The organism is Bacillus sp. FSL K6-0073 (assembly GCF_038006085.1).
Lineage (GTDB): Bacteria > Bacillota > Bacilli > Bacillales > Bacillaceae_G > Bacillus_A > Bacillus_A cereus.
This window is the reverse complement of record NZ_JBBOUN010000001.1, coordinates 1,894,886-1,952,556: the sequence shown is the minus strand read 5'-3', so window position 1 is coordinate 1,952,556 and position 57,671 is coordinate 1,894,886. Positions and strand designations below refer to the sequence as shown.

Sequence of the window (57,671 nt, the reverse complement as noted above, 5' to 3'; positions counted from 1 at the left end):
TCATCCAAAAATGTTCTTCTTTCAATCCATATTCATCCGCAAGTACGAATGCTAATTCTCCTAAATTAAACAGGAATAGTGCATCTAACACCATCTCTTGCAAACATTCAATGCGATCCATTTCAAAGAAATCATTCATTTTTCCATTCGCATATGTTTTATGCATTTTAGTAAAGTCGGGACATTTGTCAACCGTTTTCAAATATGGACGATAAAACTCAAGCCCTTCATGAAAATCCTTTAACGCAATACGAACAGGCACCCCTTCTTTATGGACTAGAATCATATTTTGTCCATGTGATTCCAGTGCGATGCCATGCTCTACAACAAGATGTATAACTGGTATTATCGCTTTTTGAATAAGTAATTGTAGCCAATCCTTCATTCCATATTTATTCAACCACGCATCAATAATTGGTGTACCATTTTTCTCTTTAGCGTATAAACCATTAAAAGGAATTGCATCTTCTTGTGCATCTAAATACTTATGAATGCTTTCGCGCCAAATACATCCTAATGAACCATATATAGCTTTCTTATTCGTGTCATACGTTACACTGGAAAACTCATTTAACAAGATTAAACGTGCTTCATCCATTAAATAGGCGTCATTACTTACAACATCATTTAACCAATTTGATATTGCTGGTGCACTCACAACAGAGTATGGTTTCAGCGTACGAAGTGTTGAAGTGTTGAGTAAATTCATCGATAATTTAACGTACGGTTTCTTTGGACTCGTAATATTTCTTAATGTTCTCATTGACTGTTGCGCGCAATAATCGTCCTCAGATGTTCCTAAATAAATAATAAATTTCCCCTGTATATGATCCGCATAATTTGAAATGATGAAATTCACCCACTGCCATGGGTGAACAGGTATAAACACGTACTGTTTTGGATTACATCCCTTATTACGAATTCGTTCCATAAACTCTTCTAATTTACGATCGCCAATCTCCTCTTTTAAAAGGTTGTTATACATCACTTCATTCTCATAACCTACAGTCGCATAATTCTTATGCGCTGCAATCCATATGAGTTTTATTGGCTGCATAAATTCATAACCATATTGAAAATTGTCACGATATTGAAATCCAACACGTGCTTTATAACTAGGATGATATGGATGGCCGTCTATTAAATGGCTTTCAAACTCATCGTAAGATTTTTGAGTATATTCTCTCTTATTATTTCTTTCATATTGTGCAATCGTGTCTTTAAATATTGTTTGTTCTAATTCGTGTATAAAAGAATCTAATTTAGCTTGTTCTACACTAGTAACCCGAAAAACTTCTTCTAGAAATTGCGAGACAGATTGTATTTCTTGCTGTTCATCTTGAACTCTTACTATTAATGAGTCTAACGAAATACGTCCAAATGTCATCCGTTCCCTGCCATAGCATTTGTACGTGACACTTTTGCCTTCTTCATCAAGTCCTTGTATTAGAAAAAGAAGTTGTTCTTCTTTTTCTATGCGAACCGGTGTAATAATCCCCTCATAAATTAACGATTCTACTAATTGACGTAGCACTCTTCTTCGTACTGAAATGTAATCTTCTGATTCGAGCGCCTTCAATACTTTCGTATGATACATGTCCACTCTCATAAAACCCTCCACCTTATGACAAAATACCATTATTTGTATTACGTGAAATTTTAACGTTATTTATGAACGAACAGCCACTTCTCTAACGAGTGGATTATGTACTTGCACATAAATAGCTTGCTCCAATGGATTACTTAACTCATCGACATCGAAAAATCTCGTTAGTAAATTTGCTTTACACGCTAACTTATCTTCGTCCAATAATTCTCTTAAAAATGTAGAAGGTTCCCGGTTATATGGAAGGAATGATTCAAGTACAGACCTTAATTCCGAGAGAAGAATTTCCTCCTTAATTAATCCTGCTGTGCCAAAACCATTAATGAGGCCAAACATATGATTGAAAATTAAGTAGTAACGAAATCTCTCATCCACAATATAGTCGTCATATAAATTTCCAGTACGTTCTCCAATACCAGCTAATTCATTATTAAGCATCTCTTTCATTGAATTACAGAAATAAAATCCTTGATTATCACGGAAATAATATTTGACCGGATAACCATCTTTTAGCTGAACAACGCTATTTTGCTGATGAGCTTCTAATGCAACACCATACTGTAAATACATCCATACCATTGGCTTTAAAGAAATATTCATATATCGTATAAACCACTCTAAGCTTACTTCTTCACAGCTTTTACTTTCTAAATCTGCTAGGCGATGAATAATATTCGATAACCGCGTACGCTCCCCAGGTATAGCGTCTTGAACTAGCCCAGCAATTAATGTTGCGTCGTTTGCATGTTCGCTATAAAAAGGATTCTCACGAATAATCACTTCAAATCCAGATTCTTGTGTTCCATAATTTAATGTAATAAAGGCTGGATCACAAATAAAATCAAATCCTGGAAATCTTTCTCGTACTTCACCAATAGCCGTATTTAACATTTCCTTCCCTTCAAGACCACTCTCAAGTTCTTTCAGTTTATTAATACGCATTGAATTCGTTACTTTCACCGGAAATGAAAACTTAAGCATATACTTCGAATTGGGATGATATAGCGTCCTTAGTGATGATGTTGCCATATAATACTTACCTACAGGACCAATATACTCAAGCAATTCTTGAATTATCCAATCTTGTACGTAAGCTTGATGCAAGAGCCATTCTGCCTGAAGCGGATGAATTGGAATTAATGCATATTGATCTTCCTTACAGTACTTCGCTATAAATTCCTTACTAACCATCTCATCATTACTTAATTCTTCTTTTATAATCGTTGTTGTAGAATCTGATAATAATGATTTTTCATTTACTATACTTTTATGTGCCCGAAAATAATGAAGCTGACATTCCCCTTTTAATTCTGGAGAATACATTGCACTTTTCCAATCCAATATCCCCTGTCTACTCTTTGGTGTAGGATGAGTTAAATGCCCAAATAATAAAGACTGCTCCGCTTCTATAAAAGTTGTATGGAAACCGTATAATGCGGATGTATCTTCTATTCTCTCTTTTGTAAATTCCTCAATATTTTGACAACTACGGATAACTCGAAGCATAAGTTCCGCAGGATTCGTTCCTTCTCCGTAGTTGATCGACATCTCTTTTATTAAAAACGTAATAACTGTAACGTAATCTGCTGTAATAACAGAATTACTATCTCCAATTTGATAATAAAATTGTTCTCCAAACAAATGGCGATCTGTTGGTGATTTATATATAACTTCTCCATACAAAGTAACGTTCTGTGCCGATAGCCGACAACATAAATATGTGGGGACTGTATCTCTATTCAACGTATTACTGAAGATACTTTTCATTCTTTCATCCTCTGTAATCCATTCTCCACTCCCTGTTTCTCTTAAATAACAGTTTAAAAAGCTTTGTAATGTTGCATGTTCTGCGATTTGTTTCGCAAGCTGCATGTTGGTCCTCCTCTTTATATTAAAGCTATCGAAATTTTATATAATAAACGATAATTGAATGTCGTTATCAATTATGATTCTAATTGATAATAATATTCAATTCAAGAGTATATTTCAGAATTTTTTTATCTGATTTAATTTTCCTTGTTTTCCCCCTTTTCTTTAATCTAGTTAAAAATACACAAAAAAAATACTCAGCTTCAAACTACATACTTACTATTTTTCATTAGTAATCTATCCAAAATGGTTAAACAAAAGAGGTATACCTTAATTGGTATACCTCTTTCAAACATAAAGTTTACATAATAATATTATTTATATCTCTCCAGCAATATGCTGTCTCTTCTACCTGTAATCGCTCTAAAAATTTTGTATCAATTTTTTCTGGGTTAAATTTTTCATAAAACTTTTTAGAAGGATTATTCGTAACAACCCAAACTAAAAGTGATTGCATATCATTCTTTACACATTCTGATAGTAACGCTTGAAATAACTTTTGTCCTATTTTCATTCCTTGATACTGTTGTAAAAGGTTGATTGCATATAATTCTCCATCACAATTATATGTATCAGTTCTTTCTATCCCCCCATCGATGAATCCAACTATTTCTCCATTTAAATTCTCTGCTACAAATCTAAATTGATGATTACCTTCTTTTTGAAAAATATCTTCCCATTGTTTTTCTCGTTTCTCATATGCTATATTATCTAGAATTTCGTCAGCAAATATCCCTTTATACGCTGTCTTCCAACTATCGACATGCACCTTTGCTATACCTTGTATATCATCCTTTATTGCTCTTCTAATATGTATTCCCATCATTTCTCTCCCCTTATTACTCATCATTATATCAATTTCATTCCTTAAAAATCCAAATAAAAAAGAGTGAATTCACTTCACTCTTTTTTATCACAATTATCTACTTTCCACTTCAACTGAAACTACTCGATTAATCTCTTTCAGGGAACTATATAACTCTGTTGTATATAAATCTTCTGGAGCTAAAATAACCATCTCCAGTTGCTGAAATGCTCCACTATCTATATCTTTAATTTTCACGCGTTTCACATGCATGCCTAAATTTTTAATTTGCTTAAATATACCATCTAATTCATGATGCTCTTTAACAGTAATTTTTATAGATAAATCCTTTTGTCTTAATGAATACGGTCCTGCAATTTTCACAAGTTGCGGAAGTACATTAATCGCTAAAATAATTAAAACCATAGCAACTGTCGCTTGTAAATAAAATCCTGCACCAATTGCGATTCCTAAAGCTGAAGCAGCCCACACCATAGAAGCTGTTGTTAATCCAGAAATAACGTCATTACTTCTTCGTAAAATGACACCTGCGCCAAGAAAACCAATTCCACTAACAATTTGAGCGGCCAGTCGCATCGGATCCATATTTGTATGTCCTGGAACAGAATATACATGCACAGATTCAATTGAAACCATCGTAATTAAACAACTTGCTACAGAAATAACCATACTTGTTTTCACACCAAGTGGTTTATTCTTTAGCTGCCTATCTATCCCGATGAATAATCCTAAAAAGAGTGCTAAACCTAATTTGAGTAAAAATTCATATGACATATTCCCATTCTCCTTACTTTACAATGTTTCCCTTAGAATAACTCACTATAACTCTTTTATGATATCAATTCCAGTCTTTTCTATTCATTTAACGTAAAAAACCGAAAAAACATTTATAACGATGTTTCTCCGGCTTTTTATTACACTTTAGATTCTTCTTTATTTCTGATCTTTAATCTTAATTTCTGCATCTTTGTAGAATGCTAATTTACTGTCATTATACTCTTTTGTAAATTTGTTAAACTGCTCTTTCGACTTTTGTGCTTCCACATTTAATTCATTAACAGTTTTAACTTTTTCACCGATTTCTTTTAATTTCGTTTCTTTTACTTTTAATTTTTCATACAGTTCTTTTTCAGTCGCTAACACTTTCGTGTAATTTTCATTCATCTTTTGGAATGCATCATAACGATTCTTATACGACTCTTCTACTGCTTTTGCTTGTTTTTGTAACTTTTTATCTTCAAGCTTCTCTATATTTCCTTGTACAGATTTTGTTTCTTTCTGAGCTTTTTCTAGCATTTCTTTTTCATTTTTCAATACTTTTTCACGATCATCTACATTTGCAGTAGCTTGCTCTAGTTTCTTCACAACTGCTTCATTATGATCTTTGCCTTCTTGCAAAATTTGAGAATATAATTCTTGGCCTTGTTTCTCTAACTGCTCTAATTTTTTTGCTTCATCCACTAAAGATTTTTCTTGTGTTGCTGCTGTTTCAAAAGCTGTATATAAATTTTCTTCTGGCTTTTCACCGAAACAACCTGTTAACAACCCTACTGATAACGCTCCAACTACTGCTACTTTTCCATACTTCAACGTCAATTCCTCCATTACATACGGTTATCATGCCAGAAGTTCACTGGGAAGTGACTCTCTTCATGATAAGCTTCAAACTCATAACCTTTTTCTTTTAGCCCCTTTAAAATTGCTGGCACAGCAGCAACTGATTGCGGGTGAATATCATGCATTAAAATTACTTCTTGTGGTTTTGTTGCGTTTGTTAATACGTTTTGAGCAATTTGTGCTGCAGCTGCATCAACTGGCATTTTATTGTATCTCCAATCTAATGAATCAATTGTCCAATCCCATACTTTAAATCCGCCTTCTACCACTTTATTTCGAAGACCTTCATTCAATCCAGGCATCGAACCATATGGAGGACGTGTTAATTTAGGTGATTTCCCAATAATATTAGCGATTAAACCTTGATCTTCTTTCATCTCATTTACATACTCGCCATTTTTATATAACTTTGCGAAATTATGTGTCATACTATGCATGCCTACATAATGACCCTCAGCATTTTCACGTTTCACTAAATCAGGAAATTCTTTTACATTCGCTCCAATTAAAAAGAACGTCGCCTTCGCATCATGTTGTTTTAGCGTATTTAATAATTCAGCCGTATATTTCCCTGGCCCATCGTCAAATGTAAGATAAGCAACTTTTCTTTCTTTTCCATTAAAACGACTTGGTGCCGTTTTATTCATTTCAACTTTCGGCTGTTCACTTGCAAGCTGCACTACATTTTCTTGTTTCGCAACAGCTTTTGCTGGTGAAGTAATTGATTGAAACATGTAATACCCAATAGCTACTGCGGCAATCGCTATTAAAACGACTACTATTTGTTTAATTTTTAAAGCTTTTTCCATTCTATCGAATTCCTCTCCCTATTAATCTTATATATAAATCGCCCAATATAATTATACATCTATTTATTTTTATTTCACCATATAAATAGATTTTATTTGTATTATAATGGGAGTTTTATCAAAATTGTTGTTCCTATTCCTTCTTTGCTTGTAACACTAAGCGCACCGCCATGAAGCTCTACCATTTTTTTAACGATAGCTAAACCAATACCTGCACCTGCAGCATGATTATTAATTTGGTAAAATGATTGCTCAATATATGGTAAATGTTCTTTAGCAATTCCAATCCCTTCGTCTCTTACCTTAATCACTGCTTGTCCTTCTATTTTAGTTGCTTCAATGTGTATTGTGCTTTTTTCATGTGAATACTTAATTGCATTTTGAACAATATTCAAGAAAACTTGCTTTAGCCTATTTCGATCTCCCATCAATTCAATTCGGTCTATAGTAGTAATAAATTGAATTTCCTTCTCTTCCGATTTAGGAGTTAATTGCCAAATCGTCTCCTCTAGTATATCGTACAATTGCACCTTTTGTTTATATAAATTAAAATGATTTGATTGTAATCTTGAAAAATCTAGCAATTCTTCTACTAAATGAATCAACCTATCTGTCTCACCTGAAATAATGCCCATACCTTGCTTTATTTCTTCTTCTGTTAAATGATCTACTGTTTTTAACGTCTCACTCCAACCTTTAATTCCTGTTAAAGGCGTTCGTATTTCGTGCGAAATAGAAGCAATGAATTCATTTTTCATCTGCTCAGCCTTATCTATTTTATAGGCCATATAATTTAAACTATGTGCCAAGTCACCTAATTCTCCAGGATAATCTTCTTTAATTTTTTGCTTTAATGTGCCTTCTGCAATTTGTGAAGAGGCTTGAATAATGGATTCAATTGGCTCAACAAATGAATTTGCCAAACGTCTACTAATTAAGAAGGCGACTCCCGAAATAACAATACCTACAGAAATAGTAAACGTAATAATTTCAATAATCTTTTTATTTACATTTGTTAAAACAGTCGTATATTTTAAAACACCAATAGTTTGTCCTTGATGTATAAGTGGGCTTAGCACCTCTATTTGTTTTTTATTACCTTTCGTAGTAACTTGATTATACATTTCACCTTCTAATAATGATTGTGGAATATTCACTTTACCTTCTACCTTTTCACCACTTGAAGATTGTATAACCGAGCCGTGACGATCAATTAATTGTAATTCTGTTCCTTCTAATTGAAAGCTACTAATTATGTCACCACTATATTCTTGTAATCGAATAAAGTATAGTGAATTGTATTCTGAAAAAAAACGTGTACTCGTTTTCGCATGAGACTCTATATATTGCACAATACCATTATAATAGTATCGATAAATTGAGACTGAAAATACAACTTCAAATAATACAAGCATAAGTGTAATGACCGTCATAAAATATAAAGTCACTTTCCGTTTCATCTCATACTTTCCTTCCACACATATCCTTTTCCCCACACCGTAAGAATAAATTCAGGTTCTGATGGATTACATTCTATTTTTTGACGTAACCGTCTCATATTTACATCTACTACTTTCGTCTCACCTACGTAATTGGTTCCCCAAATCATATTTAAAATTTCATCACGCGAAACTGGCTTTGAAGCCTGATTCATTAAATACTGTAATATCATATACTCTGTAGGTGTTAAATCGACTAATTGTCCATCTTTATACAATCTTTCTTCTATAATATTTAACGAAAATGGACCTGACGTAACAATATTCGTTTTTTCTTCATGTACTTCTATTCTTCTTAATAAAGACTGTATACGTGCAGTTAATACTACTGGACTAAACGGTTTTGCAATATAATCATCTGCACCTATTCCTAGTCCTTGCACCTTATCTTCATCTTGTACACGTGCGGTTAACATAATAATACCCATTTTTTTATTTTCTTTCCTGATAGCCTTACAAACTTCTAAACCATCAATCCCCGGTAACATTACATCCAGCAGTGCTATATCAACAGTTTGTTCACTCAAAATCTGTAACGCTTCTTCTCCAGTAGTAGCTTCTATTACATAAAATCCAGCACGTTTTAAATTTAAAACAATAAAGCTACGGATCGTTAATTCATCTTCTAAAACTAAAATTTTTGACATAATTCCCACCTCCTACTCTTGTTGATAATCCGCTAGCGGTTTTATATATGCTTTCACTTTTTCAAATTCCGATTGCTTCGGTACTGCATATACGTGAGAAGCCGTTTTAATTGCTGCGCTGTAGCCTTTTATATTGAACCATTCTTTCCGCTTAAAAATATGAACTTCAAGCCATATTTTATTTGTTCTTGTATCCAAAAACTTTTGAGAATTTGATTCTTTTTGCTGATCTGGTATTGTAATTTTCCCTATTAACTCTTTAGGAATTTTCACATAATACCCTTTTTCTATATCTATATATCGTTCTTCAATTGGTTTAATTCCAGATTCACTCCACTGTATGTAACGTTCAAAAAGCGGACTATCACCATGTGATTTATCCTCCCAACCTTTTGGACGTACAGTACGAACAAATTCAATAATGCCGTCTTCATTAACATCTTTACTTTCTACAACATATTCATTAAATAAATCTTCTTTCCCATCTATAGGTAATACTTCATAATGATCCTGATCAAATTTTGCTACATAAGTTATACCTGAATGAGCCCCTGTTCCCGCATCGATTACAACTGCCTTTAATGATTTAGAAATACGGCCCATTTGTATTCTTTGAATACTATTTATATACGGATCAAATGTAACCTCTGACAATACCTTAAACTTTTCAATGAACTGAACCTTCAACTGTTCATCTTTCATATACGAAACAAGGCTTATGTCTTTAAAACCATTTTTGTTTAAATCATCTATAAATAACTTTGTATACTTCTGTCTATAAAATTCCTTTATATCGTCACTCTCATCGGAAAAAACATACATTGTGTTTTCTAATAAATCACGATTGGTAGTTATTCCTATCAATAGTTCCCTTTTCCCACTCCCTGTGAAATCTCCTACCTCAACAATATCTACTTCTTCCCCATCAAATGTATAGGTTGACTTCATATTCCATCCATTATTTTTCTTCTCATATACGGCTAAATATATATGATAATCTTCATTAGGTATTTTATATACGATGACAGCTTCTTTTTTATTATCTCGTTCGAAATTCATTGACCATGTCGTCTGTTTATCTCTATTAGACATTGGAGTAAGTAAGCGATAATTAACAGGTAAATCTTTATCAATTTGTTCCTTTAATTCATTAATCCATTTTTCATTTGTAGGAGCTTCCATTAGACTTGTTGGAGCTTCAGACATTTTACATCCAGTCAATATAAAGATAATTCCCATCATGCTTAACCATTTCTGCATATGATATCTTTCCTTACCACAAATTTTGAATATGTCCTTTTACTTTTTTACCTATCCATTATACTCATACATATGAGTATAATTTTTCTAAACTAAAAAATCGTTACAGAAAAGTTACAAATACATTCCAAAAAAAAAGATTGGCAAAAGCCAATCTTTTTTTATTATTCGTTTCGGACTGATTTTGGCGTTACACCTAAATGATCATTTAATTTTTTTGAAATATCTTTTACATTTTTTTCATTTGGAATGTAATAATAAATACCACCGATACGTTTATCTGTACCTTCTATTTGCAATTTTTCCATTTCCAAATTAGATCCTGCCATATTTTTTGTAATGGCAAGCATATCGTCAAATGTTAAGTTCGTTTTCATATTTTTATCAACCGCATCTAGTAAAGAGCCCATTTTGCTAATTGATTGAACAGACATCGCTTTTTTAGCAATTGCTTCTATTACAAGTTGCTGTCTCTGTCCACGCATTGCGTCACTATCAATTTTACGCGTTCTTGCAAGTGCAAGAGCTTGTTCTCCATTTAAATGTTGGTAACCTTTTTCTAAATGGATCATACCAGCTTGGTCTTTACTATCTTGTTCAGTGAAAGTAACTGGTACATCAATATCAATACCACCAATTGAATCGACAATTTGTACGAATGATTCAAAGTTAAACTTCACATAATAATCAACAGGTACATTCAAAAATCTTTCCACCGTATCGCGTGTGCTTTCTACGCCACCAAATACGTGAGCATGAGTAATTTTATCTAATTTTTTTCTAGTTGGAATGTAAACACGTGAATCACGTGGAATACTTACTAGCTTAACAGACTTATCATCTTTATTAATTGTTGCTAATAAAAGTGCATCTGTTCGAACTGCTTCGCCATATTGGCTTTTTCTCATTTCACTTCCATCTACACCCATGATTAATATTGAAATATTATCCTTTAAAGGTTCGACTTCTTTATCACGCTTTGATGACTTATCAATTTTTGCATACGCATCATTTACAACAGCTTTTGCTTTATTATATATAAACGAACCATATCCTACTCCTCCAAAAATAAGTAGGAAAAATGGAATTAATATGAACCATTTTATTGACTTTCTTTTAGAACGCTTTTTATTACTTCTCGTATTTTGTTCTAATTCAGAGCTCATACCCATTCGCCTCTCTTTCTCTTTACCAAGTATAATGTAAGTCTATTTATCTTCATATTGAATTTCCTTTCACTAACCTTACAATTTTGTAAGGTTACTACTTAAACCCAATACGTATTCCATTTCACATTATACTCTCGTACTTATTTTTGGCAAGTCACTATTTACCAATTTCAAAAATTTAGCACTTCGCAACATATGAATTTAAAAATTTATTAACTCTTTCATTTTAAATTAGGATGTCTTTTTCTTAACAAACGATATGAATAAAGAATCCAGCTAATTATAAAATCTCTATGAATACAGTATATTTGACTTTATTATTTCTCAAACGGCGTATACACGCTTTTCTTCCCCTGATTATCAATGTAAGCCGACTTTGCTTTTATTTTCGTTTTTTCTACTTCCATGTCTTCATTTGAGAAGTTCACAATGATTTTAATATCTTTTCCATAAGAAACAGATTGTACTAGCTTATCTTCTGACAAATACGCAAAATTCGTCATCTCTTCTTTTACTGCTTTTTCATGAACTTCATTCCAAACTTTTAGATGCTCTGTAATTTCTTTTTTATGCTTATTCCACTCTACTTCATCTAAATGGTATAACGGAGGAACATTATACAATAATTCGGACAGCATTCGATTTCCAACTTCATCTTTTACCTTTAAACTTCCCCATTCCCAATGATGCGTTGTAATAACGGAATCATTGTATACTAATTTATATAATGGTACCGAATATACTGGGTTTAAATATACTTGTTTATATTCTTCTTTCAATGGTACTTGTTTTGCATATTTTTCAGGCACATTTTGATTTGGTGACCAATATCCACCGACATAATACGGACTTGTTTTATTTTTCCGCATATCTTCATCGTCCCATTTAATAACAGGTGTTTCAATTCCATGTGCAAATGCAATCGTACTACTAGCAAAATCATTTCCGCCTTCAGAACCAACGACCATACCCTTTTCTTGCGCAATGTAGTCCATTCGTTTTAAACGTGCTTTTAAATCTTGCTCTTGTGTCGTTATATGTTTCGCTGAATAGTCATCGTAAATTTCACCTGTCGCATCACAATCAATAAACCATGAATTATATTTAGGGCCATTTTGTAATATATCATTCATGCGTTCCTTTACACTAGGTAGCGATAAAGTCGGGTTTAACTTGCGACCTCTACCTAAAAAGCCTTGCACCTTTTCTCCGTTTTTCTTCGTTACAGTAGCCTCTTCGTATAATGATGGGTCATTAAAGAATGCTGTGTTCCAATTTTTATCACTTTTTTCGTGAATGGAATGATATGAGTCATACGGACCAACTAAATATCCCATTTCCTTAGCTTTTGTCACAAAATTAGGTTGCATAAATCCTTGTTCCCAGTTCGGCAGACCAATCCACGCTTTTTCTATTCCTGTCTCTTTCATTTCCTTTAATATGTCCGTTCCATCTGCATTACCCCATTTACTTACCTCTTCAACCGCATCACCAAGTAGCGACTTTAATAAATGCTTATTTAAGCTATACAATTCTGTCTTCGTTAAGTGACCTACACCTTTCTTTATTAGCGCACCAGCTTCCTGATCAACGTTTTGGAAAATATCCTCTTTATAAAATTCCTTCATCGATAATACTTCGTTTATATAACGTAAAATAACATTTTTTTGATACTTATCAATGAAATCTTGTTTACTTACTTGATCTAATACATTCAGTTCCCCAGGCTCTGAACTATTCTTTTGAATAAGTTCTTTTATATGACTAAACAGCGGGCTATTTATTTGCTCCCTTAGTTTTGGCCAATTTATATTATTTTCTGATAAACCATTTTGATTCCAAAAATAAAAATGCGCCGCTCCATATAACTTTTCGATTTCTTTATTTTTTCTAGCCTTTTCTTGTAATGTTTTAAATTCACCTTTTCGAACAATATCATCCTTATATAGTTTAGCAATACTTACCGCATCATTATTTGTCACATATAATTGAAATCCATATGTTTTATTTTTATTTATGCTCGGAAATTCATGTGTAAAATCAAACCCTATTTTCGGATCCGAATGAAATTTCAATTCATTATTAAACATATTCTTTGCAATATATACAATTGAATATTTCGAACCATTTAATGCGAAAAACTTCATAGAAAATGATTCAGCAAATGAATATGCATCATCCTTTAAAAACTTCTTCCAATTCTCATCATTGCTCGGAATTTGCTTACCCTCCCATAACGGAAGTGTATAATTCTCAGCTTCTACTTTCGGCCATGTAAAGCTTTCTGCACCAGTCGATTCCACTTCAATGTTTAAGTGGTCTTTTTTCTTTTCTAATTTTATTTTTACTTTTTGATCTGGATATTCCCACGATGTACGATCCTTTTCTTTTTTTACATTCGATACCTTCATTTTCGGTAGGGGTTGTGATGCCTGTTCCTTTGCCCCCTCATGTTCTACAGTTAATGTGAATGTTTCTGGATTTACATCATAAGTAAAATCTTTATACGTCGCTTTCTTTATTTTAGACTCTTGTACAGCATTACTACCTTTTACGTCACAACCGACTAAAGTCGAAAACGACATAGTTGTAAGAAGACATATCGCTATCATTTTTTTCATCCTCTGCACCTCCACCAATGAATATACAGATGCTTTGTTACAGGAATGTGGCAAAAAATAATAGAGCTAGCATTTTGCTAGCTCTGTTTGGAGTATTAAAAGTTGATATGAACAACTATAATTCGCTTAGAAGATATGTAATACAGTAACTGCATTTTTTCTCAACAATTATGAAACTAAACAAATCAAAATTTTAACAAGCATTCTTCAACTGAAAAAATAAGTGTATACAATGTATCCTAAAAGTAGTACTAAAATGATTATTCCTGTACCTTTCCAATTCATACCGCCTGCTATATCAACTGGACTACCCGTTTCCGCTCTATTGAGTCCGTCACGTAAAGAACCCGTAGGATTACTTTTTAATTCACTTTGTCTCATACGCTCTCTTTTTTCTTCTGGTGACTCTTTATTCATTTAATCACCTCCAAAATGAATGCACTCTTTACTTACATTATTCAAAATCAACATTTGTTTTATATTTTTCCGAAAAAACCTAATTTAAAATAGGTTTGCAACGTAAAGAAAGCTAGCCATGCCAGCTTTCTTTACGATCCAATATGCTCTTCCTTATTTACAATAATACCTTTATGGTCGATTTCAAGCTCACATACTTTCATATCTGTAAATACTCTCGCTAATTGCTCAGCGATTTCTTGACGCTTCTCATATGGCGTTAATATAAAAATAGATGGCCCCGCACCACTAAGTGCTGTGCCGTACGCACCAAATTCTTTTGCGCATTTACGAATAGATGGTAATAATGGTACGAGTTCTAAACGATATGGTTCGTGAAAATGGTCTCTCTCCATCATTTCACCTACAACTTCCCACCGCTTTTGACATAATGCAGCTACTAATACGTTACTTATCGCACTAGCTTTAACTGCCTCATGAAACGGAAACATCTTTGGTAATACAGATCGACTTTCATCTGTATTTAATTCTGCATTCGGAATGAGAGAAATTACACCCAATTCCTTGCTCTCAATTCTTACGACGGAAACATCCTTTCCATCAAGTGCTCCAATTACAGTTCCACCTAATATAGAAGCAGCAACATTATCAGGATGTCCTTCAAAATTTGTAGCAATTTGAACTTTTTGATCAGCAGTTAAGTTCAAATTGCCTAGTTGATTCGCAAGCTCTATCCCAGCTACAATCGCTGATGCACTACTTCCTAGCCCTCTCGTTAATGGGATATTACTAGTAACTTCTATTATATGGGGTGATATAGAAGGACATACTTTACATGCCGTGCTAACGATTAAATTTTTATCGTCTGTCGGAATTGATTCTTCAAAGGAATGGATTACTTGCCATTTATCAGCTTTTTCTTTAACCACCACACCTAAATACAATGACAAAGCTATTCCAACTGAATCAAATCCAGGACCAACATTCGCCGTACTAGCAGGGACACGAACGCTAAATGGTATCACGACATAATCACCCCTTTAATATGATCTTTAATTTGTTCTATATCATTTGACACACTTGCGATGTCTAGTTGATTTGAAGAAATAGCGATATCAGGATCCTTCAAACCATTTCCAGTTAATACCGCAACAACTGTTTCTCCCTTTTTGATTTTCCCAGATTGAACATGTTTAATTACGCCGGCTAATGAAGCATTTGATCCTGGTTCAGCGAAAACTCCTTCAGTTTTTGCCAATAACCTATACGCATGTAAAATTTCTTCATCTGATACCATATCTATTTCACCACGAGACTGCTCGGCAGCCTCTACTGCATACGACCAACTTGCCGGGTTACCGATGCGAATCGCTGTTGCAATTGTTTCAGGCTCTTCAATTACATGCCCTTTTACAATTGCAGCTGCTCCTTCCGCTTCAAAGCCATGAATTCTTGGCTTTTTATAACCTTTTTCTTTCTCATATTCACAGAAGCCTTTCCAATACGCTGTAATATTCCCTGCATTCCCAACAGGGATAGCTAGAACATCTGGTGCATTTTGCAATTGGTCACAAATTTCAAACGCTGCTGTTTTTTGCCCTTCAATTCGATAAGGATTTACTGAGTTTACTAACGTAATCGGCTCTTCTGCAGCAATATTTCTTACAGCCTTAAGCGCATCATCGAAATTCCCTTCTATTGAAATAATTTCAGCTCCATAAGCGACCGCTTGCGCTAATTTTCCATGTGCAATCTTTCCTTCTGGTATTACGATAATGCATTTCATCCCAAGACGTGCCGCATATGCTGCAGCTGACGCTGATGTATTACCTGTTGATGCACAAATGATTGCTTCTGAACCTTCTTCTTTCGCCTTAGCAACTGCCATAACCATACCACGATCTTTAAAAGAACCTGTCGGATTCGCTCCTTCGTACTTACCATATAGCTGAATCCCTAATTGTTTTGATATATTTAATAATGGAATAAGTGGTGTGTTTCCTTCCATTAAGCTGACATCAGGTGTATTTTCATTCACCGGTAAATAAGACGCATACTGTTTTAATAGTCCTTTATACATATTGTTTTTCCTCCTCAATAATGTAGTAACTGTTTATTTCACTTGCGACAGCTTCTATCGCTTCTAAAACTCGTTCAAATTGATACTTGGAAGTTCGATGTGTCACAACAACGACTTCTGCCAGTTCACGGTTTAAAGGTAATTGAATAACCTCTTTTAAACTTACAGAATAATTAACGAAACATTCTGTTATTTTTTGTAACATCCCAGGCTCATCTTGTAATGAAATACGTAAGAAATATTTCGAAACTACTTCTTCATCACCTTGTAATTCATAAGGAACTGGTTCTTTTAACGCACTTTTATTTTTCGGAACTTGATTCATATTTTTAACGATTGAAATAATATCACTTACTACAGCAGAACCAGTCGGTAACTTCCCAGCTCCGGGTCCATAAAACATCACTTCTCCTACCGCTTGGCCATGGACATACACCGCATTAAATTCATTATTCACATTTGATAATGGATGCTGGCTCGGTAAAAGCGTCGGTTCTACACTTAAATGAATGGCTGGTCCTTGTTTTTCAGCTTTACCAATTAACTTCATAGTAAATCCTAACTTTTCAGCCATTTGTAAATCTTCTTTTTCGACCTTTCGAATCCCTCTTACTTGCACATCATCTAATGAAACATTCATCGAAAAACCTAAGTTTGCAAGAATTGCTACTTTTCTCGCCGCATCTAGTCCATCTACATCTGCTGTCGGATCCGATTCTGCAAAGCCTAATTTTTGTGCTTCCTGTAAAGCCTCTTCATAAGACCATCCATTTTGACTCATTTTTGTTAACATATAATTTGTTGTACCATTTACAATTCCCATTATTTTTTCAATTTGATCTGATGCTAACCCATCAGTTAGTCCTCTTAACACTGGAATACCGCCCGCTACACTCGCTTCGTAACATAAATCACAATCATTATCGTTCGCCAGTTGAAGAAGCTCTGCACCATATACAGCCATTAAATCTTTATTTGCTGTTACGACATGTTTTTTATTTCGTAAAGCCTTAACAATATGCTGTTTTGCTTCTTCAATTCCGCCCATTACCTCTACTACAATATCAATATTTGAATCATTTAGAACTTCATCTGCATGACTTGTTACTGCAATTCCATCAATACAAACATCGCGTTCTTTTTCCAAATCACGTACAACGACTGTTTTCACTTTCACTTCGTATCCTGTATCAAGTGCGATTTTTTTATAATGTTCTTTCAAAATATGAACAACACCACTTCCGACCGTACCTAAACCTAATACCCCAACATTTATAACGTTATTCATCTTCTAATCTCCTCCTAAAAGTTTAATTGTTACATCTATAAATCACCTTACTCTGCTTTTTTGTCATGCAGGTGGTGGTTATTTCCGTACTTATAAATCGTTTCATATTACCGCACCTCCTCGTATGATTAAGTTAGGTTTTTTAGGGACGGGATGTACCTATAAACCCAAGAGTATCTATTTTTATGAGATACTTAAATTTGTAGATAGAGTGTTGCCGACCACCTCCTTGAATCTTTGTATTCGGTTGAAAGAATGGTACCTCTGTCTAATAAGTAGTTTACGAATGAGTTGGATGTTGATGACCATTGGTCATTCTTCGTATCTCTTACGAGGTAGTAGCGCTTATTAGTTCAGAGGAGGACAACACTATCTAACACTGATTAAAATAGGGGTGTAAGCTATGTTCTATTTAGGTATTGATATCGCTAAACATAAACATTATGCGTCCATTATCGATCAAACTGGAAAACCTATTACTAAGCCATTTCCCTTTCAGAATCACAAAGAAGGTGGACAAGCACTATTAAATTGGATGTACCGATACATTGAGTCTCCTACAGAAATAATGATTGGAATGGAGGCAACAGGACATTATTGGTTAGCCATTTATTCTTTTCTACTGGATCATGGCTTCTCAGTCGTTGTATTAAATCCAATTCAAACCAATGCCTGGCGAAAAGGAACAGAAATTAGAAAGCGGAAAACAGACGCCATTGATGCCACTATGATTGCCGATATCATTCGATTCGGCCGTTTTGTTGAAACTCCACTTGTGGACGAGAAAATGTTCGCTCTAAAACAAATGAGCCGCTTTCGTAATGCGCTTGTAAGTAATATGAGTGATTTAAAAAGAAAAGCTCTTGTCGTATTAGATCAGACTTTCCCAGAGTACCAAAGCATCTTTTCGGATGTTTTTGGTAAAACTTCTTCACAAATCTTACTTGAATATTCCTCTCCTAGTGACTATGAACAGATATCTATTGATGATTTAACACAAATAATTGAGCAAACCAGTCGTAACCGACTTGGGAAGAAAACAGCCAACAAACTAATGGAATTAGCCTCTAATTCGTTTGGTGTTACTTTCTGTAAAAACGCTTTTTCCTTTCAACTAAAAATGTTGATGGAGCAAATTCGTTTTATCGAAGATCAAATCAAAGAGTGTGAAGAAGAAATGTCACAACTTTTAATTGATTTAGATACTCCTATCATGACAATACCTGGCGTTGGACCGATTTTAGGTGCCACTATACTAAGTGAAATTGGGGATATACACCGCTTTGACAAACCATCTAAACTTGTCGCATACGCAGGCATCGATGCCTCTGTGTCCCAATCTGGGCAATTTGAATCCTCAGGTACGTCTATATCCAAACGTGGCTCTTCTCATTTGCGTAGAGCCTTATTCCAGGCGGCTATTACAGCTCATAAACATGACCCTGTATTAAAAGCCTTTTATGAAAAGAAACGAAAACAAGGAAAGCACTACTATGTTTGTATAGGAGCCGTAGCTAGAAAGCTGTGTTACATTATCTATGCCATTCTTAAAAGCAATAAACCTTATGAAATTCCACCACACACAACAGAAACATGAACTTCTCATTTTTTTGAAAATCCTTAGGTTTATTTGATACGCCCTTTTTTAGAGAAACACCCCCTATTTATATAAAAAATCCTCCTTGACTTCTCATAGTTGGTCTTTCAAAGTAAAAAAACACACCCATCCCTAGGAAAGGGACGAATGTGTTTTCGTGGTTCCACCCTTGTTCCAATCTAGACGTATTTCCTCCTAGATTGCTCAAGTTCAGATAACGGCTGATACCGCCAATAATTACTAGATTACTCGTTCACTATTGAAGTTCAAAGGTGGTAAAATCATTTCTCGTGTTAGGAAGCTCACACCCTTGGCTTCCCTCTCTGTAAACCGTAAAAATGATTTCGTGTCCTTATCGTTACTTTTTCGTTCATGTTTATTTGTTAACTCATTATACTCGCATAAAAAACAAAATCAATACTATTTTTTAATTATTTTAAATTTTCAATCTCTTATACCATAAAAAACACACTCATCCCTAGGAAAGGGACGAATGTGTTTTCGTGGTTCCACCCTTGTTCCAATCTAGACGTATCTCCTTCTAGATTGCTCAAGTTCAGATAACGGCTGATACCGCCAATAATTACTAGATTACTCGTTCACTATTGAAGTTCAAAGGTGGTAAAATCATTTCTCGTGTTAGGAAGCTCACACCCTTGGCTTCCCTCTCTGTAAACCGTAAAAATGATTTCGTGTCCTTATCATTACTTTTTCGTTCATGTCTATTTGTTAACTTATTATAGTTATCAAATTTTTAAAAAGCAAGCCTATTTTTACTAACTATTTTCAAAATAATTTTTTATTATATTTCACAATAGCATTATGCAACTGCCACTCAATTTACCTATTTTGTCATTTCTCCAGTTTATAAATCAACGGTTCATATATAAAGTGAAACTTTAATCAGTGAGGATTTTGTTCATCCCCACTGATTATTAGCCTTCACCAATCGGGCTTTTACGGGCAGTTGATCCCCACCTAACTTCTTTGCTTTCGCTGAATTTTGAGGTAGGGGTGTTACTGCCCGTTAATGCGGGATAAATCCCCATTCTAAAACCCGTACATACTCACCTTACAAAATTATATCAATAAAATTTTTAATACAATCTTTTTGTATAACTTTCTTCTAAAGAACGTGCAACATCTTCTTCTGAAGCATTCACTTTCGCATGCTCTAACAACATTTTTGCTGCTGAAGGTAACTCTTTTTTATGTAACCAAGATTCTGGATCCCATATCTTCGAACGAATAAACGCTTTTGCACAATGAATGTAACACTCTTCTATTTCAACAACAATTCCAAGCAACGGATTACGTCCATTCGCCTGCATTTCTTTCAAAATTTCTTCGTCGTTTGTAATATACGCTCGGCCATTTATTCTAAGTGTCTCCCCAAGACCTGGAATAAAAAAGATTAGTCCTACACGTGGATTTGAAATAATATTCAAAATGGAGTCTATACGACGATTTCCTGGTCTTTCTGGAATGATAATTTTATTATTATTGAGTACGTATACAAATCCAGGTGCGTCTCCTCTCGGCGAGGCGTCACACTCCCCCAACTTATTTGCAGTAGATAATACTAGAAAAGGAGATTTAGAAAGGAAATCTACACCATGGTGGTCTAATGATGAAATAACTTTTTTCAATGCTCGCTCACTTGGTTTCCCCAATATTTTCCGTAACTCTTCCTCTGTTGAAATAATCGATTTTATTTCCATACGCTCTATCTCCACTTATAATCGCCCCTTTTTCTTTATTTTCCCAAAATTCAATACGAATATTGTATAATAAAATTTGCAGAAAGGGGAATTAAAATGACAGAGTGGTTAACAATATTTGATTCTGAAAGAAATACACTTGGGAAGAAATTACGCGATGAAGTGCATCGTGACGGTGATTGGCACGAAACATTTCATTGTTGGTTTGTAGAAAAAGATGCTAAAGATATATTCTTATATTTCCAATTACGCTCTAAAAATAAAAAAGAAGCTCCACTTATATGGGATATTACTTCAGCTGGACATATTATGCATGATGAAGATGTACAAATTGGTGGTCTTCGTGAAATCGAAGAAGAATTGGGGCTTTCCTTTCAAACTACTGATTTAGTATACAAAGGAATCTTTAAAATAGATTATGAAATTTCAAATCTTACTGATCGTGAATTTTGTCATATGTATTTTCACAATGTCATCAATCCACTTCCATTCGCACCAGGTGAAGAAGTAGACGATGTGATGAAAGTACATGCAACTTCTTTTCTACAACTATTAAATGGTGAAATTTCATCTTTTACAGCTACTTCTGTTTTGAGCAATAAACCGATAACGATAACTTTTGATGATATTTATCCATATGATCTTGCATACTATGAATTTGTTGTTGAACAAGGAAAAGACTTACTAGAAAATAATAGTTTATAAATAAAATAGGACTCCTAGCATTATATTGCGTGGAGTCCTATTTTTCATTATTGCTCAAGTGCCTTCAATCTTTTCTCTACTCGTATGAATAAGCGAATGATTAGTACTAGCATAAAGATCATTATAGCTAACGTTGTATGGGAGTATCTAAACAGTATACTAATAACACTTCCAATTAACATCATGATGAATCCATTTTGCTTCATCACTTCTGCACTATACCTGTTACCCGCACCCCATAATTCCTTATTTTTCATAGATCGTTTCGTACGATAACCATATGCCGCATTAATATCGGTCGGTGGATTCTTTTGAAGAATAATTGCCGCAAGTACAAAAATAATACCAATCAATATGCTTATTCCTATGTTTACTAGTGCATAAATCAATTATATCCCCCCTAACTTACACTTTCATTATACGACATAAACCTTATTTTCCCAATTCATAACACATTCACTTTCTTTCTTTTGATGTCTGGAACATACTTGGAAGTGTTACAAAACGTGCCCCTTTCGTTTTTAACTGCGGAATGATTTTGTCTAGTGCATCTACAGATCCTTGTAAATGCCCACCTGGTGTTGAATGTTGGAGGATGACACTTCCAGGAAATGAATTCCCTAACACATTATTTGTAATCGTATCAGCACTCACACCTTTCCAATCAACCGTATCAACACTCCACTGTACAATCATAAAATTTTGCTCTGTGGACCATTTTAATTGATTTTCAAGTATTTCACCGTATGGCGGACGTATAAACTTCGGTGCATAACCAGCTAAACGATTTAATATTTCTTCCGTTTTTATAATTTGATTACGGTACTCATCCTCATTTACTTTCGCTAAGTTCGGATGACTATACGTATGATTACCAATTACATGCCCTTCATTTGCAATACGCTTTACTACGTTCGGAAATTTTTCTGCGTTTTCACCAAGTAAGAAAAAAGTAGCTTTTACATTATGTTGTTTTAACTTATCTAATATTTTTGGCGTGAATTCTGAATCTGGTCCATCATCAAATGTAAGAGCTACTTCCGCTTTATTATACGGTCCTGAAAATGCGTACGCATATTTTTCAACCCATGAAAATGGTGTCCACGATCCACGATCATCTGCTTTCATTTGTACTTCATAGCTTTGAGGGATATATGCGTATGGCAATGCGCTTATATATTCTCCATAATAAAGTGAGTTATATGGCATATAAGCATACGAAACATCTCGTTCTAGTCCCCATTGATATGGAGTAAACATTTGTGGCGAATAAAAATAATACATGATAAAAAACCTCCCTAAATTTTCATATGTGATTCATCTGCACTTTGTTAGAGAAATTGTTATTCATAAACAAAAATAAGACTGTCCTTAATTAGGACAGTCTTACTGCTTTATATTATTAATAAATTGATGTACTATCTTTTGGCAAAGTTTTCACATGTTTTAAATAGTTCGTCACTTTATCATCATCTTCTTGCGGATATTGATATTCATACGTGTTAGCGATTTCGTTCGCCACTTCCCTAAATAAATCACTCATGACAAAGAATGACTCCCATATGTTTTCATATTCAGCATTAGAAAATGTCCTTTTAAATTGCTCCCACATATCTTCTTCAATATATTGCTCGAAATGCTTTCCAAACTTCCCTGTATTAACTGTAAAGTCTGTTTTCATACCAATATGCCATTCTAGCATTACGATGAACATATCTCGCACTGGTCCTTCAAGCATTCCTTTTGCATAAGAAAGTTCCTCTCTCCATAACCCTTTTGCCACATTTGTACTACACCACCAAAATTCATTACAGCAATCCAAAAACTCTTTTTCTGTAGGCTTTTTTATTAAGTAATCCTTATCGCTTGCTGGCGGGAATCCTTCCATACAATTATCTTTATCAAGAAGCAGTTTACTTAAACTATCTTGTCCAACGAACTTTTTTATTAACTCAACTGGAACTAGCGTTAAATCAATCCGATTCCCATCCATGAACTGCATTAAATATGGAAACTTCCCATCTTCATCTGGTTGAACTAACGACATTTCTTCTGGCATTTGTACTATCATTATTTCTCCAAATCTATGAACCCAATTATGATTAGACGTAAAAGATTGTATATCATTTACAACATACATAATATCATAGTCTTGAAAACAATCTCTTTTCACATTTGGATTTACACGCGATCCATTCATGATAACTGCTCGAATTCTTTCATCCTCTTTTGCTATATTTATAATTACGTCTAACATTTCTTTTTCAGTTCTCATCTACTTATATCCTCCAATTTTTTAATATATAATATAGTGTTATGTATATTGGAGGTCCACGAGCTAATCTCGTTATACACGATACATGTTATAATTTTTGAAACTTCTTTTTCATCCCTTTTTCCTCCTTACATCACTCTTTTACAACTGCCATCCCTTTCAATTTCCCAATGCTTTCTACCATTCACTTTTAATTATACCGAAAATTCTGTCTCGAATACAAAAAATAAAGAAAGGACATCTACCCCTTACAGAATAGATATCCCTTCTTTTAAAGTTAAATTTAATTCCTATGGATTAGTAGACCAAAGCCCAGCAGATTTAATAAATGTACGTTTATTTAATTTCAGCTGCGCTACGATAAATTCTGCAATATCTTCTGCTTGCATTACTTTATCAGGGTTTCCATCAGTTAATCCTAAATCTACAGCCATATCAGTTGCTACTGTACTTGGAGTTAAAGCTGTTACACGAATGTTATGTTTGCGAACTTCCATCGCTAACGATTCTGTTAAGCCAAGGACACCAAATTTAGAAGCACTATATGCACTTGTTACAGGTGCACCTTTTTGTCCTGCTGTAGATGAAATGTTAATGATATCACCAGATTGTTGTTCAATCATGCTCGGTAAAGCTGCACGAGTTGCATAGTATACACCCATTAAGTTTACTTGAATGATTTTTTCCCAATCAGCAACGTCTAGTTCTAAAAACTTACCGAATTTAGAAATACCAGCGTTATTAATTAAAATATCGATAGATCCTAAATCATTTTTTAACATTTCAATCGCAGTTGTTACTTCTTCGTATGAAGAAACATCAGCAGTTGCAATAACAGCTTTTACACCTTCTGCTTCTACTTCTTTCGCTACAGCTTTTAAGTTTTCTTCTGAACGAGCTAATAAGCCTACATTTACGCCTTCTTTCGCTAATGCGATTGCTACAGCGCGACCAATCCCTCTACCTGCTCCTGTAATTAAAGCATTTTTACCTTGTAATAATTCTGCCAAGTATAACACTCCTTAATCATCTCAGTTATGTATTATATTAAAATTGTATCTATGTTTATGTAAAAAGGCAATGATGCACTTTCATGTGCGTAGGTTACTTGTAGGTAACTATAGAAAGTTTTTATTTATAAGTTTCATTTTTTTACCATTATTCATGTAAAATAAAAACAAATCCAGCATAGGGGCGTGTATGAGTATGAATAGCGAAGGAAAAGCTTATCAATATAATTGCAGTAACGGTAAATGCATTTTTAAAGAGAAATAGTGTTAGAAGGTTCTCCTTCTAACACTATTTCTCTTCATGATTTGGCATACGCACAATAAATTCAGTACCTTTTCCTTCCTCACTCTCAACTTTTATTTCCCCATGATGAAGGTCGAGTACTTTCTTTACAATAGCTAAACCTAAGCCACTTCCTCCATAGGCACGATTTCGTGAAGAATCCGCTTTATAAAAACGCTCAAAAATATGTTGTTTCTGTTCTTCTGATATACCAATTCCTGAATCACGGATACGCACTTCCACTACTGTCTCATGTTCCTTTAACTGAATAGTAATCGTACCACCGCTTGGAGTAAATTTAATACTATTATGAATTAAATTAATCCACACTTGACTCATACTTTCTTGGTCAGCAATAACATGTACTTTTTCTAAATCTAGTTCTAACTCAATTTCTTTTTCAGCCCAGAGTGGTTCACTATTTAACACAATTTGCTTTAATTGTTGATCTAATCGATAGCTCACTCTTTCTGGTATATATTCTTCTGATTCTAAAAGAGTTAGCTTTAGTAAATTTTGACTTAGTTTAGATAATCTCGTTGTTTCAGTTTCAATAATGGTAAGATAATGCTTTCTTTTTTCCTCAGAAAGATTATCGTCTTGTAGTGCTCTAGCAAATCCTTTTATAGAAGTTAATGGTGACTGTATTTCATGAGAAACATTTGATACAAACTCTTGTCTCATTTTCTCCATCGCATTCAGTTCATCTGTCATATCATTTATACTTTTTACGAGCACGCCAATTTCGCCATCATACTTTTCTTCATTTCGTATTTTTACGGAGAAGTCTCCTTTTGCAATTTTTTGTATCGGTTCAATAATAGTCCAAATCATTGCCTCTCGTTTTGGCCTCATTAATATTCCAATCAATGTCCAAATAAGAATAATAAATACAAAACCGACCATATCACTAATTAGAAAGGCAACAAACGGCGATACGTTTACGTCAAAAGCATTCAATATACTAGTTGCTACATAAAATGCGATAGACCAAATTATAGTAAGAAAAGAAAAGAGCGCTAATACCGCTCCAAATACTTTCAGCATCTTCAACTTACTCATTCGTTTTCTTTTTCTCATTTACTTACCTCTAAGCGATACCCTAATCCTCTTATTGTTTTAATACTAAATTTCGACTGCTCTTCTTGAAACTTCTCACGTAACCGATTAATATGAACGTCTAGTGTACGTTCATTCCCTTCAAAATCATATCCCCATATTTCTTCAATTAATTGCTCTCTCGAACAAGTTCTTCCCGATTTAGACCCTAAAGTAAAGAGCAGCTCAAATTCTTTTAACGGTAATGTAACCGTTTGTTCTCCAGATGTAACTTCGAATGTTTTACGATTTAATAATACATTTCCAACTTGAATCGATTGGGAAACTGTAATTTGGTAACGTTTCAATAATGCCTTTACTCTCACTACTAATTCTATAGGGTCAAATGGTTTTACAAGATAATCATCTGTCCCAAGGTGAAATCCTTTTACTTTTTGTGATGTTTCCCCTTTGGCAGTTAGCATCAGAACCGGGATATCATAGTATTTTCTTAATTCAAAACATACATCAAATCCATCCATATTTGGCATCATGATATCAAGAATAACCATATCGACTTTTACGTCATCCATTTTCTGAAGTGCATCTACTCCATCAATTGCCTCATATGTTTGAAAACCTTCTCGTTCTAAAAATACAGAAACGAGTTCTCTAATGTGTGGATCGTCATCTACTATTAAAATTTTAGGTATCAAAGGAACCATTTCCTTTCTACTTAGCATCTAATATATTGTTTAAAAATGAATCATCAGTGGAGTAAAATCCCACTGATGATTCATTTTATAATGCACCCTCTTTAATTTTCAATTGCTGCGTTGCAAACTCACGATACATATCATGCGTCTGTAATAATTCATCATGCGTACCACTACCTGTAAGATTCCCTTTTTCAATAAAGATAATTTTATCTGCATCTACAACAGTAGAAAGTCTATGCGCAATCACTAACGTTGTTCTGCCTTTCATTAAGTTATTTAACGCTTTTTGAACGACAGACTCAGATTTACTATCTAAGCTTGAAGTCGCCTCATCTAGCATAAGAATTTGCGGATTTCGAAGTAACGCTCGGGCAATGGCAATTCGCTGTTTTTGTCCCCCAGAAAGCTTCACACCGCGTTCTCCAACTTCTGTTGCATAACCTTTTGGTAAGTCATGAATAAATGCATCAACATATGCCATTGCTGCTACTTTTTCAATTTCTTCATCCGTTACTTCGCCCTCGACGCCATAACAAATATTATCACGAATTGTTCCATCAATTAACGGACTATCTTGTGATACGTAACCGATTTGACGTCGCCATGACTGTAATGAATAACTCGTAATTGATTCTTCCCCTAATTTAATGGCGCCACTAGTTGGCTCATAAAAACGTTCCAGTAATGAGAATAACGTTGTTTTCCCACTACCACTTGGTCCTACAATCGCTGTCACTTTTCCAGATTCAATTGTGAAATCAATATTTTTCAAAACTTGCTCTTCTTCGTTATACTCAAAATGTACATTTTCAAGAACGATCGGTTGCTTAGCATTTGTCACTTTCACACCAGTTTCATGATCTTCTACTTCATATTCTAAAATCGTACTAATTCTTTCCGTTGCACCAATTGCCTTTTGGAATTGTGTAAAGAACATAGATAATTGACTCATCGGCATTACAATTTGAACTAAATACAAAATAAACGCTACAAGTTCACCGGTTGTTAATGCACCGCTAGAAACTCGCATCCCGCCATATCCTACGATAATAACAAGTAGTGCCATTAAAACAAACGACATAACTGGCGAAATTAATGCTTGCACTTTTCCTTCTTTCAAACCAAATTGTAATAACTTTTGTATACCTGTATTACCCGTTTCATATTCTCTTTTTTCTGTATTTGAAGATTTCACTAAACGAATTTCTGATAACACTTGCGTTAACACACTTGTAAAAGATGCAGTTTCATCTTGAAGCGCTTTTGAAATCTTATACATTTTTCGTCCAAGTGGAACTAAAATTAACACAGACAACGGAATAACCGTTAAAAGTAACGCAGTCATTTTCCAATCTAAAACAAATAATACAATTAACGATCCAACAATTGAAATACCACCTGTTAATAAGTTTGACAAATGCTCAGAAATTAACGTTTTCACAACACCTGTATCATTCGTCATACGGCTAATAGTATCACCTGTTCTATTTTGATCGTAATAAGATACCGGCAAGATAAGTACCTTTTTCCACAAACGTTCTCTTAGTCCCGCTACAATCTTCTGCCCAATATAATTTAGTAAATATATAGACAACCCTGCCGCAATAGTTTGCATTACAAAGAAAGCAACTAACCCAACAATTTGTCCTGCACTAATTGAAGAAAGCGAAAAATTATCTACTAATCCTTTTGTCAGCATAGGAATAAATAAACTCGCTCCCGTAGAAAGCAAACTCATTAACAACGCAAAAACTAAAATTCCTTTCGGAGGATTTGTATCTTGAATAAGGCGTAAAAACTGCCTCCAACTCCCTTTTTTCTTTATTTCATTTCTAACTTCCATTCCTGTTCATCTCCTCATGTTAAACAAAACTGTTCTTTCTAAAATTAGAATACGATACAAATGTAAACTGAATGTAAACACACTTTTTCTATTTTTACAAAATATACATAAAAACTCATCTTTACAACAGATATAAACATCTGATATTATTACCTGGTACTTAATATTACTCTATGTAAATTATAGATAAATAATTTAAAACACGATATAAATCTCCAGTTAGTGAAAGGAGTATCCTTTTTGCAAACAAATATACATTCTGAAAAGGAAACAATTATTTTTATTCATGGATTAGTTGGCAATCGTCGCGCCTTCAAAAAAGAGCAAAAACGATTTTCTGCCTCCTACAACATTATAACTTATGACTTATTAGGTCACGGTGATGATAAAGGAGAAGCAATCGACTTTTCATTACAGCGCCTCGTAGATCAATTATTAAACTTATATGAACAAGAAGGTATTAAAAAAGCACATATTTGTGCGCTAAGTTACGGCTGTTACATCTCTACAATTTTTGCACAAATGCATCCAGAAAAAGTATTAAGTATTTGTCATATTGGAGGACATTACAATAACCCTTCTCGTTTATATAATGTATTTCAAAATTTTTGGGAGAAGCGAGGAGATGAATACTCTAAATGGCTCTCTCAATACGCAAATACTATTTTTCCAAGCGGTATATTAAAAGCAAATCCGTTCGCAGTCATTTCAAGAAATATTTACTACCGTTTCGGATTACAATTACATTCATCCATAATTGCCCAGTCATTACGACATCGGTTAGAATTCGATTTAAAATCTAAATTAAAATCACTTCCTCACCCTATACTATGGGTAATGGGAGAGCATGATCATCTCTATAAATCTTGTCTATTTGATTTGAAATCTATTTTGCCTAACGTTTTATATAAGGAAATACCTTTAGCGGGACATGCAGCGAACTTATTTCGTCCTAACTATTTCCATGACTTATATGATCGATTTTTAAATGGAAAGTTAAAATAAAAACTATTAAACTTCCAATTTATTCAACTATAAAAAGGCTTCCCAAGTTTCCTTGGAAAGCCTTTTCTCTATACGAAAAGTATATAAAACTACTTTTTCTTAGTATGCTTTTGTGTAACCTAATAGGTGCTTGCTCCAGTAAGAGTTACTTACAGAACTAATACGTACACCAGTTGCATCTGTTTCTGCACTAATGAACTGACCGTTTCCTAAGTAAACACCCATGTGAGAAGGACCTGATTTATAAGTATTTTGGAAGTATACTAAATCACCTGGTTGTGGATTGCTAGTTTTTGTTTTAGAGCTCCAGTATCCAGCAACTGTTTGACGAGCGCCTTTATGACCAGTTTGATTTAATACGTAGTGAATGAATCCACTGCAGTCAAAACCAGCAGGTGTTGTACCAGCAGTTCTGTATGGTGAACCATTTAAAGATCTAGCGAATCCAGCGATTGAAGATGTATCTCCACCTGTTGTTGGTTTTTGTACGTCTTTACCTGGTTGTTGAACGTTATTTGTAACATTATTGTTATTTGTAACGTTGTTTACTCCGCCTTTTACAAACTTAACGAAGTCTGCACTTACGTAACCTGTGCGGCCGTTATGGTTAATTTTGTACCAACCATTTTCAGCACCAGTAACGTTTAATACTTTACCATTTGTTACTCCACCGATTACAGCGTTGTATGTAGCTGGGCCTGTACGTACTTTTAAAGCACCAGTGTTAACAACATAAGAACCACCAGTTTGAACTGTTGTAGTATTGTTGTTTGTAGTTGGTTGTTGTGTTTCGTTAGATACAGTAGAACCACCTTTTGTTACGAAGTCTTTGCTTACGTATCCAGTTCCACCATTGAAGTTGATTTTAAACCAATCTTGTACTTCACCTACAACTTGTACTGTTTTACCTTTGTTTACAGAACCTAATACTGTATGAGATGTACTTGGGCCTGTACGTACGTTAAGTGAAGAAACGTTTACTGTGTAAGTACCTGTTCCTTGTTGAACAGTCGTTCCTGTTTTGCCACCAGTCGTTACGAAGTCACCACTTACATAACCTGTTTGACCATTTACGTTTACTTTGAACCAACCGTTTTCTTGTCCAACTACTTGTAGCACTTGACCTGATTTCACTTTAGAAATAACGTTATGTCCTGTACCAGCACCTGAACGAACATTTAATACATCAGCAGTTACTGTGTATTTTAATTCAGAAGTTGTTTCTACAGTTTTTGTTTCAGTTACAGTCGTTTGAGTTTGAGTTTGTCCATTAATTTCTTTTAGCGCTTCATTTGAAACTTGTGCATGAGCAGAATCCATTCCTGGAACTGCAACGCCAGCTACAGAAGCTGCTGCTAAACCTGCAATTACTTTTTTCATAAGTTGTCTTTACTTCCTTTCCCTACTATCCTCTTAAAAAAAACTTAAAACTTTAATACTTTACAATATTATCAAAGTAAAATATTCATCCAGTTCCATTTTTTAGCAAGAGTTTTATTTTTCACACAGAGTTCATTTTAAATGAACAAAGTGAAATCCGTGTGAACTTCATGTGAACTTTATCATTAATTATAGTGTTTTTGCAATGATTTTTTCAAATTTCTCATATATCGCATGTAAATTCGACATTTCATTTAATATCTCAATATAAAACATCCCTTTTCTATCTTCTATAAAAAATTCTATTAACCTAATACAAACCACATTATGTATTTCCTTATAAAGCTCCTTACATGAAGTATACTTTCATCATGACAAAAATCACTCTATTTATCAATAGTATAATATTTTTAGAAAACTAAATTTCTATACTATCTACAATTTTGAAATAATTTGACGAATTGTAAGATTTATTTCAAAAAAGCCATTTCTCCTTTAAAGAAAACACACACTATATCAACTGTTCTCTTTTTCCCATAATGGAATTTATAGGATATTTATAGTATTATATACATATCTTAATAAAAAAGAATTTTAGCGAATTGATTAAAGTTTCATTCCCTTATAAAATGAAACTTTAATCAGTAAGGGTTTTATACATCCTCCGCTAATTATTAACCCTCACCACTCGGGCTGCCCATTAATACGGAGTTTTATTGGAATAAAAAGAGGAGGCATATTTGTGAGAAATATAATAGATGATCCAATACAAAAAAACATAGAGCTATACTATGCTTTTATTCAATTCGTTTCAATGATAACATTACAAAAAGTATCAGCTATTGAAACACGTAAAAATGAATTAAAAAATCAGATGAAAAATGCCGGACAAAAAAAACCTTATTACGTATAAAAAAAGGTGAACAGGTTATATTCCTGTTCACCTTTTTAAATTATTTATAAATTTTCACACGGCCCTCTAGCGGTTGGAATTCTTTTTCACCAGCATGTACTACCGGTTTACCAAATGGCATTTGTGCAATAAGTTTCCAATTCTCTGGAACATCCCACTCTTTTCTCACTTCTTCATCAATTAGCGGATTGTAATGCTGTAACGTAGCACCAAACCCTTCAATTTCTAAAGCTGTCCAAATTGCAAATTGTAACATTCCTGATGATTGCTGAGACCAAGTTGGGAAATTATCTTTATATAATGCAAAGTTAGCTTGAAGGCTTTCCACTACTTCACTGTCTTCAAAATATAAAACCGTTCCATAACCACTTTTAAATGCATTCATTTTTTCTTCAGTAGGTGCAAAGTTATTTTCAGGTACAATTTTTCGTAACGTTTCTTTCGTAATATCCCATAATTTATCATGTTGTTCTCCTAATAAAACAACAACGCGAGCACTTTGAGAATTAAAAGCTGAAGGTGTATGTTTTACAGCATGATAAATCACTTCTTGAATTTTCTCATCAGAAACTACTTGCTCTTTACTAATTGCATAAATAGATCTTCTGTCTTCAATTGCTGAGTAAAAATCTTTTGCCATCATAATTCCCTCCAATTTTCAATTGAGGCTATTTCATATGTATATATCATATTACGCCCCTCAAACTTATTATTAATAAGCTTATAACTTTATAATATCACAGCAACAAACAAACTCAAATAATACCACTTATATTTAGAAGCTTTTTCCTTTTTAAAATAAAAATAAAAAGACTGTTTGTTGTTATCTAAAATTAGTAACAACAAACAGTCTTACTTATGTAGCGATCTAGATTCGTATTTTACTTACTTAATTAACTAATCCAAATGCATACAACATTAACTTATTTGTCTCTGTAAAACGTTTTGTTTTATTTGATGTCCCCATGACCACTGTAATAATTCGATTATCACCTTGCTTTGCAGTCCCAGTAAAACAGTATCCTGCACTATCTGTAAATCCAGTCTTTAGTCCGTCCATTCCTTCTATATATAAACTTTTATTATTTTTATTTAACATGTCGTTTGTGCTTATAACATTAATATTATTAAATGCTAGCTGACTTTGGCGTAAGTGAGTCACTTCTAATATTTCCGGATAATCTTTTATAAGATGATACGCCAATTGCGCTACATCAGCAGCCGTCATTTTTGTTTCACTTCCATCCGGCTCTTGTAATCCAGAAGCATTTGCAAATTTAGCATGTTCCGACATTTTTAACTGTTTCGCTTTTGCATCCATAAGCTGAACGAAATCTTTCTCCGATTTTGCCATATGTTCTGCTAAAGCCACAGCTGAATTATTAGCTGACTCAATCATTAATGCATGATATAAATCTTTAACAGTTAATGTATCATTAACTTGTACTGGGATTCTCGCTCCCTCTGTTTGTGCCGCCTTCGCACTCATTTTTACTGAATCTTCCCAGCGAACTTTCCCGTTATGTATACTCTCTAGTAAGAGATACGCTGTCATCATCTTAGACATACTAGCCGGTGCAAAAGCTTCATTTTCATTATATTGATAAATAATATCTCCATCACTCGCATCGATAATCATAGCTGCTTTTGCGTTAATTTCTGGTGGGATGTACTTTGGCGGGACTACTTTTTCAGTAAATCCTGCTTTAGGTAGTTCTGCCACTTGCAAAGGTTGTCCCTCTACATTCGCTATGCTCTTTTGATTTCCTTGGAATAAGAACCAACATATCCCTAAAATAATAACTAATAGGACTGTCATCCTTCCCCATTTTAACCGATTCATTTCAAAACTCCTTTAGCAAACCTTTTATACGCTCACATTTAACCTTAACAACAATTCCTTTATACAGTCAAGGTAAAAGGTATATTTATTCATAGTACAGCAATGATTATTTTAATTTATTTATGTTAAACTTACAATATTGAAACGTAAGAATATTCAATAATAAAATCTCGTAAATAAAGCGAAACTTTAATCAGCCCCCCAATCGGGCTACCCGTCAAATAGCGAGATAAACTATTTAATAGAAGGGATTCATACAAATGCTACTTCCAAAATCATTAAAATACGGAGACACAATTGGGATCTACTCCCCTTCTTCACCAGTAACCTACACTTCTCCAAAAAGATTTGAACGAGCAAAATCTTACTTACAACAGAAAGGGTTTCATATATTAGAAGGTTCATTAACAGGTCGATATGATTTTTATCGTTCTGGTAGTATACAAGAGCGTGCTGAGGAGCTAAATGTCTTAATAAGAAATCCTAATATTTCTTGTATTATGTCAACAATTGGTGGGATGAATTCAAATTCAATATTACCTTATATTGATTATGATGCTTTTCTAAAGAACCCTAAAATAATGATTGGGTATTCAGATGCAACTGCTTTATTACTAGCAATTTACGCCAAAACAGGAATCCCTACATTTTATGGACCAGCTCTCGTCCCTTCCTTTGGCGAATTTGAACCTTTTGTTGATTGCACATACAAATATTTTGCTGAAACTTTACTACATGATCATTCTCTTCCTTATCATATAAAACAACCATTATTTTGGTCAGATGAATTTATTAATTGGGAAGAAAAGACGAAGGAGAAAGAACTTCGACCAAACGATTGGATTTCAGTAATTGATGGAAAAGCTACTGGGCGTATTATTGGCGGGAATTTAAACACGATACAAGGAATTTTGGGTAGCCCCTATATGCCACATATTCAAGAAGGCGACATTCTCTTCATTGAGGACAGTTCAAAAGATGCAGCTACTATTGAAAGAAGCTTTTCATTACTTAAAATTAACGGTGTATTCGATAAAATTTCAGGTATCATTCTTGGAAAACATGAGCAATTTGATGATTGTGGTACAAATCGAAAGCCTTTTGAAATACTATTAGAAGTACTTCAAAATCAAAGAATTCCTTTTCTAGCTGACTTCGATTGTTGTCATACACATCCCATGATTACCATGCCTATCGGTATTCAAGTAAAGTTGGATGCAACAAATAAAACGATACATATTGTAGAACCTTGGAAAAAATGAATGCATAGCTTCTATTGTTTTACAATAAAAGCCATGATACTATATAATTTGGAATGTGAAAGATTAAACAAAATACGTTCCAATATCTATTATTAGGAAAAGATAGATATAAATATATATTTATATGTAAAAGAGAGTGAATAAATGAAACCAACTATTAAAAATTACGTATTTTTACATGTAGCTTTTTTGATATATTCTATCATTGTGGTTTACATGAAATGGGCAGCTAAGTTTCCCATTGCTTCCATCTCATTTTTTATTGCTTATTTCGGACTAGTTGTACTTTTATTCGGATATGCAATTTTATGGCAACAAGTAATTAAGCATTTCGAAATATCAAAAGCATATTCACATCGCGGAATTATTATACTGTGGTCAATGCTTTGGTCAGTAGTTCTATTTGGAGATACGATACAGTGGAATCATTTACTTGGTGCGGCTATTATTATCGTCGGAATTGTGGTGGTGACAAAAGATGAATAGTTATATGTTGTTATTGATCTTTGGAATCGTATTGGCCAATTACTCACAAATTTTATTAAAAAAGGCTACTTTACAGCAATATGATTCTAAATTAAAAGAATATGTAAATCCATATGTAATCATCGGTTACTCTTTATTTGTACTTAACGCAGGATTCAATATTATCGCCTTAAAGGGACTGACAATAAATCAAGTCTCTGCATTAGAATCATTAAGTTATATCATCATATTAATTTTCGGTTGGTATTTTTTAGGTGAAAAAGTAACGAAAAGAAAAGTAATTGGGAATACTATCATTTTAATGGGTGTTGTGGTGTATTTTATTAAGTAATCACTTATACAAAAAGCTCCGTTTATCACAAACGGAGCTTTTTACTATTGACCTAAATTTTGCACTTTATCTTTCAAATCTCGAACTTGATCTACCGTCTGCATAAGCTCAGAGTTTTTAAATTGCTCTACATCCACTTTGCCTTCTTCTATCTTTGTCTTCGCCGTATCAATTAACGTATTTAACTTTTCGTTATATCCGACGATTTGTTGATGAAGATCCTTTGCTACATCAGGTGGCGTTAATTCATTGAATGCGGGTATATCTTGTTTAATTTCACTAAGCTTCGTTTCTAATTCTTTTCGAGCCTCGCTATCATTAACGGCCTTTTCTGCTAATGCTGGTGCATCATTTGCAAATGCACTTATTTCATTTACATAGTCTGTCGCCTTTTGAGCATAATCTATGGAGTTCTTTCCTTCCTCCACTATTGAACATCCCATTAAACCAATTGAAACTATAAATACTAATACAATTGATTTTATTTTCATTTTAGACCCCCTTCGTCCTTATAATTGTCTGTAATTTTCTCTATACATAACTTCTAGCTAAATTGTTTATAACCTTTTTCAAATAGCTATTTACCCTCTTACATGCCCTATTATCGTTACAACATCTATTTCTATATGTACGCTTATAATATCTTCAATTATATCCATATACCCTTGTCCTATAGCTGTTCCATAGTGTAATGTAAGCCCCTTCTTTTCATACACTGACTTTGGCACTGAAAAAATAAATCTCCTCAAGTTTCTTTCATCAGCTGGTTCCATAATTAAAACAATCCCATCCTCATCAAACATATACGCTCGCCCTCCAACTTTACATTCACTATGGCTCAGTATTGCCTTGGTCAGCAAAATTTAAAACATAATAAGTTAAGATACACTCCGCTCTATCATAAAGTGAAACTTTAATTAACCCTCACCAGTCGAGTCTTTATCGGCAAATAGCAGGATAAAAATAAAAAGCATTCATTCTTTTTTGTTAAGAATGGATGCTTTTTAAAAAATCAATTTCTAACTCTAGCATCTTTTTTTGACGAGGTTTTACTTTCCTTACGGGAACTCCAGCGTAAATATACCAATCATCTAAACTCTCTTTTACCATACTCATCGCACCGACTGCCGTACCTTCTCCTACCGTTACATTTGGAAAAATAATAGAATTAGCACCAATAATCACATGTTTTTTTAAAATAACTTTTTCTGCTTTCACATTCCTATATTGATTCGGGACGGTTGGCCCCATTAATGTATTTCCACTGAAATCATCAAGTACTGCATATACGATTGTTTTAGCTGAGATGTTTGCAAAATCATGCATTTCAATCCCAACTTCCCCTCCATATAACGCTGTATACGCTGATATGTGCGAATAACTTCCAATTGTGATTTTACCACTTAAAATGCAAAAATCATCAATTCTTACATGATTGCCAACTGATATAGCACTCGGATTATATATACTTGCTTTTTTACTAACCAATACATTTTTCCCAACAGATAAAAATCCAATTCCCTTTAGTTCTTCTTGACTATAAAAACTATTCATCTACCGACACCACCTTCTGCTCTAAACAGATTACAATTTGCTCTACTAGTTCTTTCGTCATTCCTTCCCATAAAGGTAAACTTACGATTCGTTTTGCTATTTTATTCGTCTTTGTTAAATCTGTAGACTTATAGTTTTTAAAAAGAACTTGTTGGTGGCAAGATGGTGAAAAGTATAATCTAGCTTCTATTTTCTGTTTTTTCAATTCTTCTATTACTTGTATGTTGCGAACTTCTTCTGGACAAATGATAGGCATAAATTGGTGAATAACTGCTTCTGTCTTTTGGACTTTCCACCCTTTTTTCATTAACCCAGTATTTTGTAACAACTGTTTATACCATTCAGAAATACGAGTGCGTTCTTTTAATTTTTGATCCCACTTTTTTATAGTCGCAATCCCAATAGCTGCTGCGTATTCAGACATTTTACAATTAAACCCCATCATCGTACATTCACGATTTTTATCAAATCCGAAATTCCCCATTCTTTTAATACGTTGTATATCTTCTTCGTTTTTACTATATATGAGCCCTCCTTCACCAATTCCGAAAGGCTTTGTTGCATGAAAGCTATATACGATCATTCCACTAAAATCTTGACCGTAATGCATTCCTCCATTCATTAAACCAAATCCCGGCGCCGCATCTACGACAACCGGAATCCCCTTCTTCTCTAATTCTTCATATTCTTCTAAGTTCATCCATGATCCAAAAGTGGCGTACGGGACAACAATCGCAACCTCTTCTTTTAATTCTTCTATCTTATGCAAAAGTACGGTTTTATCCATATACCAATCATCTATTGAAATATCAATAAAGTAAGGTTCCAATCCACACCAAATAGCGGCTAAGGCAGTCGCAGGGAATGTAAAGCTAGGCATGAGAGCATACTTTCCCTTTCTTCTTTTCTTTAGTTGAATAGCCGCCATTAACCCTAACGTTGCGTTTGCTACTGTTGTAACAGCTCCCCTGTTTTGAAAAAATGACGACATAATTGTTTCCTCAAAACGTTGATTTATAGGTCCATAATTCGTATATATGTGAGATGTATCAATTTCCTTCAATTCATCCAAATACTCACTTACAGGTACAGTTGAAGCACGTAAAAAAGGAATACTCTCCATATCTATCTATTCCTTCCTATCATTTTCGGACAATATAGAGCATATCCGTTTCAGATAATCCAAATTTCCTAGCACTTTTCATTCCTTGTTTTTCCGCTATGTTATATAATTCCACCTTAAATCCTGCATTCATTAATCGTTGAATAAATCCCGATTGATTATAAATTCTCACATGATCTTCTTGACCAAAAGCTAATTTCCTCAATTGTGGTGTTACAATTAATTCATTCTCTACAATAAAATCTACATTCATTACGATTGGTACTTGAATAATTCCCCATCCATTTGGCTTTAACACTCTATATAACTCTCGCATTGCTTTGTCATCATCAGGAACGTGTTCTAACACATGACTACATAATATTACATCAAAAGTATTACTATCATATGTAATCCTTGTAACATCAATTTCCTTCATTAATGGATCCTTTGGTTCTAAGTCACCACATACATACGTAATATTTTTATACTCGTTAAACCAATCTCTTAACTTCGCTTCAGGTGCAATATGAAGCATAGTATAGTTTCTATTTAACAAGTCCGTTTCCGTTTCAATGTACGCACGATACAATCTTTCACGATCCATCGAATTACAAACTGGACATATCCCTGTATCTTTATTCCACATCTCAAATTTATATTTCGGAAAATCATAATGTGCTGGCCAAGGTGAAAATTTTTCAAATTGTTGATTGCAATATTGACAATAACAACATTCTTTCTCGAACATATGAGCAACTAACTTGTTTAACCCTTTTTTTATCTTTTCATTATAAATTTGATCTAGTTCGCCATTTCTTACTGCATCCTTAACTATAAATCCCGCATTTTCTAAACAATAAGATAAACTCTCTTTATACTCACTTTCGGAGCTTAAAAATCCACTATTATATGCATCTATAATTAATTCAATCCACTCTTCAATTGTCATTAAAATAAAATGCATTTGTTTTTGATTTTGTCCACTATGTTGTCTAAAATAACTAAGAGGTTCTTGTATATAAACTACTTTTCCTTTCCTCATCATATCTAGCCAAGTTGCAATGTCATTAATAGCAGAATAAGCCTTTCCTTTAAAATATCCAAACTTCCCGTCAAACAAATTCCGATTAAACAAAACAGTTGTCGGCTCACCAACTACATTTTTCAAGTTTTTTAACATATAATTCCCTAATTCTTTTCCTTCAAAAAGTGTAGTTTCTTTCGCGATTTTCATATTTAATGTTGAAGGTGGTAATATCTCTCCATTCTCATCAATCAGTTCACGATATGACGTCACAAATGAAATATTTTCTAACGCCAAAAAGTATTGCATCATTCTCTCGATCTTTTCATGATGAAATAAATCATCATCTAATAAAAAGTTTATATAGTCCCCATTCGCAAGTTCTACACACTTATTAAAGTTTTCGGCAACTAACGGCGTTTCATTTTTTACATATGTAATACACTCATATTCACGTAAGTACGGTTGAATCATAGCATTGACTTCATTATTTGTACTGTCGTCAGAAATAATAATTTCAATATTTTCATATGTTTGATTCAAAGCGCTGTTGAGTGCTAATTCTAAGTAATAAGGTCTATTGTATGCAGGAATAAGTATACTTACTTTCGGTAAAGAAGAATTATTATTTATATGTTGTTTTTTCTTTTCTATGTTTATTTTCTTCGCTCTAATTTTTTGGTAATAGTCTAATGTATATAATATTGATGATGGAACTATCCTTCTTGCATAATCTAGAAAATTAGTTATCGCTTTGTCTAACTCTTTTTCAGTGGATAAGAAACCATATTGTTCTCCTGCTATAATACTGTGTGAAAAATCTTCTAACCCATCCATCATTTTATTAGATTCATTTAACTGTTGATCTGGATGTAATCGAAAGTAACTAAGTGTCTCTGCTATATATACAGCTTTTCCTTTACTTAATAAAGATAACCATGAAGCTATATCTACGTTACATAAATACCGCCTCTTATCAAAAATCCCAAACGGTTCTTGTAAATCATTTTTACGAAATAAAACTGTTGTCGGTTCTCCAATATAATTTTTTTGATCCACAATTACCTTATTTCCTAATTCTGTTCCCGCTATAATGGTATCCTCTTCAAATAAACGGACAGTCGAATAAATATGTCGTAGCTCTTTCCCTTTATCATCAATGACTTGACGATGAGATGTTACAAGCTTAATTTCATTATCTAAATCATCGAAAAAATACTTCATCATTTTTTCAATTTTATTCACATGAAATACATCATCATCCATTAAAAAATTTATATATTCACCGTTCGCTTCATTAAATAACATTAGCGCATTTTCAAATTGTCCGAGAGTTAATCTATTTTTTATATAAATAATATTTGAATGATCACATAAGTATTTTTGTAACACTTTTTCTGTTTCATCATTCGTGCTGTCATCTCCAACTATAATTTCTATATTAGGGTACGTTTGTTCTAACACACTACATAGCGCCTTTTCAAAGTAACGAGGACGATTATACGTAGGAATTAATACACTTACCAACGGAAGTTGCTCTACCACCTCTTCAGTTCTTTCAATACGAGTTCTCATTTTAACTCTCTCACCTCTTCGCATATTATTTATATACGCGACACAAAAATCACATTACTTTAACTGTATGGAGCCTATATACTTTTATGCAAACATGAAACAAATTATCATACTTTTCGTTCCTGAATAAACATATTTAATAATGCGGACATTTTATTTGCACCTTTTTTATTCATATGATCACTATCATAAAAATCATCGTCACAAAATAATGGCGAATCAAATAGATCTATGATTTGAAAAGAATATTGAGTTTGAAAATCATTTATAACTTTATAAAAATCTTCTTTTAATTTTTTACTACTACAATTGAAATAATGTGAAGTAACAGGGAACACAACAATTAGTGGTTTTATATCGTTTTTTAACAGTAAATCTAAATATTTTTTAAAAATCATTTTATTTTCAACTAAAGTATGAGGGTACGACAATTTAGCATGTGAAGCTGCTCTTATTTTCCCGTGTTCTTCAAAAGGAATGTGAAGAGGAGTGGTATTCCACTCAGCATTTATCCAAGGCAGTATCAATGATTCATCTTTTAGTCCGTCTAATAAAATATATTCAAAATGCAAATTAAAAATAGAAAGAAGTGGTTTCGGAGTATTTAGATGGGAGAATCCATCAGTGGGTAGAGGAGAGTGAACTACAGTATGATGACCATCTTGAAACAATGGATAATATACTTTGTGAATTCTATATGATTCGGAGGATAACGACATATCAAAGTAAAACGAGAAATAGGCTATTCCTATTAAACAATATTGAAATGAATGATTGTTTGATAAAAGTTGTGACGCTATTAAATAATCATAGTATAGATCTTGCGATGGAAGTGTTAATTTTATTGACTTTTTTGAGAGAAGCTCCGTACTTATGCCACAATGCGGATAAGACAAACCGGTAGCAAACAATTCATACGTCGGATCACTCTTTGCTTTTTTCATAGAAATGTATAAAGACATAAGATCCGGATTTATTTGATAGATAGAAATTAATTTATCCTTCCATTCATACATGTATTTTGTTAAATTAATAATTTTTGAACTTTGCACGCCCCTATTTATCAAGTCATTTGTAAGTTTTTCTGCGTCCCCTCTCCAAATGACTATATATTGAAAAGAACTTTCTATACGAACAACATCTGAAACGTCCACAACATGAACTATTGTTTTACATTTATTTTTGTCTAACGTATTTCGAATCCTATCCCCTGATAATTCATCACTTAAAACAATGATTTTATATTGCTCCTTCATGTACATCCCCTCCATTATATGTATAATATGAAATTCATTTTTAATTCGCAACAATCATATACACCTGCAATCTAACAAAAAAATAGCTCCACCATTAGGCGTAGCTATTTTTACAATTATTTCTTATTCAAATTATATTCCTTTATCTAACTCATAAAGTTTACGATACTTTTCATTTTCTTTCAGAAGTTGTTTATGACTACCTTGCATGACAATTTGGCCACGATCAAGGAATATAACTTCGTCTACATGTTCTATTCCTACAAGATGGTGCGTAATCCAAATAACCGTCTTTTCTTCCGTTGCAGAAAACATTGTTTCAATTAAAGACAATTCTGTTTTTGGATCTAAACCGATAGTCGGTTCATCAAGTACAATAATTGGTGTTTCTTGCATAAGAGTTCTAGCAAAAGCAACCCTTTGTCTTTCCCCACCAGAAAACCGCTTTCCCATTTCATGCATTTTTGTTTGTAATCCGTCTGGAAGAGAAGTAACATGTGAAGCTAATTGTGCTTTCTCTAAAGCTTTCCATATCTCTTCATCCGTCGCCTCTGGTTTGCCAATTCGTACATTATTTCCAATTGTCGTATCAAACAAATGCGGCTTTTGATTTAATACAGAAATATATTTAGATAAAAGATTCGTATTAGCTCGTTCACCATTTAGTACAACTTGGCCATTTACTGGGCTTAACGCCCCTGTTAACAATTTTAGTAAAGTAGATTTCCCTGTCCCACTTCTCCCTAAAATAGCAATTTTCTTCCCTGCTTTTATTTGTAATGATACATCTTTTAATACAATCTCATTACTATCTGGATAACTATACGATACGTGATTCAGTTCAATATCTACATGTTTTGGTTCAATATAGTCTTTCTCTCCATGCAAATCCGTTTCATCATGTAAAACACTATCACTTTCTACGCCATTAAGACGATGGGTAGATTCTACATACGACGGTATTCGATCGATGGCATCTGCAATAGGAATAAGCGCGTTCGTTACAGATAAAGTCATTAATACGAAAGCTGCGATAACTGTAGGAGCAATTTGTTCACTTGCCGCTTCATTCCCAGTCCATATGATCATCGAAATAACTACAATACCTACTACTAATTGAATGATACTGTCCCGAATATGATACCAGCGTTTCACTCTCTTTTCGATTTTTAACAACTGATCATTTTGTTTTACATACTCATTAATAAATTCATCTTTACGACCACTTGCTTGCCAATCAGATAATCCAAAAACAGCATCTGTCAGTTGTTGATACAAACGGTTTCTTCCTTGCTTTAAAGTAACATGATGTTTCTTCATCAAAAGTAATGATACAAACGGAAGAAGAAAAACGATAATAGCTAACATACAACCTACAATAAGTGCAAAAACAAAATCAAATGCACCGATAACAAGTACGAAGATACTATAAACAACTAGCGCTAATATGCTAGGAAATATTGTACGTAAATATAGGTTTTGCAAATGCTCTATATCTTCGGATAACACTCCTAACATATCACCCGTTTGAAATCGAGAACGGAAAAATAACGCCTGTGGTTCTACTATTATATATAGCCTCGTTCTCATTTTTTCTAATATACGTAGTACGACATCATGTCCGACTAAGCGCTCTATATAATGAAATACAGCTTGCCCTATACTAAACGCTCTTGTTGCAACAATAGGAACATATACAGCCATTACATTTTCTGGTCTAAGGGCAGATTTTGAGATCAAATAACCTGAAATAAAAAGTAACATCGCTCCTGAACTAACTCCAAGAAGACCAAGGAAAATAGTTAAAGTCATTCTACCTTTATTTTGTTTTATATAAGGTTTAACCCAGTTACTCATTTCTCTCCCCTCTCTTCCCTATGAAAATGTAATGTCTCATTCTCTAAAAGTTCTTCATACGTCCCACTTTCTTTCATTTCCCCTTTATTTAAAATAAGAATATGGTCCATTTGTTTCATCCAATGTAGACGGTGGGTTGCTAAAAATACTAACTTTCCATTAAATAGACGTAACATCGCTTGCTTTATTTCAAATTCGGTTTCAATATCAAGATGTGCCGTAGGCTCATCTAATAAAATGATTGGTTTTTTACTTAAAAGCGCACGCGCCATAGCAACACGCTGTTCTTGTCCGCCACTTAGCATACGTCCACCTTCTCCAATTCTTTCGTGCATCCCATTTGGAAGTGATGTAACGAGTGAACGAAGGCCGACTTCATTAATAACTCTTTCAACTTCTTCATCTGTTGCATTTGTTTCATAAAAACGAATGTTATCCTTTAATGAAAGCGGAAAAATATAAGGTTGCTGCGGAATATAAGCGATATTTTTTTGCCAATCTTCACGAGTAGATCCATCAACTTCTACACCATTTACTAACATCTTTCCACTCGAAGGAGATAAAAAACCTGCTAATACGTCGATTAACGTCGATTTGCCTGCACCACTTTCACCAATAACACCAATAGCACCGTTACCTTCCCAAGTAAAATTAATTCCTTCTAATATAGCCTTTTCAGATTCAGCATTATTAACTTTGATGTCTTGTAATTTCAAGCTACTAGAGGCATTCCATACTATATCTTCATTTAAATCTTTCTTTTGTATTCCTTTTTGTTGTTGCAAAATCTCTTCTATTTGCTCCATCGCAATTTGTCCATCTAATGTCGCATGATAATTTGCTCCCACTTGTTTAATCGGCAGAAAATATTCCGGAGCTAAAATCAAAATTGTAAGGGCTGGTAATAGTATAATCGTTCCATCTATTAAACGTATCCCTAATCCAACTGCCACAAACGCAATTGATAAACTCGTAAAGAAATCTAATGCAAAAGAAGAAAGAAAAGCAACTCGCAAAGTACGCATCGTTGCTTTTCTATACCTTTTACTTACTTTTTCAATCTTTCCTTCGTGCTGTTCACTTTTCCCTAAATACTTTAATGTTTCTAAACCTTTTAACGTATCTACAAAATGGTTCGAAAGTACACGATATATCTCGTACTGACTATCTGCCATTTTTTGCGCTGCTAATCCGAGAAGAATCATAAATATGATCACGATAGGAATCGTTACAACTAAAATGATTCCAGACTCAATATCTAGCGTAAAAACATATAGTACAATTAGACCTGGAACGATGCTACTTCTAATCATTTTAGGAATCGTTAATTCAATATATGTTTTAAATTTCTCAATCCCTTCAATTGATAAGGTAACCAGATGACCAGTCCCAACAGTTTGAACATACCTTGGACCTAATGGGAAATATGCCTCTACTAGTTGTTTTCTTAGTAACGACCCTGTTTTTTCAGCAAAACGTTCCACTAATATTTGTGATGTTCGAACTACTATATGACGCGCTGCAAACGCGATACCAAAATAAACAATTTCACTTAATATTGTTTGTACTGTCTCTCCATGAAATAAAAACGTAATAGCTCGTGCTAAAAAGATTGTTTGCGCAATAATACTAAAAGCTTCTAAAATACTAATAATCGTTAACGCTACATATAAAATACGGCTACCGGGATAAGACGGAAGTCCTCTTTTTCTTTTCATTAGTACTCCAAATCGTTGTCTGACTTAACAGGTTGTCTAAATACATAATAACTCCATATTTGACTTCCGATAACGAAAGGCAAAATAGCAATCGCAAAGTAAGTCATAAGTTTTAATGCATAAGCTCCTGATGCTGCGTTGTAAATTGTCAAATCATTCATTGCTCCTAAAGAGCTAATCATAACACGTGGGAACATACCGATAAATACACTCGCACTTAGTAAAATGATTGTTAAACTCGTCATAAAGAAAGCCCAACCATCTCTTCTTCTTTTATTTAATAAAGTGGACACTAATAGTGCTACAAAAGCTCCGATTGGCACCATAATCCATTCTGTTCCATGAGCAGTGAAAATGTCGGTTTTCCATAACCCCACACCAGCAAAAACAAGAAGTGTAATTAATGAAAATGGTGCAATTTTTATTGCAGCAATTCGTGCACGTTCTCTCAATTTACCAGTTGTACGTATCGTAAGAAATTGTAATCCGTGAACAATACATAGTAGGAGAAACATTACTCCTCCAAGTAACGCAAATGGATGAAGTAATTGCAAGAATCCACCTACAACATTTTTACTCTCATCAATAGGTACACCTACCATAAAGTTTGCAATCGCAACTCCCCAAAGGATAGGAGGTAACATACTTCCAATAAACATTCCCCAATCCCATGCACTCTTCCATTTATGATTATCTATTTTCGCACGAAATTTAAAGGAAACACCTCTTAAAATTAAAGCAAGAAGCATAAATACAAACGGAATATAAAAACCACTAAATAAAGTTGCATACCAGTGCGGAAATGCCGCAAACATGGCTCCACCAGCACAAACAAGCCATACTTCATTCGCGTGCCAGAACGGTCCTATTGTATTTAAGTAAACTCGTTTTTCAAAATCATTCTTTCCTAAAAACCTCGAAACCATTCCTACCCCAAAGTCGAAACCTTCCAGTACGAAGAATCCAACAAATAAGATTGCAATAACTAAAAACCATAACTCATTAAGAGATAACATACTCTTCCTCCTTATCAAATGGATCATGGCTTTGATAATCCTTTTTCGTTTTCTTATTCTTGTGGCCCTTAATGGTACGAACAAATAAGTACACACAAATTCCACCCATAATTAAATACATTGATGTGAATGAAATAAGTGAGAATAATACTTCACCGAATGTTACATTTGGTGATACAGCATCTTCTGTTTTCATTACACCAAATACAACCCAAGGTTGACGACCCATTTCAGTCATAATCCACCCTACTGTATTACCGATGAATGGAAGAGAAATTGCATACACCATTAATTTTAAATACCACGTTTTTTCCGCTAAACGATCTTTTCTTGATAAGAACCATCCGTAAGCTCCTAGAAGAAGCATGAATGTTCCACTCATTACCATCGCTCTAAAACTCCAAAACATTGTATGCACTGGAGGAATATAATCTCCAGGTCCATATTTTTCCTCATATTGTTTTTGAATTTGATTCATCCCTTCAACTTGACCGCTAAACTTATCATACGATAATAGACTTAGCATATAAGGGATTTGAATTTCAAACGAATTTTCTTTCTTCTCTGTATCAATTTTCGAAAATACTGTAAATGGTGCTGGATCCTCACTTGTATTCCATAGCGCTTCAGCTGCCGCCATCTTCATTGGATGTGTCTTAATTAATTGTTGCGCTTGTGCATGACCGAAGAATAATACAAGCGCCGTTGTAATTGTTCCAACAATGATAGAAATTCGGAAAGATTTTTTAAATACTACAGTTTCTTGTCCTTTTGTAATTTTCCATGCACTTACACCAGCAATAAAGAATGCACCTGTTGCAATTGCCGCTGTAATTGTATGCGGGAATTGTACCCATAGTTGTGGGTTTTGAATAATGGCTAAGAAATCATTCATTTGCGCACGACCATCAGCTGCCATTTCATACCCGACAGGTGACTGCATAAATGCACTTGCAGTTAAAATCCAGAATGCTGATAACATCGTTCCAATTGAAAGGAGCCAAATACACATTAAGTGAATTCGCTTCGGTAATTTATCCTCACCGAATACCCATAAACCCAGGAATGTAGACTCAATGAAAAATGCCAGTAATCCTTCAATCGCAAGTGATGGACCAAATACATCACCTACAAAACGTGAATACGTTGACCAGTTCATACCAAACTGGAATTCTTGTAAAATACCTGTTACTACACCTACTGCAAAGTTAATAAGGAATAATTGCGTCCAAAACTTTGCCATCTTCTTATATACTTCTTGCCCTTTTACCACATACAACGTTTGCATGATCGCAATAATAAAAGCTAAACCAATTGACAGCGGAACAAAAAAGTAATGGAAAATCGTTGTTGATGCGAACTGTATTCGTGCCAATTCGAGCGTTTCCATACTAAAATCACTTCCTTCATAGTTTTTATAATAAAAGTTAATTGAGCAATCTTATCAAACTCAATTATTAAGAAATACGAAAAGACAAAAACATTTTGTATGTATTGTCGAAAAATATGAAGTTTCAGTTTTTCAAACTATTGTAATGCTATTTTTTACCTTTTCACTATTTCTGTAGTGTTTTATTCGTTAATCGAATTGTATAATATACCTGCATAGTAAATTCAGGTTATTTTTGACGTATTATTGACATCATTTTGTCTGAAATATGTCTTTTGTCATTTTTTTGAATCAGATTTTTCTCATTAGCAAAATGTGTTTTTTCAATATACTTCTTACTTTTATATCTATAAAACAATCGTTTTTCTCTTCATACACTTGACTTTCACCCGAAAAAATGTCCTCGAAACTACCCTCGATAAACGCTTGTTTTTTGTCAAGAGAAAAATGTATTTTTAAAATTCAAACTCGAAATAATGTTATTCAAAAATAGAAAATAACTTCCCTCTTCCTCGACTAAAAGTTCATTTTTTTGTCATTTTTCCAGAACAAATAAAAAAAACTGAAAGTCGATTAGACTCTCAGTTTTTTTATTTATTTTGCTGTATGTTTTCTAACGGCTGGTAAAATTTCAGTAGCAATTAATTCAATATTTTTCTCAATTTTATCAAATGGTACACCGCCAAAATCAATTTGTGCCATAAAGCGTTGTTGGCCAAATAATTCATATTGGTACAGCATTTTCTCAATGATTTGTTGTGGGCTACCAACCATTAAAGCATCACGGTAATCTATTGCATTTGTAAATTGCTGTTTCGGATACCCACCACCGCGCAGTGTAAGCATACCAGCATTAATGTGAGGGTAATATTCACTAAGTGCATCTTGTGAATTTTTTGTCGTATAAAATAAACTCGTTGTCGCAACTGGTAAACTAGCTGAATCAAATCCACTTTGTACAGCCGCCTCGCGGTAAGCATCTACTGACACTTTAAAGTTAATTGCTGGACCACCAAGTGTTGTTATCATCATTGGTACACCCGCGCGTCCTGCTTTAATTGCACTAGCTGGTGGACCTCCAACCGCACGCCAAATTGGTAAGTTATTATTTTTCGCTCTCGGAATAACCGATGCATGTGCGAGCGGTGCTCTGAACTGTCCATTCCATGTGACATGTTCCTCGTTATTAATTTTTAATAAAAGATCCATCTTCTCTTCGAATAATTCTTCATAATCATTCACGTCATAACCAAGTAAACTATATCCTCCAATACGAGATCCACGACCAGCCACAATTTCTGCACGTCCATTAGAAATCAAGTCAATTGTAGCGAAATCCTCATATACTCGAACTGGGTCAGATGTACTTAATATCGTTGCTGAACTTGCAATTTTTATATTTTTCGTAGCTTGCGCGACCGCACCTAAAATAACTGTATGAGCTTGCGTTGTAAAATGCGTTTGATGACTTTCACCTACAGCAAACACATCAAGCCCTGCCTCATCTGCTAACTTAGCTGTTTCAATTAGTTCGTGAATTCTTTTTTCTGGCGTAATTTTCTCCCCATTATGTGGATTTAAAACATGATCGCCAATTGAATATAACCCAAACTCAATTCCTTTTTTTGTATCGATACGGTATTTTTCCATTGTTGCTCTCCCCTTTAATAATGTAGTATTAGTTTTTCTTCTAAAAACGTTGGTAAGTCAAGTATATCTCCGTATTACCTATCTCATCACTTGATTAGTCAATTGATGGTGTAAAAAAAATTACTCTTGCGGTAATTCTTTTTTTTCGCTATGCTTATGAACTTTCGTCATCAGCTCATATAATATTTTCTGCTCTTCTTCATTTAATACATCATCAAAAAACGAAGATTGAAATGCAAGTTGCTCTGGCAATGCTTTCTCTAAGGCCGATTCCCCTTGCTCTGTAAGACTAATTGTTTTCGTTTTCCAATCTTGTTTTCGTACAATATATCCTTCTTTTTCAAGACGAGTTAACATTCGAGAAATGCCACCTTGTGTAACAGTTACCTTTTCAGCTAACTCCATTTGTGTTAGTGGTTGATACGTACGTATTTGCAAAAGCACATCAAATTGAGCTGTCGTTAAATCAAAACGTTTTAAAAACTCATTTGACATTTGATTACTTTGGTTCGTAAATCGTATTAAACGTAACCATATTAATGATCCTATCGTATTATCACGCATTTTTTGTCACTTCCTAGCGTTCATCTTACTATCACTTTACTACGCAAGTGATAAAAAAGCAAGAAAAAATGTAATAAATATATCGATAGAGTATTGCATAAATAATGATAAGTAAGAATTCATATAAACATGAATTCTTACTTATCATTATTCTTAACTTTTCCTTTCATTCATTACTATATTTAAAGCTGCCATAGCTTTTGGCCAACCAACGTAAAAAGCCATATGTGTTATTAATGCAACCAATTCATTCTCCATAACCCCATTTTGTTTAGCTAGCTTCAGATGAAATTGTAATTGTTCTGTATTGCCGAGACTGATTAGTGCTGACACAGTACACAAACTTCTTTCTCTTAATGTTAAAGTGGCATCCCGCCACACTTCCTCAAATAATATCTTTTCACTATAATGAGCAAATGCAGGTGACATTTCTCTCATTTTCTTTTTAATATGTACTTCAATAAGTTCATTTTTCATTTTTTTCTCCCTTTATTTTCACCATTTGTGCTATTCCTTGACCAAATGACCAGTTTTCAGCAGCTGTCTCATTTAGTGTAATAAAAATATCCGAAGTTTTAACGTTGGAATATTCCGTAATTTTTAAGGATACCGATTGATACAAATCTTTTTTCTGTTGCACCGTTCTTCCCGGTCCACATGTAATAGAAACATAAATCATATTCTCTGTTCTCTTTTCTCCTCTTTCCAACAAATAATATGGATTATATAAAAATTTGTTTTGTTGGTAAGGTAAGAACATTTGAAAATAATCATTTTCAGGGATGTTAAAATGTTCAATTAATGAAAGATGAATACATTCACCCATTTTTTCCAGCTCTTCTTCATTTAATATGTTTTCAGAATAATAAATCTTCACAAAAGGCATAGACTTTCATTCCTTTTCTTATTTTTAATATACAACAAAATTTCATCGTGAAATGTGTAAAATCTCATATACTGTAACACCTTTATTCACTACAATATCAGGCTTCTCTTCATAAAACTCAAACCTACTATACCCCCATTTATCCGGATTATAAACAATTACATTCCCTAAACACTTTTCGTTGTTTTGTACATCTTCATTCATAGTGCTTAATTGAGTCCCAATCAGTGTTTTACTTTGAGAAATACTTCCTGCATATTCAACAACATATCTACTTTTCTTAAATCCATCACTTAGATTAACCACTAATGGAACACCTATATGTATTTGTTGCCATCCAAAAGATTGTAAAATGTTATCGTAATACCCTTCAAAGATAAATTTATTCATCCCTTCATGACCATTCCAAATATATAAAGGTGCATAGCAGTTATAAAAATTTCCGTCTTTCTCCGTTTCCGTAATTAAATAAGCTTTAAAATTTAGTTCTTGGAAACCATCAGTTTTATAGCCATTATCCTTTACCCTTTTCTTAATAATTTCCATGTCATAATCCTTTGGAAGAATGACCTTATATTGCATTCCAATCATGTTTATCACTCGCTTTCAATCTTATATACATTATGATAAATCGATAAGCGGCTAACGTAAAATAGGTATAAATTATGTTTGGTATCATTTATAATGATAGTGCATAAGGGGCTGAGATACATGGAAATAAATGATCTTATTATATTCAAAACTGTGGCCAGTGAGGGTTCTATTAGTAAAGCTGCTAAAGAGTTAGGATATGTTCAACCGAACGTAACTGAGCGAATCAAAAAATTAGAACAAGAATTAGAAACGCCTTTACTACATAGAGATAACAAAGGCGTTTCCTTGTTACCTGCTGGTGACATTTTATTAGATTACACGAATAAAATATTAACTCTATTAGAAGAAGTAAAAGATGAAATTAAAACGAGTGGTTCTTCTTATATAATAGCGACGTCACAATCTATTTTGACAAATTATTTAAGTAAGCGTATTAAAGTAAATTTCAGAAATTATCAAATATATGTAGAAAGTAGTAGTCATTTGCAAAAATTACTGCAGCAACAAAAAGTTGATATGGTCATAACTTATGAGGATTATCCTGACGCATCGTTTAAAAAAGTGTTCACAACCTCAATTTCTGTAGGCTTATTAAAAGCGAAAGAAAAATGTACCATTGATTATTCAAAAGAAATTTTCTTCGTTAGCAATGACAAAAAGTGCCCTTTTAGGAATAAGACAATACAATTTCTAAAAGAAAACAATCTATCTCAGCGACAACTTCAACAGTTGGATTCTTATTCGCTTATGGAAGAGTTTATTGCTGATGGAAAAGGAATAGCTTTTTTACCGATTAAAAATGATACATTAGTAATAATTGAAGATGTTCCCCTTGAGAATTTAGCTGTTCATTTTTTTACGAATCAAACCTTTATAAAGCATATCCCTGATGAACTATTTGATTAATAAAATGACTTTGATTACAAACTTTTTTCAAAATAAAAATCCCTCTTTAACGAATATAAAAGAGGGATTTTTATTTTGTATACAATTGATTTTTCACACATTTTGCTCCACTTCTGCACTTTTCTCCTTCTTATTCCGTTTCATATTCTTCAGTCCCTTAACTGTACCAACTAATCCTTTCGGGAAAACTAGCAATACGATAATGTACAATAAACCAAGAATAATCGTCCATCGTTCAAAGATCGGATACTCTGTAGCTAGTTCTGATAAATAATATTTTAGGGATTCAATAATCCCAGATCCAGCAATAGCTCCAATTAATGTTCCGATTCCTCCAATCATTGTCATCAAGAGTGCATTTAGTGTCATTTCAATTGAAAATACAGTCGTATTAACAAAACGTAATGTAATAACAAATAAACCACCGCTAATCGCAGCTACTACTCCTGCAACAATGCTAGCAATAATTTTATAATGAAGCACTTTATATCCTAGTGCTTCAACACGTTGCTCATTTTGTGAAATTGCTTTTAATACTTTTCCAATAGAAGATTTGGTGAAAAGACGTAAGAGAACAAAAATGATAAGTAAACATATAAGTGTTACATAATAAAACGTAAAACGATCACGGAATACGTCTGGTACACCAAATGTAAAACCATCTCCTCCGTGAGTGAGCCCACGCCATTTTTCAGCAAGGACGAAAAACAACTGTGAAATAGCAAGTGTTAACATTGCATAAAAATGACTTTTCAGCCGTAAAGAAAGTAAACCAATTATATAACTAACGATTGCTGAAATGATAATTGCAGCTACTATTCCAATTAAAAAGTTCGTTATTGATACGCCTTGTCGATCAAATAAAAGCGCTACCCCATATGCTCCTATCCCAAAGAACATACAATGACCGAACGATACAATTCCTGTATACCCAAGCAATACATCAAAACTCATTGCAAAAATAGCAAAGATGAAGATTTGAGTGAACAAAATTAACAAGCTCCTTGAATCATTTACGAACGGAAATACACTTAAACAAATGAGCATACATACTCCAAAGTATACTTTAATTCGGTCCGATGTGTTGTTCACCATTTCACCCCTTTTCACCAACAAGTCCAGTTGGCTTCACTATTAAGAAAAATAGTAACATTAACATATTAATTGCAAGTGATAAATCTGGTATAAAATACGCTGTAAAAGCACCAGCTAATCCAACAATTAAAGAAGCAATAGCTGAACCTTGTACGCTTCCTAATCCACCGATAATTACTACTATAAAAGCTAAAATTGCATACTGCATGCCCATCTCGGCGAAAATAACGCCCGAATACGGCGCTAATAAGAATCCTCCCAAAGCTGCCATCCCTGCTCCTAATAAAAAGACGAAAGAAAATATCGCTTTTACATTAATACCAAGCGCTTGAACCATTTCTTTATCCATTACACCTGCACGGATCATAAGACCTATCTTCGTCTTTTTGAGTAATAGTAGTAGTGCAATGTAAATAATTATCCCAATCAAAATAACAAATAGACGATATTTAATTAATATAATACCTCCGAATGTAAAACTTCCTTGTAACCATAACGGTAATTTTGCACTAATAGGGTTTGGCCCCCAAAATATTTTAATACACTCACTAAGAACGAGCATTCCTCCAAGCGTAACGAGCAGCTGTCGAACATGATTTCCATATACCGGTCTAATAAGAAACCTTTCTAAAATAAATCCTAGGAACATTCCCATGGCTACTGCTCCAACTAAAGCTAATATATAACTTCCTGTCATATTAAATAACCAAACACCTGTAAATGCTCCCCATGCAAATAAACCACCGTGTGCAAAGTTTAAAACGCTCATTAGACCGAAAATAAGTGAAAGACCTGATGCTAACAAAAAAATGAGCATCCCTGTTGAAATCCCATTTACAAATAAATTGATTAACACATCCATCCTTTTCACCTCGGATTCATGTTAAGAGATTCCTAAATATTTATGACACATTTCCTTATCCTTTTTTAATTCATTCATAAAACCGTTATGAACAATTCGTCCGTTATCCATAATGTAAAAATAATCACCAATTTGACTAGCCATCATAAAATTTTGCTCAACAAGTAAAACTGTTGTTTTCTCTTTCATCTTCAAAATAGCTACCATTAATTTCTCCACCATTATCGGGGATAGCCCTTTGCTCGGCTCATCAATAAGTAATAATCCATCACTATTAATAAACGCTCTTGAAATAGCCAACATTTGCTTTTGCCCTCCGCTCAAGAGCCCACTTTTCTTATTCCAAAACTGCTTTAAATCCGGAAATAGTTCCAGCATCCACTCTATTTTCCCTTCTACTTCCTCACCTTTTCCCCTAGCAAGAGCGAATGTTTCTTCTACTGTCAAATCATGAAAAATACCTTGATTTTCTGGTACATACCCTATTCCTTTCCTTGAAATTAAATGTGTAGGTAATCCACTTACTTTTGCACTATCATAATAAATTTCACCATCTGCAATCCGGTGAAACCCCATAACTGAACGTAATGTCGTTGTTTTCCCTGCCCCGTTTCTACCAAACAGTACAGTAATCGTCCCTTTCTCAACAGTAAGAGATACTCCTTGCAAAATATGAAACTGATCTAAATACGTTTCTATACTATTCACTTGTAATAGTGCCACTATATAATCCCCCTAAATAAGCACTTTGTACACGCTCATCTTTCATAATTTCTTCTGGCAATCCTTCAGCCAATAACTCTCCATGAAATAAAACGATAAGATGATCTGACAAACCTAATATCATATCCATTTTGTGTTCGATAAGTACAATTGTACTCTCTGGATGTTTCTTAATATTTTCAATCACTTGTAATATAGCAGGGACTTCCTCAACCGAAATACCTGCCGTAGGCTCATCAAGTAATAACACATCCGTTTTTAAAGCTAATAACATCGCAAGTTCTAGCTTTCTTTTCTCTCCATGTGCCAAATCTTTCGCTAATACGTTCTCTTTCTCGTGAAGTAATACTGTTTTTAAGAAACGTCTCGCCTCTCCAACTTGTTGCTTTAATTTTGCTGGACTCGGGAAAAAACTATAGTAATCTTGTACGAATGATTGAACACTTAAACGGACATTTTCAAGTACCGTTAATTCTGGGAATATGTTTGTAAGCTGAAAAGAGCGACCGATTCCTAAGCGTGTTCGATCTGAAATCGATAGTTTTGTAATATCTTGCCCTTTAAAATACACTTCACCTGTTGTAGGTGAAATCTGTCCACTTAGTAAATTAAATAATGTTGTCTTCCCCGCACCATTTGGCCCAATAATAGAAATGAGCTTTCCTTTTTGGACAGTTAAATTTACATCTTTAATAACTTGATGTTCACCAAAAGATACACTAAGATTTTTCGTCTCTAGCAAATGTGTCACGAAATCCCTCCCTTTAAAGCCGTGAGTATGAAGGAAATATGTATAAAGAGGGTCCCCCCTCTTTATACAAAAACAACAGAAAATTCAGTCTATTTATTTTGAACTGGTGGTTCTGTTTCTTTCATCGTTAATTCTCGCTCTAACACTGGCACCGGATAATCAACACCATCTTGCTTTTTCAATGTGATAGAATACAGCGTCTGCATCGCTTGGTGGTCCTTCTCTCTAAACTTCATCTTTCCTTTCGGTGTATCAAATTCCATTCCTTCCATTTTCTTAATCAAGGTATCTACATCTGTATCACCTTTTGTTTTCTTTAAAGCTTCTACAATAGAAATTGCTGCTGACATTCCTCCCGCTGTAAACAAATCTGGCACTACACCATTAAAACGTTTTTTATGCTCTTCAACTAGCCAATCATTCACTTTATTTTTTGGAAGTGTGTGATAATATACAGAAAAACCTTGCATACCTACTAATGCATCCATTGTTTTTAATGCTGGTATATCTGGCGCACCTGTAGAAATTTTAATACCTTGTGCTTCCACATTCATATCTTTCAACTGTTTCCAAGGTGAATTTGCCCCTGCCCAAACGATAAATAAATAATCTGGTTTTGAACTAATGATATTTTGAATATTCGCTGTAAAATCTGTTGAATTTGTATCCGCGTATTGCTCATTCACAATGCTCGCACCTAATTTTTTCGCACCCGCTTTAAATGCAGCAATCCCTTCACGACCAAAAGCGTTATCTGGGGCAAATGTCGCAATCTTTACATCTTTTTTCGCAATTGCTGCTGCTCCTGCAATCGCATCTTGTGAGGAACTTCTTCCAGTTCTAAAAATATATTTATTCCAGTTCTTCCCGGTAATACTATCCGCAACTGCCGGTTCTACAACCATAATCTTTTCATATTCCCCGGCCAGTGGTAAAACCGCTAACGTATCACTTGAACTAGACGATCCAACTAAAAAATCAACTTTCTCTTCTTCTAATAACTTCGTAGCTTTTTTAACTGCTACA

The 57,671-nt window shown here is 33.9% G+C and carries 54 protein-coding genes, 1 pseudogene and 2 other annotated features (2 of these 57 running past the window's edge); of the genes and pseudogenes, 9 read left to right on the top strand and 46 right to left on the bottom strand.

What is annotated here, in order from left to right:
- The 15 genes from MHB52_RS10210 to MHB52_RS10140 form a co-directional block, all read right to left on the bottom strand.
- Positions 1-1,609, bottom strand: partial view of an IucA/IucC family protein gene (locus tag MHB52_RS10210; protein WP_001261836.1) — the 5' portion only. Its footprint begins 230 nt before the window's first position; the window shows 1,609 of its 1,839 coding nt (coding positions 1-1,609); the start codon lies at positions 1,607-1,609; its stop codon lies beyond the left edge, outside the window.
- Positions 1,610-1,669: 60 nt separating this feature from the next.
- On the bottom strand, positions 1,670-3,478 hold the full coding sequence (locus MHB52_RS10205) for an IucA/IucC family protein (RefSeq protein ID WP_061663500.1): 1,809 nt from the start codon (positions 3,476-3,478) through the stop codon (positions 1,670-1,672).
- Positions 3,479-3,776: 298 nt separating this feature from the next.
- The gene (locus MHB52_RS10200) at positions 3,777-4,301 is read right to left on the bottom strand and encodes a GNAT family N-acetyltransferase (RefSeq protein WP_061663499.1); all 525 of its coding nucleotides are present in this window, start codon (positions 4,299-4,301) and stop codon (positions 3,777-3,779) included.
- Between the two features lie 93 nt (positions 4,302-4,394).
- Complete coding sequence (locus tag MHB52_RS10195) at positions 4,395-5,075, bottom strand: MgtC/SapB family protein (protein WP_061663498.1); 681 nt, start codon at positions 5,073-5,075, stop codon at positions 4,395-4,397.
- Positions 5,076-5,234: 159 nt separating this feature from the next.
- Positions 5,235-5,891 (bottom strand): YkyA family protein, encoded by a 657-nt coding sequence (locus tag MHB52_RS10190; protein ID WP_000873574.1) that lies wholly within the window; start codon positions 5,889-5,891, stop codon positions 5,235-5,237.
- A gap of 14 nt (positions 5,892-5,905) precedes the next feature.
- Positions 5,906-6,727 carry a peptidoglycan-N-acetylglucosamine deacetylase gene (locus MHB52_RS10185; RefSeq protein ID WP_000409484.1) on the bottom strand — a complete coding sequence of 274 codons (822 nt, stop codon included), beginning with the start codon at positions 6,725-6,727 and terminating at the stop codon, positions 5,906-5,908.
- Between the two features lie 101 nt (positions 6,728-6,828).
- On the bottom strand, positions 6,829-8,187 hold the full coding sequence (locus MHB52_RS10180) for a sensor histidine kinase (RefSeq protein ID WP_061663512.1): 1,359 nt from the start codon (positions 8,185-8,187) through the stop codon (positions 6,829-6,831).
- Positions 8,184-8,873, bottom strand: coding sequence for a response regulator transcription factor (locus tag MHB52_RS10175; protein ID WP_000036071.1), 690 nt, complete (start codon positions 8,871-8,873; stop codon positions 8,184-8,186). The genes MHB52_RS10180 and MHB52_RS10175 overlap by 4 nt, the downstream gene beginning before the upstream one ends.
- A 12-nt stretch (positions 8,874-8,885) precedes the next feature.
- Positions 8,886-10,133 carry a hypothetical protein gene (locus MHB52_RS10170; RefSeq protein ID WP_001174875.1) on the bottom strand — a complete coding sequence of 416 codons (1,248 nt, stop codon included), beginning with the start codon at positions 10,131-10,133 and terminating at the stop codon, positions 8,886-8,888.
- Positions 10,134-10,297: 164 nt separating this feature from the next.
- A complete protein-coding gene (locus MHB52_RS10165) occupies positions 10,298-11,299 on the bottom strand; it encodes an LCP family protein (protein ID WP_002163948.1) in 1,002 nt (333 codons plus the stop codon).
- 320 nt (positions 11,300-11,619) lie between these two features.
- Positions 11,620-13,923, bottom strand: a complete 2,304-nt coding sequence (locus tag MHB52_RS10160; RefSeq protein WP_044795760.1) for a glycoside hydrolase — start codon at positions 13,921-13,923, stop codon at positions 11,620-11,622.
- A 207-nt stretch (positions 13,924-14,130) separates the two neighbouring features.
- Positions 14,131-14,340 carry a DUF6366 family protein gene (locus MHB52_RS10155; RefSeq protein ID WP_001031483.1) on the bottom strand — a complete coding sequence of 70 codons (210 nt, stop codon included), beginning with the start codon at positions 14,338-14,340 and terminating at the stop codon, positions 14,131-14,133.
- A 131-nt stretch (positions 14,341-14,471) separates the two neighbouring features.
- Positions 14,472-15,365 (bottom strand): homoserine kinase, encoded by an 894-nt coding sequence (gene thrB, locus MHB52_RS10150; protein WP_000612105.1) that lies wholly within the window; start codon positions 15,363-15,365, stop codon positions 14,472-14,474.
- Positions 15,362-16,420 carry a threonine synthase gene (gene thrC / locus MHB52_RS10145; protein ID WP_000276439.1) on the bottom strand — a complete coding sequence of 353 codons (1,059 nt, stop codon included), beginning with the start codon at positions 16,418-16,420 and terminating at the stop codon, positions 15,362-15,364. Before thrC ends, thrB begins: the two co-directional genes overlap by 4 nt.
- Positions 16,413-17,708 carry a homoserine dehydrogenase gene (locus MHB52_RS10140; protein WP_001066899.1) on the bottom strand — a complete coding sequence of 432 codons (1,296 nt, stop codon included), beginning with the start codon at positions 17,706-17,708 and terminating at the stop codon, positions 16,413-16,415. The genes thrC and MHB52_RS10140 overlap by 8 nt, the downstream gene beginning before the upstream one ends.
- 403 nt (positions 17,709-18,111) lie before the next feature.
- Here MHB52_RS10140 and MHB52_RS10135 point away from each other — a divergent pair, with 403 nt between their 5' ends.
- Complete coding sequence (locus MHB52_RS10135) at positions 18,112-19,305, top strand: IS110-like element ISBth13 family transposase (RefSeq protein ID WP_061663050.1); 1,194 nt, start codon at positions 18,112-18,114, stop codon at positions 19,303-19,305.
- A gap of 136 nt (positions 19,306-19,441) precedes the next feature.
- Positions 19,442-19,673 (bottom strand) — a binding site (T-box leader).
- Between the two features lie 114 nt (positions 19,674-19,787).
- Positions 19,788-20,019: a binding site (T-box leader), on the bottom strand.
- 383 nt (positions 20,020-20,402) lie between these two features.
- Here the strand turns inward: MHB52_RS10135 and MHB52_RS10130 are convergent.
- Positions 20,403-21,041 carry a pyridoxamine 5'-phosphate oxidase family protein gene (locus tag MHB52_RS10130; protein WP_061664160.1) on the bottom strand — a complete coding sequence of 213 codons (639 nt, stop codon included), beginning with the start codon at positions 21,039-21,041 and terminating at the stop codon, positions 20,403-20,405.
- An 81-nt stretch (positions 21,042-21,122) separates the two neighbouring features.
- Here MHB52_RS10130 and MHB52_RS10125 point away from each other — a divergent pair, with 81 nt between their 5' ends.
- Entirely contained in the window at positions 21,123-21,731 is a 609-nt protein-coding gene (locus MHB52_RS10125) for an NUDIX hydrolase (protein WP_000141384.1), read from the top strand.
- A gap of 47 nt (positions 21,732-21,778) precedes the next feature.
- On the opposite strand, the gene MHB52_RS10120 is transcribed toward MHB52_RS10125, so the two are convergent.
- The 4 genes from MHB52_RS10120 to MHB52_RS10105 form a co-directional block, all read right to left on the bottom strand.
- Positions 21,779-22,117, bottom strand: coding sequence for an SdpI family protein (locus MHB52_RS10120; protein WP_033667343.1), 339 nt, complete (start codon positions 22,115-22,117; stop codon positions 21,779-21,781).
- Between the two features lie 70 nt (positions 22,118-22,187).
- Positions 22,188-23,015 carry a peptidoglycan-N-acetylglucosamine deacetylase gene (locus MHB52_RS10115; RefSeq protein WP_000291226.1) on the bottom strand — a complete coding sequence of 276 codons (828 nt, stop codon included), beginning with the start codon at positions 23,013-23,015 and terminating at the stop codon, positions 22,188-22,190.
- 118 nt (positions 23,016-23,133) lie between these two features.
- Positions 23,134-24,006, bottom strand: a complete 873-nt coding sequence (locus MHB52_RS10110; RefSeq protein WP_001258541.1) for an aminoglycoside 6-adenylyltransferase — start codon at positions 24,004-24,006, stop codon at positions 23,134-23,136.
- Positions 24,007-24,296: 290 nt separating this feature from the next.
- Positions 24,297-25,016 carry a 3-ketoacyl-ACP reductase gene (locus MHB52_RS10105; protein ID WP_061664158.1) on the bottom strand — a complete coding sequence of 240 codons (720 nt, stop codon included), beginning with the start codon at positions 25,014-25,016 and terminating at the stop codon, positions 24,297-24,299.
- 196 nt (positions 25,017-25,212) lie between these two features.
- Here MHB52_RS10105 and MHB52_RS36780 point away from each other — a divergent pair.
- Positions 25,213-25,281, top strand: a pseudogene (locus tag MHB52_RS36780) (DUF3139 domain-containing protein); the annotation flags it as partial.
- A 24-nt stretch (positions 25,282-25,305) separates the two neighbouring features.
- Here MHB52_RS36780 and hitS read toward each other — a convergent pair.
- The 3 genes from hitS to MHB52_RS10090 form a co-directional block, all read right to left on the bottom strand.
- Positions 25,306-26,379, bottom strand: coding sequence for an envelope stress sensor histidine kinase HitS (gene hitS, locus MHB52_RS10100; protein ID WP_001231615.1), 1,074 nt, complete (start codon positions 26,377-26,379; stop codon positions 25,306-25,308).
- Positions 26,376-27,053 carry an envelope stress response regulator transcription factor HitR gene (hitR, locus tag MHB52_RS10095; RefSeq protein ID WP_000612414.1) on the bottom strand — a complete coding sequence of 226 codons (678 nt, stop codon included), beginning with the start codon at positions 27,051-27,053 and terminating at the stop codon, positions 26,376-26,378. The genes hitS and hitR overlap by 4 nt, the downstream gene beginning before the upstream one ends.
- 85 nt (positions 27,054-27,138) lie before the next feature.
- Complete coding sequence (locus MHB52_RS10090) at positions 27,139-28,899, bottom strand: ABC transporter ATP-binding protein (protein ID WP_061664156.1); 1,761 nt, start codon at positions 28,897-28,899, stop codon at positions 27,139-27,141.
- Positions 28,900-29,139: 240 nt separating this feature from the next.
- Between MHB52_RS10090 and MHB52_RS10085 the strand changes: the two genes are divergently transcribed.
- Positions 29,140-29,904 (top strand): alpha/beta fold hydrolase, encoded by a 765-nt coding sequence (locus tag MHB52_RS10085; RefSeq protein ID WP_001194306.1) that lies wholly within the window; start codon positions 29,140-29,142, stop codon positions 29,902-29,904.
- 99 nt (positions 29,905-30,003) lie between these two features.
- On the opposite strand, the gene entFM is transcribed toward MHB52_RS10085, so the two are convergent.
- Positions 30,004-31,284, bottom strand: coding sequence for an enterotoxin EntFM (gene entFM, locus MHB52_RS10080; protein ID WP_061664154.1), 1,281 nt, complete (start codon positions 31,282-31,284; stop codon positions 30,004-30,006).
- A gap of 742 nt (positions 31,285-32,026) precedes the next feature.
- On the opposite strand from entFM, the gene MHB52_RS10075 reads away from it, so the two are divergent.
- Positions 32,027-32,197 carry a hypothetical protein gene (locus MHB52_RS10075; protein ID WP_001244278.1) on the top strand — a complete coding sequence of 57 codons (171 nt, stop codon included), beginning with the start codon at positions 32,027-32,029 and terminating at the stop codon, positions 32,195-32,197.
- Between the two features lie 40 nt (positions 32,198-32,237).
- On the opposite strand, the gene MHB52_RS10070 is transcribed toward MHB52_RS10075, so the two are convergent.
- Together MHB52_RS10070 and MHB52_RS10065 are read right to left on the bottom strand one after the other, a co-directional pair.
- Positions 32,238-32,840 carry a nitroreductase family protein gene (locus MHB52_RS10070; RefSeq protein ID WP_172797035.1) on the bottom strand — a complete coding sequence of 201 codons (603 nt, stop codon included), beginning with the start codon at positions 32,838-32,840 and terminating at the stop codon, positions 32,238-32,240.
- Positions 32,841-33,086: 246 nt separating this feature from the next.
- Positions 33,087-34,040 carry a D-alanyl-D-alanine carboxypeptidase family protein gene (locus MHB52_RS10065; protein ID WP_061664152.1) on the bottom strand — a complete coding sequence of 318 codons (954 nt, stop codon included), beginning with the start codon at positions 34,038-34,040 and terminating at the stop codon, positions 33,087-33,089.
- A gap of 260 nt (positions 34,041-34,300) precedes the next feature.
- On the opposite strand from MHB52_RS10065, the gene MHB52_RS10060 reads away from it, so the two are divergent.
- From MHB52_RS10060 to MHB52_RS10050, 3 genes are all read left to right on the top strand, one after another.
- Positions 34,301-35,302: a S66 family peptidase gene (locus MHB52_RS10060; protein WP_000926316.1), complete on the top strand. Its 1,002-nt coding sequence runs from the start codon at positions 34,301-34,303 to the stop codon at positions 35,300-35,302.
- A gap of 144 nt (positions 35,303-35,446) precedes the next feature.
- Positions 35,447-35,788: an EamA family transporter gene (locus MHB52_RS10055; protein ID WP_000805132.1), complete on the top strand. Its 342-nt coding sequence runs from the start codon at positions 35,447-35,449 to the stop codon at positions 35,786-35,788.
- The gene (locus MHB52_RS10050) at positions 35,781-36,119 is read left to right on the top strand and encodes an EamA family transporter (protein WP_001089876.1); all 339 of its coding nucleotides are present in this window, start codon (positions 35,781-35,783) and stop codon (positions 36,117-36,119) included. Before MHB52_RS10055 ends, MHB52_RS10050 begins: the two co-directional genes overlap by 8 nt.
- Positions 36,120-36,163: 44 nt before the next feature.
- Here MHB52_RS10050 and MHB52_RS10045 read toward each other — a convergent pair whose 3' ends face one another.
- The 15 genes from MHB52_RS10045 to MHB52_RS09975 form a co-directional block, all read right to left on the bottom strand.
- A complete protein-coding gene (locus tag MHB52_RS10045; protein WP_000695229.1) occupies positions 36,164-36,610 on the bottom strand; it encodes a DUF6376 family protein in 447 nt (148 codons plus the stop codon).
- Between the two features lie 90 nt (positions 36,611-36,700).
- On the bottom strand, positions 36,701-36,922 hold the full coding sequence (locus MHB52_RS10040) for a hypothetical protein (RefSeq protein WP_000459099.1): 222 nt from the start codon (positions 36,920-36,922) through the stop codon (positions 36,701-36,703).
- Between the two features lie 184 nt (positions 36,923-37,106).
- A complete protein-coding gene (locus tag MHB52_RS10035) occupies positions 37,107-37,673 on the bottom strand; it encodes an acyltransferase (RefSeq protein WP_001084167.1) in 567 nt (188 codons plus the stop codon).
- Positions 37,666-38,796, bottom strand: coding sequence for a DegT/DnrJ/EryC1/StrS aminotransferase family protein (locus MHB52_RS10030; protein WP_000443945.1), 1,131 nt, complete (start codon positions 38,794-38,796; stop codon positions 37,666-37,668). Before MHB52_RS10030 ends, MHB52_RS10035 begins: the two co-directional genes overlap by 8 nt.
- Before the next feature lie 19 nt (positions 38,797-38,815).
- A complete protein-coding gene (locus tag MHB52_RS10025; protein ID WP_061664150.1) occupies positions 38,816-41,377 on the bottom strand; it encodes a glycosyltransferase in 2,562 nt (853 codons plus the stop codon).
- 107 nt (positions 41,378-41,484) lie between these two features.
- Positions 41,485-42,633, bottom strand: a complete 1,149-nt coding sequence (locus MHB52_RS10020) for a hypothetical protein (RefSeq protein WP_061664149.1) — start codon at positions 42,631-42,633, stop codon at positions 41,485-41,487.
- Positions 42,634-42,765: 132 nt separating this feature from the next.
- On the bottom strand, positions 42,766-44,490 hold the full coding sequence (cydC, locus tag MHB52_RS10015; protein ID WP_061664148.1) for a thiol reductant ABC exporter subunit CydC: 1,725 nt from the start codon (positions 44,488-44,490) through the stop codon (positions 42,766-42,768).
- Positions 44,487-46,208: a thiol reductant ABC exporter subunit CydD gene (gene cydD, locus MHB52_RS10010; protein ID WP_061664146.1), complete on the bottom strand. Its 1,722-nt coding sequence runs from the start codon at positions 46,206-46,208 to the stop codon at positions 44,487-44,489. The genes cydC and cydD overlap by 4 nt, the downstream gene beginning before the upstream one ends.
- Positions 46,208-47,224: a cytochrome d ubiquinol oxidase subunit II gene (cydB, locus tag MHB52_RS10005; RefSeq protein WP_000950083.1), complete on the bottom strand. Its 1,017-nt coding sequence runs from the start codon at positions 47,222-47,224 to the stop codon at positions 46,208-46,210. The genes cydD and cydB overlap by 1 nt, the downstream gene beginning before the upstream one ends.
- Positions 47,211-48,614: a cytochrome ubiquinol oxidase subunit I gene (cydA, locus tag MHB52_RS10000; protein WP_000448869.1), complete on the bottom strand. Its 1,404-nt coding sequence runs from the start codon at positions 48,612-48,614 to the stop codon at positions 47,211-47,213. The genes cydB and cydA overlap by 14 nt, the downstream gene beginning before the upstream one ends.
- Before the next feature lie 594 nt (positions 48,615-49,208).
- Positions 49,209-50,264: an LLM class flavin-dependent oxidoreductase gene (locus tag MHB52_RS09995; RefSeq protein WP_016117611.1), complete on the bottom strand. Its 1,056-nt coding sequence runs from the start codon at positions 50,262-50,264 to the stop codon at positions 49,209-49,211.
- Between the two features lie 120 nt (positions 50,265-50,384).
- Positions 50,385-50,828 carry a MarR family winged helix-turn-helix transcriptional regulator gene (locus MHB52_RS09990; protein ID WP_001205528.1) on the bottom strand — a complete coding sequence of 148 codons (444 nt, stop codon included), beginning with the start codon at positions 50,826-50,828 and terminating at the stop codon, positions 50,385-50,387.
- Between the two features lie 153 nt (positions 50,829-50,981).
- Positions 50,982-51,305, bottom strand: a complete 324-nt coding sequence (locus MHB52_RS09985; protein WP_016117610.1) for a carboxymuconolactone decarboxylase family protein — start codon at positions 51,303-51,305, stop codon at positions 50,982-50,984.
- Positions 51,295-51,714, bottom strand: a complete 420-nt coding sequence (locus MHB52_RS09980; protein ID WP_016117609.1) for a tautomerase family protein — start codon at positions 51,712-51,714, stop codon at positions 51,295-51,297. The genes MHB52_RS09985 and MHB52_RS09980 overlap by 11 nt, the downstream gene beginning before the upstream one ends.
- 42 nt (positions 51,715-51,756) lie before the next feature.
- On the bottom strand, positions 51,757-52,305 hold the full coding sequence (locus tag MHB52_RS09975) for a DUF4865 family protein (RefSeq protein ID WP_000579908.1): 549 nt from the start codon (positions 52,303-52,305) through the stop codon (positions 51,757-51,759).
- A 120-nt stretch (positions 52,306-52,425) separates the two neighbouring features.
- Between MHB52_RS09975 and MHB52_RS09970 the strand changes: the two genes are divergently transcribed.
- Positions 52,426-53,214: a LysR family transcriptional regulator gene (locus MHB52_RS09970; protein ID WP_000404994.1), complete on the top strand. Its 789-nt coding sequence runs from the start codon at positions 52,426-52,428 to the stop codon at positions 53,212-53,214.
- A 93-nt stretch (positions 53,215-53,307) separates the two neighbouring features.
- Here MHB52_RS09970 and MHB52_RS09965 read toward each other — a convergent pair whose 3' ends face one another.
- The 5 genes from MHB52_RS09965 to MHB52_RS09945 all read right to left on the bottom strand — a co-directional run.
- A complete protein-coding gene (locus MHB52_RS09965) occupies positions 53,308-54,261 on the bottom strand; it encodes a branched-chain amino acid ABC transporter permease (protein WP_016117608.1) in 954 nt (317 codons plus the stop codon).
- A gap of 49 nt (positions 54,262-54,310) precedes the next feature.
- Positions 54,311-55,171 (bottom strand): branched-chain amino acid ABC transporter permease, encoded by an 861-nt coding sequence (locus MHB52_RS09960; RefSeq protein WP_000382787.1) that lies wholly within the window; start codon positions 55,169-55,171, stop codon positions 54,311-54,313.
- A gap of 21 nt (positions 55,172-55,192) precedes the next feature.
- Positions 55,193-55,894, bottom strand: a complete 702-nt coding sequence (locus MHB52_RS09955) for an ABC transporter ATP-binding protein (RefSeq protein ID WP_001196718.1) — start codon at positions 55,892-55,894, stop codon at positions 55,193-55,195.
- Positions 55,872-56,645, bottom strand: a complete 774-nt coding sequence (locus tag MHB52_RS09950) for an ABC transporter ATP-binding protein (RefSeq protein ID WP_061664145.1) — start codon at positions 56,643-56,645, stop codon at positions 55,872-55,874. Before MHB52_RS09950 ends, MHB52_RS09955 begins: the two co-directional genes overlap by 23 nt.
- Before the next feature lie 89 nt (positions 56,646-56,734).
- Positions 56,735-57,671 carry the 3' portion of a substrate-binding domain-containing protein gene (locus MHB52_RS09945; RefSeq protein WP_000062003.1) on the bottom strand. 281 nt of this gene lie beyond the right edge of the window, so only the last 937 of its 1,218 coding nucleotides appear in the window; its start codon lies off the right edge, out of view; the stop codon is at positions 56,735-56,737.

Coding starts and splice junctions, on each gene's coding strand:
- hitS (WP_001231615.1), bottom strand. CDS start 26,379: ATGAGAAAAAGAAAACGAATGAGTAAGTTGAAGATGCTGAAAGTATTT.
- MHB52_RS10180 (WP_061663512.1), bottom strand. CDS start 8,187: ATGAAACGGAAAGTGACTTTATATTTTATGACGGTCATTACACTTATG.
- MHB52_RS10025 (WP_061664150.1), bottom strand. CDS start 41,377: ATGAGAACTCGTATTGAAAGAACTGAAGAGGTGGTAGAGCAACTTCCG.
- MHB52_RS10165 (WP_002163948.1), bottom strand. CDS start 11,299: ATGAGCTCTGAATTAGAACAAAATACGAGAAGTAATAAAAAGCGTTCT.
- MHB52_RS10055 (WP_000805132.1), top strand. CDS start 35,447: ATGAAACCAACTATTAAAAATTACGTATTTTTACATGTAGCTTTTTTG.
- cydA (WP_000448869.1), bottom strand. CDS start 48,614: ATGGAAACGCTCGAATTGGCACGAATACAGTTCGCATCAACAACGATT.
- cydD (WP_061664146.1), bottom strand. CDS start 46,208: ATGAAAAGAAAAAGAGGACTTCCGTCTTATCCCGGTAGCCGTATTTTA.
- MHB52_RS09990 (WP_001205528.1), bottom strand. CDS start 50,828: ATGCGTGATAATACGATAGGATCATTAATATGGTTACGTTTAATACGA.
- MHB52_RS09995 (WP_016117611.1), bottom strand. CDS start 50,264: ATGGAAAAATACCGTATCGATACAAAAAAAGGAATTGAGTTTGGGTTA.
- MHB52_RS09965 (WP_016117608.1), bottom strand. CDS start 54,261: ATGCTCATTTGTTTAAGTGTATTTCCGTTCGTAAATGATTCAAGGAGC.
- MHB52_RS09985 (WP_016117610.1), bottom strand. CDS start 51,305: ATGAAAAATGAACTTATTGAAGTACATATTAAAAAGAAAATGAGAGAA.
- MHB52_RS10020 (WP_061664149.1), bottom strand. CDS start 42,633: ATGAAGGAGCAATATAAAATCATTGTTTTAAGTGATGAATTATCAGGG.
- MHB52_RS10090 (WP_061664156.1), bottom strand. CDS start 28,899: ATGGAAGTTAGAAATGAAATAAAGAAAAAAGGGAGTTGGAGGCAGTTT.
- MHB52_RS10200 (WP_061663499.1), bottom strand. CDS start 4,301: ATGATGGGAATACATATTAGAAGAGCAATAAAGGATGATATACAAGGT.
- MHB52_RS10170 (WP_001174875.1), bottom strand. CDS start 10,133: ATGCAGAAATGGTTAAGCATGATGGGAATTATCTTTATATTGACTGGA.
- MHB52_RS10160 (WP_044795760.1), bottom strand. CDS start 13,923: ATGAAAAAAATGATAGCGATATGTCTTCTTACAACTATGTCGTTTTCG.
- MHB52_RS10185 (WP_000409484.1), bottom strand. CDS start 6,727: ATGGAAAAAGCTTTAAAAATTAAACAAATAGTAGTCGTTTTAATAGCG.
- MHB52_RS10175 (WP_000036071.1), bottom strand. CDS start 8,873: ATGTCAAAAATTTTAGTTTTAGAAGATGAATTAACGATCCGTAGCTTT.
- MHB52_RS10045 (WP_000695229.1), bottom strand. CDS start 36,610: ATGAAAATAAAATCAATTGTATTAGTATTTATAGTTTCAATTGGTTTA.
- cydC (WP_061664148.1), bottom strand. CDS start 44,490: ATGAGTAACTGGGTTAAACCTTATATAAAACAAAATAAAGGTAGAATG.
- MHB52_RS10125 (WP_000141384.1), top strand. CDS start 21,123: ATGACAGAGTGGTTAACAATATTTGATTCTGAAAGAAATACACTTGGG.
- MHB52_RS10060 (WP_000926316.1), top strand. CDS start 34,301: ATGCTACTTCCAAAATCATTAAAATACGGAGACACAATTGGGATCTAC.
- MHB52_RS10040 (WP_000459099.1), bottom strand. CDS start 36,922: ATGTTTGATGAGGATGGGATTGTTTTAATTATGGAACCAGCTGATGAA.
- MHB52_RS10155 (WP_001031483.1), bottom strand. CDS start 14,340: ATGAATAAAGAGTCACCAGAAGAAAAAAGAGAGCGTATGAGACAAAGT.
- MHB52_RS10030 (WP_000443945.1), bottom strand. CDS start 38,796: ATGGAGAGTATTCCTTTTTTACGTGCTTCAACTGTACCTGTAAGTGAG.
- MHB52_RS10070 (WP_172797035.1), bottom strand. CDS start 32,840: ATGATGGCAAAAGATTTTTACTCAGCAATTGAAGACAGAAGATCTATT.
- MHB52_RS09975 (WP_000579908.1), bottom strand. CDS start 52,305: ATGATTGGAATGCAATATAAGGTCATTCTTCCAAAGGATTATGACATG.
- entFM (WP_061664154.1), bottom strand. CDS start 31,284: ATGAAAAAAGTAATTGCAGGTTTAGCAGCAGCTTCTGTAGCTGGCGTT.
- MHB52_RS10050 (WP_001089876.1), top strand. CDS start 35,781: ATGAATAGTTATATGTTGTTATTGATCTTTGGAATCGTATTGGCCAAT.
- MHB52_RS10110 (WP_001258541.1), bottom strand. CDS start 24,006: ATGAGAACTGAAAAAGAAATGTTAGACGTAATTATAAATATAGCAAAA.
- MHB52_RS10115 (WP_000291226.1), bottom strand. CDS start 23,015: ATGTATTATTTTTATTCGCCACAAATGTTTACTCCATATCAATGGGGA.
- MHB52_RS09980 (WP_016117609.1), bottom strand. CDS start 51,714: ATGCCTTTTGTGAAGATTTATTATTCTGAAAACATATTAAATGAAGAA.
- cydB (WP_000950083.1), bottom strand. CDS start 47,224: ATGTTATCTCTTAATGAGTTATGGTTTTTAGTTATTGCAATCTTATTT.
- MHB52_RS10135 (WP_061663050.1), top strand. CDS start 18,112: ATGTTCTATTTAGGTATTGATATCGCTAAACATAAACATTATGCGTCC.
- thrC (WP_000276439.1), bottom strand. CDS start 16,420: ATGTATAAAGGACTATTAAAACAGTATGCGTCTTATTTACCGGTGAAT.
- MHB52_RS10205 (WP_061663500.1), bottom strand. CDS start 3,478: ATGCAGCTTGCGAAACAAATCGCAGAACATGCAACATTACAAAGCTTT.
- MHB52_RS10035 (WP_001084167.1), bottom strand. CDS start 37,673: ATGAATAGTTTTTATAGTCAAGAAGAACTAAAGGGAATTGGATTTTTA.
- MHB52_RS10195 (WP_061663498.1), bottom strand. CDS start 5,075: ATGTCATATGAATTTTTACTCAAATTAGGTTTAGCACTCTTTTTAGGA.
- MHB52_RS10065 (WP_061664152.1), bottom strand. CDS start 34,040: ATGAATCGGTTAAAATGGGGAAGGATGACAGTCCTATTAGTTATTATT.
- MHB52_RS09970 (WP_000404994.1), top strand. CDS start 52,426: ATGGAAATAAATGATCTTATTATATTCAAAACTGTGGCCAGTGAGGGT.
- MHB52_RS09960 (WP_000382787.1), bottom strand. CDS start 55,171: ATGGATGTGTTAATCAATTTATTTGTAAATGGGATTTCAACAGGGATG.
- MHB52_RS10140 (WP_001066899.1), bottom strand. CDS start 17,708: ATGAATAACGTTATAAATGTTGGGGTATTAGGTTTAGGTACGGTCGGA.